The 57671-nt window shown below is 63.4% G+C and carries 48 protein-coding genes (1 of these 48 only partly in view); 24 read left to right on the top strand and 24 right to left on the bottom strand.

Annotated features, from left to right (window positions below; genetic code table 11):
• Positions 1 to 25: 25 nt before the first annotated feature.
• The 7 genes from dnaN to mutM all read right to left on the bottom strand — a co-directional run bounded on the left by dnaN (position 26) and on the right by mutM (position 7562).
• Positions 26 to 1144, bottom strand: coding sequence for a DNA polymerase III subunit beta (gene dnaN / locus DQW91_RS03340; protein ID WP_112662108.1), 1119 nt, complete (start codon positions 1142 to 1144; stop codon positions 26 to 28).
• A 275-nt stretch (positions 1145 to 1419) separates the two neighbouring features.
• A complete protein-coding gene (gene dnaA / locus DQW91_RS03335) occupies positions 1420 to 2862 on the bottom strand; it encodes a chromosomal replication initiator protein DnaA (protein ID WP_245410904.1) in 1443 nt (480 codons plus the stop codon).
• Between the two features lie 820 nt (positions 2863 to 3682).
• Entirely contained in the window at positions 3683 to 3949 is a 267-nt protein-coding gene (rpsT, locus tag DQW91_RS03330; RefSeq protein WP_112662106.1) for a 30S ribosomal protein S20, read from the bottom strand.
• 170 nt (positions 3950 to 4119) lie between these two features.
• Complete coding sequence (locus tag DQW91_RS03325) at positions 4120 to 4911, bottom strand: TSUP family transporter (RefSeq protein ID WP_112662105.1); 792 nt, start codon at positions 4909 to 4911, stop codon at positions 4120 to 4122.
• A gap of 21 nt (positions 4912 to 4932) precedes the next feature.
• Positions 4933 to 5706 carry an enoyl-CoA hydratase gene (locus tag DQW91_RS03320; RefSeq protein WP_112662104.1) on the bottom strand — a complete coding sequence of 258 codons (774 nt, stop codon included), beginning with the start codon at positions 5704 to 5706 and terminating at the stop codon, positions 4933 to 4935.
• A 73-nt stretch (positions 5707 to 5779) separates the two neighbouring features.
• Positions 5780 to 6580: a DUF2189 domain-containing protein gene (locus DQW91_RS03315; RefSeq protein ID WP_112662103.1), complete on the bottom strand. Its 801-nt coding sequence runs from the start codon at positions 6578 to 6580 to the stop codon at positions 5780 to 5782.
• Positions 6581 to 6641: 61 nt separating this feature from the next.
• Positions 6642 to 7562: a bifunctional DNA-formamidopyrimidine glycosylase/DNA-(apurinic or apyrimidinic site) lyase gene (gene mutM / locus DQW91_RS03310; RefSeq protein WP_112662102.1), complete on the bottom strand. Its 921-nt coding sequence runs from the start codon at positions 7560 to 7562 to the stop codon at positions 6642 to 6644.
• 92 nt (positions 7563 to 7654) lie between these two features.
• Here mutM and ubiE point away from each other — a divergent pair, with 92 nt between their 5' ends.
• The 6 genes from ubiE (at position 7655) to cysK (ending at position 13162) form a co-directional block, all read left to right on the top strand.
• Entirely contained in the window at positions 7655 to 8404 is a 750-nt protein-coding gene (gene ubiE / locus DQW91_RS03305) for a bifunctional demethylmenaquinone methyltransferase/2-methoxy-6-polyprenyl-1,4-benzoquinol methylase UbiE (RefSeq protein ID WP_112662101.1), read from the top strand.
• A 1-nt stretch (position 8405) separates the two neighbouring features.
• Positions 8406 to 9974 (top strand): 2-polyprenylphenol 6-hydroxylase, encoded by a 1569-nt coding sequence (gene ubiB / locus DQW91_RS03300; protein WP_112662100.1) that lies wholly within the window; start codon positions 8406 to 8408, stop codon positions 9972 to 9974.
• A gap of 2 nt (positions 9975 to 9976) precedes the next feature.
• Entirely contained in the window at positions 9977 to 11188 is a 1212-nt protein-coding gene (coaBC, locus tag DQW91_RS03295) for a bifunctional phosphopantothenoylcysteine decarboxylase/phosphopantothenate--cysteine ligase CoaBC (protein WP_198411758.1), read from the top strand.
• Complete coding sequence (gene dut / locus DQW91_RS03290) at positions 11185 to 11649, top strand: dUTP diphosphatase (protein WP_112662098.1); 465 nt, start codon at positions 11185 to 11187, stop codon at positions 11647 to 11649. Before coaBC ends, dut begins: the two co-directional genes overlap by 4 nt.
• A 3-nt stretch (positions 11650 to 11652) precedes the next feature.
• On the top strand, positions 11653 to 12102 hold the full coding sequence (locus DQW91_RS03285) for an RrF2 family transcriptional regulator (RefSeq protein ID WP_112662097.1): 450 nt from the start codon (positions 11653 to 11655) through the stop codon (positions 12100 to 12102).
• A gap of 97 nt (positions 12103 to 12199) precedes the next feature.
• The gene (cysK, locus tag DQW91_RS03280; protein WP_112662096.1) at positions 12200 to 13162 is read left to right on the top strand and encodes a cysteine synthase A; all 963 of its coding nucleotides are present in this window, start codon (positions 12200 to 12202) and stop codon (positions 13160 to 13162) included.
• 9 nt (positions 13163 to 13171) lie between these two features.
• Here the strand turns inward: cysK and DQW91_RS03275 are convergent, their stop codons facing one another.
• Positions 13172 to 13432 carry a glutathione S-transferase N-terminal domain-containing protein gene (locus DQW91_RS03275; protein ID WP_112662095.1) on the bottom strand — a complete coding sequence of 87 codons (261 nt, stop codon included), beginning with the start codon at positions 13430 to 13432 and terminating at the stop codon, positions 13172 to 13174.
• 157 nt (positions 13433 to 13589) lie between these two features.
• Between DQW91_RS03275 and DQW91_RS03270 the strand changes: the two genes are divergently transcribed.
• On the top strand, positions 13590 to 14822 hold the full coding sequence (locus DQW91_RS03270; protein ID WP_112662094.1) for an MFS transporter: 1233 nt from the start codon (positions 13590 to 13592) through the stop codon (positions 14820 to 14822).
• A gap of 64 nt (positions 14823 to 14886) precedes the next feature.
• Here DQW91_RS03270 and typA read toward each other — a convergent pair whose 3' ends face one another.
• Positions 14887 to 16716, bottom strand: coding sequence for a translational GTPase TypA (gene typA / locus DQW91_RS03265; protein WP_112662093.1), 1830 nt, complete (start codon positions 16714 to 16716; stop codon positions 14887 to 14889).
• 249 nt (positions 16717 to 16965) lie between these two features.
• On the opposite strand from typA, the gene DQW91_RS03260 reads away from it, so the two are divergent.
• On the top strand, positions 16966 to 17430 hold the full coding sequence (locus tag DQW91_RS03260; RefSeq protein WP_112662092.1) for a YybH family protein: 465 nt from the start codon (positions 16966 to 16968) through the stop codon (positions 17428 to 17430).
• A gap of 144 nt (positions 17431 to 17574) precedes the next feature.
• Here DQW91_RS03260 and DQW91_RS03255 read toward each other — a convergent pair whose 3' ends face one another.
• Positions 17575 to 18678 carry a site-2 protease family protein gene (locus tag DQW91_RS03255; protein ID WP_112662091.1) on the bottom strand — a complete coding sequence of 368 codons (1104 nt, stop codon included), beginning with the start codon at positions 18676 to 18678 and terminating at the stop codon, positions 17575 to 17577.
• 174 nt (positions 18679 to 18852) lie between these two features.
• On the opposite strand from DQW91_RS03255, the gene DQW91_RS03250 reads away from it, so the two are divergent.
• Entirely contained in the window at positions 18853 to 21690 is a 2838-nt protein-coding gene (locus DQW91_RS03250; RefSeq protein ID WP_112662090.1) for a M10 family metallopeptidase C-terminal domain-containing protein, read from the top strand.
• 127 nt (positions 21691 to 21817) lie between these two features.
• Here the strand turns inward: DQW91_RS03250 and DQW91_RS17190 are convergent, their stop codons facing one another.
• Both DQW91_RS17190 and DQW91_RS03240 read right to left on the bottom strand, forming a co-directional pair.
• A complete protein-coding gene (locus DQW91_RS17190) occupies positions 21818 to 23974 on the bottom strand; it encodes a cadherin domain-containing protein (RefSeq protein ID WP_112662089.1) in 2157 nt (718 codons plus the stop codon).
• Positions 23975 to 24215: 241 nt separating this feature from the next.
• Positions 24216 to 25448: an argininosuccinate synthase gene (locus tag DQW91_RS03240; protein ID WP_112662088.1), complete on the bottom strand. Its 1233-nt coding sequence runs from the start codon at positions 25446 to 25448 to the stop codon at positions 24216 to 24218.
• A gap of 219 nt (positions 25449 to 25667) precedes the next feature.
• Between DQW91_RS03240 and DQW91_RS03235 the strand changes: the two genes are divergently transcribed.
• Positions 25668 to 26294 carry a 2-hydroxychromene-2-carboxylate isomerase gene (locus DQW91_RS03235; protein ID WP_112662087.1) on the top strand — a complete coding sequence of 209 codons (627 nt, stop codon included), beginning with the start codon at positions 25668 to 25670 and terminating at the stop codon, positions 26292 to 26294.
• A gap of 163 nt (positions 26295 to 26457) precedes the next feature.
• Positions 26458 to 28995: a M10 family metallopeptidase C-terminal domain-containing protein gene (locus DQW91_RS03230; RefSeq protein WP_112662086.1), complete on the top strand. Its 2538-nt coding sequence runs from the start codon at positions 26458 to 26460 to the stop codon at positions 28993 to 28995.
• A gap of 36 nt (positions 28996 to 29031) precedes the next feature.
• On the opposite strand, the gene DQW91_RS03225 is transcribed toward DQW91_RS03230, so the two are convergent.
• The gene (locus DQW91_RS03225) at positions 29032 to 29976 is read right to left on the bottom strand and encodes a DUF5996 family protein (protein WP_112662085.1); all 945 of its coding nucleotides are present in this window, start codon (positions 29974 to 29976) and stop codon (positions 29032 to 29034) included.
• A gap of 355 nt (positions 29977 to 30331) precedes the next feature.
• Between DQW91_RS03225 and rpsA the strand changes: the two genes are divergently transcribed.
• The 8 genes from rpsA (at position 30332) to trpB (ending at position 37449) form a co-directional block, all read left to right on the top strand.
• Positions 30332 to 32029 carry a 30S ribosomal protein S1 gene (rpsA, locus tag DQW91_RS03220; RefSeq protein ID WP_112662084.1) on the top strand — a complete coding sequence of 566 codons (1698 nt, stop codon included), beginning with the start codon at positions 30332 to 30334 and terminating at the stop codon, positions 32027 to 32029.
• A gap of 131 nt (positions 32030 to 32160) precedes the next feature.
• Positions 32161 to 32604 carry a DUF4431 domain-containing protein gene (locus DQW91_RS03215; RefSeq protein ID WP_157961318.1) on the top strand — a complete coding sequence of 148 codons (444 nt, stop codon included), beginning with the start codon at positions 32161 to 32163 and terminating at the stop codon, positions 32602 to 32604.
• A gap of 132 nt (positions 32605 to 32736) precedes the next feature.
• The gene (gene sppA, locus DQW91_RS03210) at positions 32737 to 33702 is read left to right on the top strand and encodes a signal peptide peptidase SppA (RefSeq protein WP_112662082.1); all 966 of its coding nucleotides are present in this window, start codon (positions 32737 to 32739) and stop codon (positions 33700 to 33702) included.
• Between the two features lie 25 nt (positions 33703 to 33727).
• A complete protein-coding gene (locus tag DQW91_RS03205; protein ID WP_112662081.1) occupies positions 33728 to 34024 on the top strand; it encodes an integration host factor subunit beta in 297 nt (98 codons plus the stop codon).
• A 186-nt stretch (positions 34025 to 34210) separates the two neighbouring features.
• Complete coding sequence (locus DQW91_RS03200) at positions 34211 to 34558, top strand: lipopolysaccharide assembly protein LapA domain-containing protein (protein WP_112662080.1); 348 nt, start codon at positions 34211 to 34213, stop codon at positions 34556 to 34558.
• 5 nt (positions 34559 to 34563) lie between these two features.
• The gene (lhpI, locus tag DQW91_RS03195) at positions 34564 to 35508 is read left to right on the top strand and encodes a bifunctional Delta(1)-pyrroline-2-carboxylate/Delta(1)-piperideine-2-carboxylate reductase (protein ID WP_112662444.1); all 945 of its coding nucleotides are present in this window, start codon (positions 34564 to 34566) and stop codon (positions 35506 to 35508) included.
• A 19-nt stretch (positions 35509 to 35527) separates the two neighbouring features.
• A complete protein-coding gene (locus tag DQW91_RS03190) occupies positions 35528 to 36190 on the top strand; it encodes a phosphoribosylanthranilate isomerase (RefSeq protein WP_112662079.1) in 663 nt (220 codons plus the stop codon).
• Between the two features lie 74 nt (positions 36191 to 36264).
• On the top strand, positions 36265 to 37449 hold the full coding sequence (trpB, locus tag DQW91_RS03185; protein WP_112662443.1) for a tryptophan synthase subunit beta: 1185 nt from the start codon (positions 36265 to 36267) through the stop codon (positions 37447 to 37449).
• Positions 37450 to 37509: 60 nt separating this feature from the next.
• On the opposite strand, the gene DQW91_RS03180 is transcribed toward trpB, so the two are convergent.
• Together DQW91_RS03180 and DQW91_RS03175 are read right to left on the bottom strand one after the other, a co-directional pair.
• A complete protein-coding gene (locus tag DQW91_RS03180; RefSeq protein WP_157961317.1) occupies positions 37510 to 37857 on the bottom strand; it encodes a DUF3859 domain-containing protein in 348 nt (115 codons plus the stop codon).
• A 301-nt stretch (positions 37858 to 38158) separates the two neighbouring features.
• Positions 38159 to 38677, bottom strand: coding sequence for a DUF3859 domain-containing protein (locus DQW91_RS03175; RefSeq protein ID WP_112662077.1), 519 nt, complete (start codon positions 38675 to 38677; stop codon positions 38159 to 38161).
• 96 nt (positions 38678 to 38773) lie between these two features.
• Here DQW91_RS03175 and trpA point away from each other — a divergent pair, with 96 nt between their 5' ends.
• The 4 genes from trpA (at position 38774) to DQW91_RS03155 (ending at position 42471) form a co-directional block, all read left to right on the top strand.
• Positions 38774 to 39613 (top strand): tryptophan synthase subunit alpha, encoded by an 840-nt coding sequence (gene trpA, locus DQW91_RS03170; protein ID WP_112662076.1) that lies wholly within the window; start codon positions 38774 to 38776, stop codon positions 39611 to 39613.
• A 155-nt stretch (positions 39614 to 39768) separates the two neighbouring features.
• Entirely contained in the window at positions 39769 to 40629 is an 861-nt protein-coding gene (gene accD / locus DQW91_RS03165) for an acetyl-CoA carboxylase, carboxyltransferase subunit beta (protein WP_112662075.1), read from the top strand.
• An 18-nt stretch (positions 40630 to 40647) separates the two neighbouring features.
• Positions 40648 to 41973 carry a bifunctional folylpolyglutamate synthase/dihydrofolate synthase gene (locus tag DQW91_RS03160; RefSeq protein WP_112662442.1) on the top strand — a complete coding sequence of 442 codons (1326 nt, stop codon included), beginning with the start codon at positions 40648 to 40650 and terminating at the stop codon, positions 41971 to 41973.
• A gap of 90 nt (positions 41974 to 42063) precedes the next feature.
• On the top strand, positions 42064 to 42471 hold the full coding sequence (locus DQW91_RS03155) for a VOC family protein (RefSeq protein WP_112662074.1): 408 nt from the start codon (positions 42064 to 42066) through the stop codon (positions 42469 to 42471).
• 77 nt (positions 42472 to 42548) lie between these two features.
• On the opposite strand, the gene trxA is transcribed toward DQW91_RS03155, so the two are convergent.
• From trxA to ahcY, 7 genes are all read right to left on the bottom strand, one after another.
• Entirely contained in the window at positions 42549 to 42869 is a 321-nt protein-coding gene (gene trxA, locus DQW91_RS03150; protein ID WP_112662073.1) for a thioredoxin, read from the bottom strand.
• 170 nt (positions 42870 to 43039) lie between these two features.
• A complete protein-coding gene (addA, locus tag DQW91_RS03145; protein ID WP_112662072.1) occupies positions 43040 to 46480 on the bottom strand; it encodes a double-strand break repair helicase AddA in 3441 nt (1146 codons plus the stop codon).
• Entirely contained in the window at positions 46477 to 49623 is a 3147-nt protein-coding gene (gene addB, locus DQW91_RS03140) for a double-strand break repair protein AddB (RefSeq protein WP_112662071.1), read from the bottom strand. The genes addA and addB overlap by 4 nt, the downstream gene beginning before the upstream one ends.
• Before the next feature lie 16 nt (positions 49624 to 49639).
• Positions 49640 to 50368 (bottom strand): nucleotidyltransferase family protein, encoded by a 729-nt coding sequence (locus DQW91_RS03135; RefSeq protein WP_112662070.1) that lies wholly within the window; start codon positions 50366 to 50368, stop codon positions 49640 to 49642.
• 8 nt (positions 50369 to 50376) lie between these two features.
• Positions 50377 to 51897: a tRNA (adenosine(37)-N6)-threonylcarbamoyltransferase complex ATPase subunit type 1 TsaE gene (gene tsaE / locus DQW91_RS03130; RefSeq protein WP_245410901.1), complete on the bottom strand. Its 1521-nt coding sequence runs from the start codon at positions 51895 to 51897 to the stop codon at positions 50377 to 50379.
• A 115-nt stretch (positions 51898 to 52012) separates the two neighbouring features.
• Complete coding sequence (locus tag DQW91_RS03125) at positions 52013 to 54583, bottom strand: PAS domain-containing sensor histidine kinase (RefSeq protein WP_245410879.1); 2571 nt, start codon at positions 54581 to 54583, stop codon at positions 52013 to 52015.
• A 336-nt stretch (positions 54584 to 54919) separates the two neighbouring features.
• Positions 54920 to 56326, bottom strand: a complete 1407-nt coding sequence (ahcY, locus tag DQW91_RS03120; protein WP_112662069.1) for an adenosylhomocysteinase — start codon at positions 56324 to 56326, stop codon at positions 54920 to 54922.
• A 341-nt stretch (positions 56327 to 56667) separates the two neighbouring features.
• On the opposite strand from ahcY, the gene DQW91_RS03115 reads away from it, so the two are divergent.
• The gene (locus tag DQW91_RS03115) at positions 56668 to 57060 is read left to right on the top strand and encodes a hypothetical protein (protein WP_157961316.1); all 393 of its coding nucleotides are present in this window, start codon (positions 56668 to 56670) and stop codon (positions 57058 to 57060) included.
• 203 nt (positions 57061 to 57263) lie between these two features.
• Here DQW91_RS03115 and DQW91_RS03110 read toward each other — a convergent pair whose 3' ends face one another.
• Both DQW91_RS03110 and DQW91_RS03105 read right to left on the bottom strand, forming a co-directional pair.
• Positions 57264 to 57584, bottom strand: coding sequence for an HPr family phosphocarrier protein (locus tag DQW91_RS03110; protein ID WP_112662067.1), 321 nt, complete (start codon positions 57582 to 57584; stop codon positions 57264 to 57266).
• Positions 57585 to 57590: 6 nt separating this feature from the next.
• Positions 57591 to 57671, bottom strand: the 3' portion of a protein-coding gene (locus tag DQW91_RS03105; protein WP_112662066.1) for a PTS sugar transporter subunit IIA. Its footprint extends 321 nt past the window's final position; 81 of the gene's 402 nt are visible here — the last part of the coding sequence; its start codon lies off the right edge, out of view — the gene reads right to left on this strand; it ends in the stop codon at positions 57591 to 57593.

Here is a 57671-nt window from a genome sequence, read left to right as displayed (position 1 = left end):
ACGCAATAGATTGTGCCGTTTGGCGTCAGACGCGCATCGGCATCAGCACGTAGAGCGCAGGCGCGCCCTCGCGGTCCTGGATCACGGTCGGCGAGCCGGGATCGGCCAGCTTGAAGAGGGCGGTGTCGCCGTCGAGCTGGGCGGTGATGTCGAGAAGGTAGCGGGCGTTGAAGCCGATATCGATCTCACCGGCGTCGTAATCGACCTCGATCTCTTCAGTCGCGCTGCCCGAATCCGGGTTGTTGACGGTGAGCGTCAGACGGCCCTCGACGAGGGAGAGCTTCACGGCGCGGCCGCGTTCCGAAGAGATGGTCGAGACGCGGTCGACCGCCTTGGCGAAATCGCCGCGCTCCACGGTAAGCAGCTTGTCGTTCCCGACCGGGATGACGCGCTGGTAATCCGGGAAGGTGCCGTCGATCAGCTTGGAAGTCAGCACCAGCCCGTCGAAGGTCAGGCGGATCTTGGCGGGGGAGAGTTCGATCTGCACGCTCTCGCTGCCGTCCTCCACCAGCTTCACGATCTCGGCCACGGCCTTGCGTGGAATGATGACGCCGGGCATGCCCTCCGCGCCGTGCGGCGCAGGAAGTTCCACGCGGGCAAGACGATGCCCGTCGGTCGCCACCGCGCGCAGCACGGGCGAACCCGAGACATCGGCGGTGTGGAGGTAAATGCCGTTGAGATAGTAGCGCGTCTCTTCCGTCGAGATCGCGAACTGCGTCTTCTCGATCAGGCGCTTCAGGTCGGCGGCGGACACCGTGAAGCGATGCGGCAGGTCGCCGGCGGCGAGATCGGGAAAGTCGCTCTCGGGCAGGGATTGCAGCATGAAGCGTGAACGGCCCGAGCGCAGCTGCATCTGGCCGAGATCGCCGGTCATTTCGAGGGAGACCTGCGCGCCGTCAGGCAATTTGCGCACGATGTCGTAGATCACATAGGCCGGGATCGTGGTCGAACCGGCCTCGGTGATCTCGGCGGGAATCGTCTCCGTGACCTCGATATCGAGATCGGTCGCCTTCAGACGCAGCGCGCCGTCCTCGGCGCGCAGAAGGACGTTCGACAGGATTGGGATGGTGTTGCGGCGTTCAACGACGCGATGCACATGCCCCAGCGCCCTCAACAAAGCGGCGCGCTCAACGGTAACTCTCATTGCCCAACACCCATTGTCGTTGGAATTTCTTGGCTTTAGAGACTGCTCGTGTCTCCTTGAAACACGAGCAGTCTCTCGATTTCTTTATTGCCGCATGATCCAGGCGAACAACCGGTTCCCACTTGTTCTGATCATGCTTCAGGCCCGGGTCCGGGCCCCTTCGAGCGGGCGGCAAGATTGGCGAAGGTTGGCCCCAAAAGCAAGGCCAGGCCCCGCTTCCCTCAACAATCCACCATCGGCTCATGGAGACGGCGCGCCAGGCGCGCCGTGGCGGCTTATTCCTGCAGCATGCGCTTGAGGAGTTCGACCTCGTCGTTCAGCGCATTGTCCTCGCCCAAGGCCTTCTCGATCTTGCGCACCGCGTGGAGAACGGTGGTGTGATCGCGCCCGCCGAAGCGGCGGCCGATCTCCGGCAGGGAGCGCAACGTGAGGACCTTCGACAGATACATGGCGATCTGGCGCGGGCGCACCACGGCGGCGGTGCGGCGCTCCGAGAGGATGTCGGAACGGGAGACGTTGTAGCGCGAGGCCACCAGCTTCTGGATGTCCTCGATCTTCACCCGCTTCGGCTCGCGGTTGCGCACGAGATCGCGGATGGCGGCCTCGGCGGTTTCCAGCGTGATCGCCGAACCGGTCAACGTGGCGTGGGCGAGAAGCCGGTTTACCGCGCCTTCCAGATCACGTCCGTTGGCGGTGATGGTGCGCGCCACATAGGAGATGACGTTCTGCCCGATCTCGAAGGTCGGATGCAGGGATTTCAGCGTGTCGATGCGGTTCGACAGGATCGAAGCGCGCAGCGCTTCGTCGAGCGCGCCGACTTCCACCACGAGGCCACCCGCGAGGCGCGAGCGCACGCGCTCGTCGAGGCTCTCGAGATCCGTCGGCGGACGGTCCGCCGCCACCACAATCTGGCGGCCCGCATCAATGAGGGAATTCAGGGTGTGGCCGAATTCCTGCTGGATCTGCTTGCCCTGGATGAACTGCACGTCGTCGATGATGAGAAGATCGATGCCGCGAAGGCGCTCCTTGAAGGCGAGCGAGGTCTGCGCCTTCAGGGAGGCGACGAAGCCGTACATGAAGCGGTCGGCGGTGAGGTAGATCACGCGGCGCCCTTGCGCGCGTGCCTCATGGCCGATGGCATGGAGAAGGTGCGTCTTGCCGAGCCCGACGCCCGCGTGGAGATAAAGCGGATTGTAGATCGCGGGCCCGCCCTGGTGATGCGCCACCCGGTCGGCGGCGGCATGGGCGAGCGCGTTCGAGCGGCCAACGATGAAGCTCTCGAAGGTGAGGCGCGCATCGAGCGGCGCGCCGCCAAGATCGGCGGCATCGCCACGATCCTCGCTCACGGGCTGGAGCGTGGGCTTGGCCTCGCCGATGATGTTGGCGCCGATCACTGCGGTGGAAGCCACCGGGCGCGGGGCCTCGCTCGGACGCGGGCGGGGAGAGGCCTCGCGGCCCAGCGTGTTGCGCACGCCGAGATTGATGCGCTCGATGGCCGGAGCCTCCGCACGGTAGAGAGACAGAACCCGGTCGGCATAATGCGACTCGATCCAGCTCTTCAGAAAACGGGTCGGAACGGTCAGATAGGCACAACCGTCCACGACGGCGTCCAACTCGAGCCGGCCGAACCAGCTCGCGAAAATGTCCTCACCCAACTCCGCGCGCAGGCGGCGTTTTACGCGGGCCCAGATTTCGGCCGACGCTTGCGCTGCGGACATGTCGAGATCGCTTTCTGCCGAAACGGACTGCGCGCGATTCTCTTCGCTCGTGCGATGCATAAAATTCCCCTCTCGGACCTTGTCCCGAAAGACAAAGCCCACACGCCAGCTGATAGCCCTGACACCCCGGACAAAAATTGTCCTAGAGGGGTACAGGACGCGGCGCCCCCAATAATCATACAGAAGACTAAGTTTTTTACGTTTGAACTGAGGTGGCTTTACTCAAAGTCACCTCATGGGAAACCCCTCGAGAGTTTCCAAGAGAAGACCCAGATCAAGGAAGCGCTTTTCTTGCTTGTTTGTTGTGCGAGACAACGCCAATCCCCCGTGCCTTGAGATTTTTACCTTGATTGTTGAGCGGGTGACTTCGCGGCGGGCCGCTGAAGTTGAGTGACCTTACACAGGGGGGTTTGGGCGTGCAACACGCACTCCGGCACCGCCGATGTTGAGACAGGGTTGCAACCCCGTCCACAGGTTTTGAACCGCACCGATAAAGCACTGACTCTCCAATGATTCAGCGTTGCTTCAGGCTGCATTCGGAAGGGTGAAAAAGAGTTTTTTCGCCTATGCCGAATCGCCCCCGATTCGGTCGAAATGCGGGGTCGTTTCCGATGCCCTCCGTATCTTTGCCTGCTAAGTTATTGTTAAAACTTGGTCTTTTCTGCGCGATTCAAACTCGGCAAAGCCGACTAGCCACCCATTATGAACAGCCCAGAGTCAAGCTGCGATGTGGATAAAAAACCTCTCTTTTGGTCGAATTTCAGGCAACAAAAAACCCGGCCGAAAGGCCGGGTTTTGATCGTCGCGCGGATGCGAAAAATCAGGCGCTCAGGGTCTGGATGCGGTGAGCCAGACGGGAGACCTTCCGCGACGCGGTGTTCTTGTGAACGAGGCCCTTCTGGGCCGCGCGCATCATCTCCGGCTCGGCGGCACGAAGAGCCGCGAGAGCGTCGTTGCGGTTGCCGGCGGCGATGGCTTCCTCGACCTTGCGGACGAAGGTGCGCATGCGGCTGCGGCGCGAACGGTTGACCGCGGTGCGCTTCGCGATCTTGCGGGTCATCTTCTTGGCGGACACGGTGTTGGCCATGGGCCTGTCCTCGTCTTTCAAAATCCGATGCGAAGAGCCTTGTGAGCCTTGAGCCCGGGCGGCAATCGGTGATGTGGAAACTGGAGAGCCCGCGGCGGCGCGCGGGCTCATGTGTGGCGGCTTATAGACTCAAGGAGAGGCGAACGTCAACGGCGACAGGCCTTTCAGCGTCAAAAAAGCGCTTTGAGCGCCTGACGCCACGGATTGGCGGGGTCGATCAGGAGGCGAGTGGCCATGAGGGCCGACACCGCAACCAGCAGCGGGCGGATCAGGCGGGAGCCGAGCCGCATGGCGAGCCGGGAGCCGATCTGCGCGCCGAGGAAGGAGGCTCCGGCCATCACGAGGCCCACCGGCCAGACCACAGCGCCCGTGGAGGCGAAGAGCGCGAGGGAGCCGAGATTGCTAGCAAGATTGAGCAATTTCGTATGGGCGGTCGCACGCACCACCCCGTAGCCGAGCAGCATGACGAAGGCGAGCATATAGAAGGAGCCGGCGCCCGGGCCGAAGATGCCGTCGTAGAAGCCGATGGCGACGGGCGCGGTGAGGCCGAAGGTCAGGGCGGACATGCGGGCGTGCGCATCCGCATCCCGTACCTTGGGAGAAAGAGCGAAGAAAAGGGCGATGCCGATCAGGAGAACGGGGATCATGGCGTCGAGCACGGAACGCGGCAGGAAGCGCACGCTGAGCGCCCCGGCGATTCCGCTGACGAAGGCGATGGCCGCGAGCGGCAGGGCCGCGCGCCAATGGATCAGCCCCTTGCGGCCGAAGGCGTAGGTCGCGGAGGCCGCCGCGAAGGAACCTTGCACCTTGTTGGTGGCGATGGCGTGGGCCGGGTCGAATCCTGCCAGCAGGAGGGCGGGCAGCGTCAGAAGACCGCCGCCGCCCGCAATCGAATCCACGAAACCGGCCAGAAGCGAAAGTGCCGCCAGCGTCGCGAGCATGTCGAAGCCGAGATCGCCCATGATTTTGTCGAAAGGCCGCTCTTAATCGTTCTTGAAGTTCGGCGCGCGCTTCTCGACGAAGGCGGCCATGCCTTCCTTCTGGTCGGCGGTAGCGAACATGGCGTGGAACAGGCGGCGCTCGAAGCGCACGCCCTCGGCGAGGGTCGTCTCGAAGGCGCGGTTGACGCTCTCTTTCGTCATCATGGCGATGGGAAGCGACATGGACGCGATGGTCTCGGCGGTCTTCAGGGCATCGCCAACAAGGTCCGCCACCGGAACGATGCGGGAGACGAGGCCGGCGCGCTCGGCTTCCTCCGCGCCCATCATGCGCCCGGTGAGGCACATTTCCATCGCCTTCGCCTTGCCGACGGCGCGGGTCAGGCGCTGGGAGCCGCCGGCTCCGGGCATGACGCCGAGCTTGATCTCCGGCTGGCCGAACTTGGCGTTGTCGGCGGCGATGATGAAATCGCACATCATGGCAAGTTCGCAGCCCCCGCCGAGGGCAAAACCCGCGACGGCGGCGATGATCGGCTTGCGGCGGTTCGCGACCTTGTCCCAGGCGGTGATGAAATCCCCGAGATAGGTCTGCGGGAAGGAAAGGCCTGCCATTTCCTTGATGTCGGCCCCGGCGGCGAAGGCCTTTTCCGAGCCGGTGATGACGATGCAACCGATATTGGCGTCAGCCTCGAAGGCATCGAGGGCCGCGTTCAACTCGCTCACGATGGTCGAGTTGAGGGCGTTCAGCGCCTGCGGGCGGTTGAGGGTGACAAGACCCACCTTGCCGCGGGTCTCGACCAGGATCGTTTCATAAGCCATGCCGTCGCCTCCCTGCATTTGCAGATACCGGTAGGCGAGGCGGCAGGGCTCGGCAAGTGGCAATCTGGCGGCGCTACACTACGACCTTGCGATAAAGATGCCAGGTGGCGTGGCCGAGAACCGGCAGGGCGACGGCAAGGCCGACCATCGCGGGCAGGAAGCCAAGGAACAGCCCGAAGGCCACGATGAGGGCCCAGACCAGCATCGTGCGAGGGTTGGTCGCGACGACCTTGAACGAGGTCCGGATCGCCGTGCCGATGCTCACATGCCGGTCGAGGAGGAGCGGGAAGGAGACGATGCTGAGGCAGAAGGCCAGGGCGCTAAACGCGAACCCGATGGCGTTGCCGATCAGGATCAAAAGCCAGCCTTCGCGGGTGGTAAGGACTTCGCGCAGGAACGGCAGCATCGAATCGGCGGTGCTCTTGCCGAACAGCGAGAGATAAAGCGTCTCGGCCACGCCGACCCAGACAAGGAAAATGCCGGCCAGCATGAGGCCTAGCACCAGGATGGAACCGATAGCGGGCGAGACGAACACGTCGGTGGCGTACCTGAGGGAGGTCGGCAGCCCGCGCTCCCTGCGGCGGCTCAGTTCATAAAGGGCGAGCGCAGCGAAGGGGCCAACGAGGGCAAAGCCGGACACCACAGGAAAGAGCAGCGGAAACAGGCGATAGCCGAACATGAACCGCGCCAGGAAGAGGCCGATGATCGGGTAGAGCACGATCAGGAAGAACACCTGCGAGGGCATCGCCCAGAAATCGTCGAAGCCCTCTCTTAGGGCGTCTTTCAGGTCCTCGATGCCAATCCGGCGCACGGGCAGCGCAGCCAGATCGTCCTGAACCTCGCTGGAGTTCGAAACAACGTGGATCTTCACCATGAGGCGGCTCCTGAACCGGTTCAGGCAGGGTCCGATCCCAAATACGCAACCTGCCAGCTTATCAACCGCCAGACGCCACGGGCCGTTCCACCCTGCGGCCACGCCGCTGGCATTGCGGGCAATAGAAGGTGGAGCGGCCGGATTGCACGAGGCGCGCCACCGTTCCGGTGCACCGAGGCGTGACGCAAGCCTCCCCCTCCCGGTCATAGACACGGAAGGTGTGCTGGAAATAGCCGAGGGTGCCATCCACCTGGGCGTGGTCGCGCAAGGTCGAGCCGCCCGCCTTCACTGCCTCGGTCAGGACGTCGCGGATGATGTCGGCGAGTTCGTGAGCCTTGGCCGTCGGCTTCCCCGCTTTGGTGGCGAGCGATCCGGCGGGGGCCTGCGGGTGGAGCCCTGCCCTAAACAGCGCCTCGCAGACATAGATATTGCCGAGCCCGGCGATCAGGCTCTGGTCGAGAAGCGCGGCCTTGAGGGGCGTGCGCCTGTCCGCGAAGAGCCTCGCGATGGTCTCGCCCGAGAGTTCGTTGCCGAGAGGCTCGATGCCCATGCCCGCGAAATGGCGGCAGGTCTCGATCTCAGTGCGCGGCACGAGGTCCATGAAACCGAAGCGGCGGGTGTCATTATAAGTAACGGTCGCGCCGTTCGAGAGGGTGAAGACCACATGGTCGTGGGGGCTCGCCTTGCCCGGATCGTGGTGGAAGCTCCCCGGCTCCCGCGTCGTGCCGTCCATCGTCACGAGAAAGCGACCTGACATGCCCAGATGCATGATGAGAACCTCCCCCGAGGAGAGATCCGCCAGAAGATATTTCGCCCTCCGCCCCAATGAGACGACCTCCTGCCCCTCCAGCCGCTCGGCGAACCTGTCGGGGAAAGGAAAGCGCAGGTCCGGGCGGCGCTGCTCCACCTTTGAGAAGCGCGCCCCGGTCATGGCGGGGGCAAGGCCCCGGCGGACGGTTTCGACTTCGGGAAGCTCGGGCATCAACCATCTCTCTCAAGTCAGATAGCCCTCACATAGCCATTCGCTTAACCTTCCGCTATGGATCGCGGCCAAAGGCGTTGAAAGGTAGACCCATGTCCGACCAGAGCACCCATTTCGGTTTCAAGACCGTGCCTCTCGAAGAGAAGCAGGGCCGGGTCAACGAGGTGTTCCACTCCGTGGCGGGCCGCTACGACCTGATGAACGACCTCATGTCGGCGGGGCTCCACCGGCTCTGGAAGAACACCCTGGTCAACATGCTGCGCCCGCCCAAGGACAGGCCGTTCCGCCACCTGGACGTCGCCGGCGGCACCGGAGACGTGGCGTTCCGCATTCTCGAAGCGGGCGGGCCGCAAACCAAGGTGACCGTGCTCGACATCAACGGCGACATGCTGGAAGTGGGCCGCGAGCGGGCGGGGCATCGCTATGGCGAGCGCATCGACTTCGTTGAGGCCAACGCCGAATCCCTGCCCCTCGAGGACAAGAGCTTCGACGCCTACACCATCGCCTTCGGCATCCGGAACGTGCCGCGCATCGATCTTGCCCTCAAGGAGGCCTACCGGGTGCTCAAGCCCGGCGGGCGTTTCCTGTGCCTCGAATTCTCGAAGGTGGACGTGCCGGGCCTCGACGCCATCTACGAAGCCTACTCCTTCAACGTCATTCCGAAGCTGGGGAAGATGGTGACAGGCGATTCCGAGTCCTATCAGTATCTCGTCGAATCCATCCGCCGCTTCCCCGCGCCTGCCGCCTTTGCGCGGATGATCGAGGAAGCGGGCTTCAAGCGCGTGTCCCACCGCGCCCTGACGGCGGGCGTCGTCGCCATCCATTCCGGCTGGAAGATCTGACGTGGTCAGCATCGTCCATCTCGCCCGCAACCTGCGCGCCGGTTTCGTCCTAGCGCGGGAGGGCGCGCTCGCCCTCGTCGACCCGAACGCTCTGCCGCCCTCGGCGCGTTTTGCCCTGCGTGTGGCGCGGATCGTGGAGCGCCGGAACATCGGGGACGGCGCGGCGCGCCTGTCCGCGGCGCTAACGCGGCTCGGGCCTTCTTATGTGAAGTTCGGCCAGTTTCTCGCGACCCGCCCCGACATCGTGGGGGCACAGGCCGCGCGGGATCTGGAACAGCTGCAGGACCGCATGCCCCCCTTCCCGCGCGACGAGGCGGTGAAGACGGTGGAGGCGGCGCTCGGCCGCTCCATCGGCACGCTCTTCCTCGATTTCAGCGAACCGCTCGCGGCGGCTTCCATTGCGCAGGTCCACAAGGCCCGGATCAAGACGCCGGAAGGCGAGGAGACCGTCGCCGTGAAGGTGGTGCGCCCCGGCGTGCGCGAAGGCTTCGCGCGCGATCTTCAGGCCATGCGCGCCGCAGCGAAGACGCTTGAGCGCTTCATGCCCGAAGCGCGCCGCTTCAAGGCTCAGGAAGTGGTCGAGACGCTTGCCCGCTCCGTCGCCGTCGAGATGGATCTTCGGCTCGAGGCGGCGGCCATGTCGGAATTGGCCGAGAACACGAAGGACGATCACGATTTCATCGTGCCGAAACCCGAATGGGATCTCACCGCGCGGGATGTTCTCACCACCACCTGGATCGACGGCATCCGCCTCAATGATCTTGCCGCCATCGACGCCGCGGGCTTCGACCGCGTGAGCCTCGCGCGCACGCTCATCCAGTCCTTCCTTCGCCATGCCATTCGCGACGGGTTCTTCCACGCGGACATGCACCCCGGCAACCTGTTCATCGATGCGAAAGGCCGCCTCGTCGCGGTGGATTTCGGCATCATGGGCCGCCTCGGCATGAAGGAGCGCCTGTTCCTCGCCGAAATTCTCCTCGGCTTCATCCAGCGCGATTACCGCCGCGTCGCGGAGGTGCATTTCGAGGCGGGCTACGTGCCGCCGCACCACTCGGTGGAGGACTTCGCGCAGGCCCTGCGCGCCATCGGCGAGCCGATCCACGACCGCCGCGCCGACGAGATTTCGATGGCGAAGCTTTTGACGCTTCTCTTCGAGATCACGGCTCTCTTCGACATGGCGACGCGCACCGAACTCGTGATGCTGCAGAAGACGATGGTCGTGGTGGAAGGCGTGGCGCGCAACCTCGACCCGAAGCTCGACATGTGGGGCACCGCAGATCCTGTCGTGCGCGGCTGGATCGAACGCCATTTCGGGCCGCTCGGGCGCATCGAGGAAGCGGGCAAGGGCGTGCGGACGCTGGCGCATGTCGCCGCGGATCTCCCCGCCATGGCGGTGAAGACGAAAGCGCTTCTCGACCGTGTCGAGGAAATGACGCGTGACGGCGTGCGGCTCGATGCGCAGAGCATCGCCGCTATCGGCCGCGCCGAGGCGCAAGGAAACCGCTGGGGCAATGCGGCCTTGTGGTTTGTCGTGGTGTTGCTGATGATCCTGGTGTTCGGAGTGCTGTGAGCATGACGCTGTCGGGCAAGCGCATTCTTCTCGTGATCGGCGGCGGCATCGCCGCCTACAAGTCGCTCGACCTCATCCGCCGCCTGCGCGAGCGCGGCGCGTCCGTGCGCTGCATCCTCACGGCGGGCGCGCAGGAATTCATCACCCCGCTTGCCGCCGCCGCCATTTCGGGACAACGCGCGCACACCAATCTCTTCGACCGTGAGGATGAAGCCGATATCGGCCATATCAAGCTTGCGCGCGATGCCGATCTCGTCGTCGTTGCCCCCGCCACCGCCAATCTCATGGCGAAGATGGCGGGCGGCCATGCGGACGATCTCGCCTCCACCGTCCTTCTCGCCACGACCCTGCCGATCCTGATCGCGCCCGCGATGAACGTGCGCATGTGGCAGCACGCGGCGACGCAGCGCAATCTCGCGACGCTCACGAGCGACGGCATAAAAGTCGTCGGCCCCAATGACGGCGCGATGGCGGAAGCCGAGTTCGGCCCCGGCCGCATGTCGGAGCCTTTGGAGATCGTTGCCGCTATCGAAACTCTCCTGACGCCGAAAGGCGCGCTGGCGGGGCGACACGTTCTCATCACCGCGGGCCCGACGCACGAGCCCATCGACCCGGTGCGCTACATCGCGAACCGTTCGTCCGGCAAACAGGGCTACGCGATTGCCCGCGCCGCCGCCGAGGCGGGTGCGCGCGTCACGCTGGTGGCGGGGCCGACGGCCCTTCCCGATCCTGCGGGCGTGAATGTCGTTCACGTCGAGAGCGCGCGTGACATGCTGGCGGCAGTCGAGAAAACGCTGCCCGCCGACATCGGCATCTTCACCGCCGCCGTCGCCGATTGGCGCGTGGCGAGTGCCGCCGGCGAGAAAATGAAGAAGATGGGCGATGTGCCGCCCGCTCTCGCCCTTGTCGAGAACCCCGACATTCTCGCCACCATCGCGCATCGCACAGTGGAACGCCCCGCCATCGTCGTCGGCTTTGCCGCCGAGACGGAAAAGGTGATCGAGCACGCACAGCAGAAGCTTTCGCGAAAAAGGGCTGACGTCATCGTCGCCAACGACGTGTCGGCGGAAAGCGGCGTGATGGGCGGCGACAACAATACGGTTCACCTGGTCTCCGCCTCAGGCGTCGAGACATGGCCGACCCTCGACAAGGGCGAGGTCGCTCGCCGGCTTGTCGAGCGGCTCGCCCACATGATCGAGACACGCAAATCATGACGACAACCTTACGTGTACTCCGCCTCGCCCACGGCGAGGGCCTGCCGCTGCCGCGCTATGAAACCGACGGCGCGGCGGGGCTCGACCTCATCGCCGCCAACCCCGCCGATGCGCCGGTGGTCTTGAAACCGTCCGAGCGCGCCCTGATTCCGACCGGGCTCGTGATTCAACTCGAGCCGGGTTTCGAGGCGCAGGTGCGGCCCCGCTCGGGACTCGCGTTCAAGCATGGCGTGACGGTTCTCAACGCACCGGGAACCATCGATGCGGATTATCGCGGCGAGGTGCAGGTGTTGCTCGTGAATTTCGGACAGGAGCCCTTCGCGATCCCACGCGGAACGCGCATCGCCCAGATGATCGTGGCGCCCGTGTCGCGCGCGGCGCTTGTCGAGGTCGAGACGCTTGACGAGACGGCGCGCGGGCACGGCGGCTTCGGCTCCACGGGCCTGACCCGGGAGGGTTGAGCGATGATCCTGCTCTCCCGCCGTTCGCTTCTCGCCATCGCCGCCGTCACCGACATCGCGCTCCATGCGCGGCCCATGCCGGTTTCGGCGAAGGCCCTCGCTGCCCGTCACAACCTGCCGCCCCGCCATCTGGAGCCGATCCTGCAGGCGCTGGTGCGCCAGGGCATCCTGAAGGGATTGCGCGGGCCGCGCGGGGGCTATGAGCTCGCCCGCGAACGCCGCCGCATCACGGCGGGGGACATCGTGCGCATCGCCATGTCCGTGACGGAGGAAGACGGCGCGCCGCCGTTGCCGGAATCGCGCCTCGTCGAGGCCATCATCATGCCCGTCGTCGAAAAGGGAACCGGCATTTTCCTCGCGGCATTGGATGAAGTGACGGTGGAAGATCTCTGCAACAGGGCTCAGACCGAAGGAGCGGTGGAGCCGATGTCGGCGATTGATTTCACCATTTAAATTTGTGAATTAAGATAATTATCGACATAAAGCGGGAAAAGGAATAAATAGCCTTCAACTCGTCGTTTCGGCACGTTTTGACATTTGGAGGATTCCTATGGCCGACCAAACCAAACCCGGTCGCGGGCGCATCTACGGTTCAATCACGGAAACCATCGGCAACACGCCGCTGGTCCGCCTGAAGCGCCTGCCCGCCGAGCGCGGGATCGATGCGGAGGTCCTCCTGAAGCTTGAGTTCTTCAACCCGATTTCGAGCGTGAAAGACCGCATCGGCGTCAGCATGATCGACGCGCTGGAAGCGCAAGGGGTCATCAAGCCGGGCACCACCCTCATCGAGCCGACCTCCGGCAACACGGGCATCGCCCTTGCCTTCGTCGCCGCCTCGCGTGGCTACAGGCTGATCCTCGTCATGCCGGAGACGATGTCGCTCGAGCGCCGCAAGATGCTCGCCTTCCTCGGCGCAGAGCTCGAACTCACCCCCGGCCCGCTCGGCATGAAGGGCGCCGTCGCCAAGGCGGAGGAGCTGAACAAGGAAATTCCGAACTCCATCATCCCGCAGCAGTTCCGCAACCCGGCCAACCCCGAGATCCATCGCAAGACCACGGCGGAAGAGATCTGGAACGACACGGACGGCAAGATCGACGCCTTCGTCGCGGCTGTCGGCACCGGCGGCACCATCACCGGCGTCGGCCAGGTGCTGAAGCCTCGCCTGCCGAACCTCAAGGTGTTCGCGGTGGAGCCTGAGGATTCGCCGGTTCTGTCGGGCGGCCAGCCCGGCCCGCACAAGATCCAGGGCATCGGCGCAGGCTTCGTGCCGGAGGTTCTCGACCGCTCGATCATCGACGAGGTGGTCACTGTCGGCAACCAGACCGCCTTCGACACCGCCCGCAAGCTCGCGAAGCTGGAAGGCATCCCCGGCGGCATCTCCACGGGTGCGAATGTCGCGGCGGCGCTGGAGATCGCTTCGCGCCCCGAGTTCAAGGGCAAGCGCATCGTCACCGTCGCGCCGTCCTTTGCGGAGCGTTACATTTCGAGCGCGCTGTTCGAGGGAATTGGCTAGCCCTCGCGCTCAAGAATTCATGACGATCACGAATCGAAGGGCGGCGTGAAGCCGCCCTTTTTCATTGTGAGCGGATTCCCAGAACCGTTGGCCCGCGTCCTTAAGCACGGGAATCATGCCGACGGGATTGAGCTCGAGAAATTCCGGATCCGCGACGGGCCGCGTTCCGCCGCTCCAATCGATCCGCTCAAAGGGAAGACCAAGTTCCACACAGGTCCAGAGCACCTTCCGGACGTTGATCGACCCCGCGTATCCGTGGATCTTCAGCATGGATGCCTCGCTTGCGCCGTGGTTCCACTCTCGCCCGCCTGGCGGACGGCCTGAGGCCAAGCACCCAGCTCTTGGGGAACACCACAGGAATCGGGTGTCCGCCGACGCTTCGATAACACATGACCTCAGACGAAATGCAACAACATCAAGTTCACCCATGACCCAGACCCTGCCCTCCTCGTTCCGCTCTCTTGCCCTTTCCAATCTCGCCGCCCAATCCGCCGAGCAGATCAGCCTGGCGGCCGCCCCCATCATCGCGGTGCTGGCCCTGGGTGCGGGCACAGGCGAGACGGGCCTTCTGGCCGCCGTGCAGACATTGCCGTTCCTGCTATTGTCCTTTCCCGCCGGAGTCCTGGCCGACCGCATGCCGCGCCGCGTTTTGATGATGGTCGCCGAGGGCTTGAGAGCTGTCACGCTGCTGGCACTTCCCGCCCTGGCGATGCTCGGATGGTTGTCGGTTCCGGCGCTTGCCATCCTCGGCTTCCTGGCCGCGACCGGAACCGTGGTGTTCAGCGTGACCGCGCCAGCGTTGATCCCGACCCTTGTTCCGCGCAGCCTTCTGGCGCGAGCGAACGGCCAGATGGCATTGGCCAGCAGCATGGCTTTCACCGCAGGGCCCGCCCTTGCCGGAGTGCTCGTCGGCTGGGCCGGAGCGTCGCAAACCTTCGTACTCGCTGCAGCGCTCTCCCTTGTGGCGATCCTCGTCCTTATCCGCGTGCCGGAGGCGCCCCGATCCCAGCCCTCCGAGCGCCATATCTGGCGCGACCTGAAGGAGGGCGCCTCCTTCGCCTGGAATCATCCGCTTCTCAGGCCTCTCCTGCTCACGGCGGTCGCCTGGAACTTCGCCTGGTTTGTGCTGCAGGCGGCCTACGTCCCCTATGCGGTGAGCATCCTCGGGCTCACCGCGTCGGGGATAGGCACCTCGATGGCGACCTACGGCATAGGCATGGTCGTCGGAGCCCTGATCGCCCCTCCGCTTGTCGCCCGCCTCACCTTTGGCACCGCGATTCTGGTCGGGCCGTTCGCTTCGGTCGCGGCAGCGCTGACCATGGCGGCCACCCTGTGGGTGCCGTCCGGCATTCTCGCCGCGCTCTCGTTCTTCCTCTTCGGCGCGGGCCCGATCCTATGGATCATCAGCCAGACGACGCTTCGCCAGACAGTCACCCCAGGCCACCTGCTCGGACGTGTCTCGGCGATTTTGATGACGGCGACGGCAGGCACCCGCCCGATCGGCGCCTTCGTCGGCGCCGCCATCGGTGCTTACTACGGACCGCAGCTCTGCATCGTGGTGGCTGCTTTGGGCTTCGTCGTCCAGCTCCTGGTCATCCTGTCCTCAGCAGTGCCGAAACTGGAGGCGTTGCCGGAGCCCGTGGAACCGGCCGCAGCCTAATCGCAAAACAAAAAGGCCGCCTCGAAGGGCGGCCTTTTTCGATTGTGGTGAAGGCGAGAGCGCGTTACGCGCTCAGGGCTTCCTTCGAACGCTCGGCGCGCTTGCGGTCGTTCGGGTCGAGGATCGCCTTGCGGATGCGGATGGACTTCGGCGTGACTTCCACGAGTTCGTCGTCCTGAATCCAGGCCAGCGACTTTTCGAGAGTCATGCGGATCGGCGGAGTGAGGCGCACCGCTTCGTCCTTGGAGGTCGTGCGGATGTTGGTGAGCTTCTTGCCCTTGAGCACGTTCACTTCGAGATCGTTCTCGCGGTTATGCTCGCCGACGATCATGCCCTGATAGACCTTCCAGCCCGGCTCGATCATCATCGGGCCGCGGTCTTCCAGATTCCACAGGGCGTAAGCGACAGCCTCGCCCTGGTCGTTGGAGATCAGCACGCCGTTGCGGCGGCCGGCGATCTCGCCCTTGTAGGGCTCATACGAATGGAACAGGCGGTTCATGATCGCGGTGCCGCGCGTATCGGTCATCAGCTCGCCCTGATAGCCGATGAGGCCGCGGGTCGGAGCGTAGAACACGAGGCGCTGGCGGTTGCCGCCGGAGGGGCGCATCTCGACCATGTCGGCGCGGCGCTCGGACATCTTCTGCACCACGACGCCGGAATGCTCCTCGTCCACGTCGATGACCACTTCCTCGATGGGCTCGAGCATCTGGCCGGTGGCCTCGTCCTTCTTGAACACCACGCGCGGACGCGACACGGCAAGCTCGAAGCCTTCGCGGCGCATGGTCTCAATGAGAATCGCGAGCTGCAATTCGCCGCGACCGGAAACGTAGAACGAGTCCTTGTCCGCCGCTTCCTCGATCTTGAGCGTCACGTTGCCTTCCGCTTCCTTGAACAGGCGGTCGCGGATCATGCGGCTCGTGACCTTGTCGCCCTCGGTGCCGGCGAGCGGCGAGTCGTTGACGATGAAGGACATGGTGACGGTCGGCGGATCGATGGGCTGTGCCTGGATCGGAATGTCGTTCTCGGGCGCGCAGAAGGTATCGGCCACAGAGCCCTTTTCGAGACCCGCGATGGAGACGATGTCACCCGCCTCGCCGAGCTCGATCGGCTGGCGCTCAAGGCCACGGAAGGCGAGGATCTTGGAGACGCGGCCCGTCTCGACCACCTTGCCTTCGCGGTCGAGCACCTTGATCGCCTGGTTCGGCTTCACGGTGCCGGACGAGATGCGGCCGGTGACGATGCGGCCGAGGAACGGGTTGGACTCGAGCAGCGTGCCGAGCATGCGGAACGGGCCTTCCTCGGTCTTGGCCGGGGGCACGTGATCGAGCACGAGGTCGAAGAGGGGTGCGAGGCCTTCATCGCTCGGGCCTTCCGGGGACTTCGCCATCCAGCCGTTGCGGCCCGAACCGTAAAGGATCGGGAAATCGAGCTGCTCATCGGTGGCGTCGAGCGCCGCGAACAGGTCGAACACCTCGTTGATGACTTCCTGATGGCGGGCGTCGGGCCGGTCGATCTTGTTGATGGCGACGATGGGGCGCAGGCCGATCTTGAGGGCCTTGGACACCACGAACTTGGTCTGCGGCATCGGGCCTTCGGCCGCGTCCACCAGCACGATGGCGCCGTCGACCATGCTCAGGATGCGCTCCACCTCGCCGCCGAAGTCGGCGTGGCCGGGGGTGTCGACGATGTTGATGCGGGTGTCCTTCCAGACGACCGAGGTCGCCTTGGCAAGGATGGTGATGCCGCGCTCCTTTTCGATATCGTTCGAATCCATCGCGCGCTCTTCCACGCGCTGGTTCTCACGGAAGCTGCCCGATTGGGAGAGCAGCTTGTCGACGAGGGTCGTCTTGCCGTGGTCGACGTGGGCGATGATGGCGATGTTGCGCAGCTTCATAAGGGCTCTTTCAAAAGCAAAACCGTCCGGCTGCGGGGGCCCGCGAGGCGCTACTCTCGAAACCGGAAAAAGGGAAATCGTTGCGATGCAATATAGTGATGTGCCTTTCGCGGCAATAGGGACCGCGTCTTTTCGACGTCGCAGGGGTGCCCGGATAAGCGGCAGGGCGGTCTCAGGCCACGGGCTAGGCAGGTCGCGGTCGACAGGATATCAAAGTTATAACGTCTTAACTTTCAAGGAGGTATTCCGATGCCGTTGACGCTGAGGGCAGCGCTTGTCGCGGGCCTGATTTCGCTCGGGATCTCCCAGGCCGCCAAAGGACAAGCCATGCCTGCACAGGAACTGATCGAGGTCGACCGGGCCTTCAACGCAATGGGCCAGAAGGAGGGCGTGGGGAAAGCCTTCATCGCCTATTCCGCCGAAGGCGCGACGACCCTCATCCGTCCCGGCAACATGCCGATCCTGAGCAAGGGCGAGCTGATCGAGGTGTTTTCGAAGGTCCAGGGCTCGTCCTTGAGCTGGGAGCCGCTGAAGGCGGAAATCGCGGCGAGCGGCGATCTCGGCTACACGTTCGGGCGCTACAAGGTGAGCGAGAACGGCGAGGTCAAAAGCCACGGCGTCTACGTCTCTATCTGGAAGAAGCAGGCCGACGGTTCCTGGAAATTCGTGCTCGACGGCGGCGGAACCACGCCGCAGGAAGTGCCGAAGCCTTAAGAGCCTGTTTGGACATGTAGACCTCATCCTGAGGAGCAGGCTTCAGCCTGCGTCTCGAAGGAGTGTCCAGCGCCCCCTGGAGACGCCTCGCCCTTCGGGACGGGCCTCCTCGGCCCTCCTCACGGGCTCTGAGGTAGATACCCCTCAGGCCGGGCGCTTGCCAAAGCGCCAATCCGGCTTGACGCTCGTCACCATCATCATTTCCGCGACATTGTCCGGCGTCACCATGCCGACGAGCCTGTGCGCCCGATCGAGCACGAGGAGCGCCGGCGCCTTCGCCGTGGTGAGCAGGGTGAGCGCGGTCTCGAAGGGCTGCCAATCCTCCACGGTGGCGAATTCGCGGCTCATCACGTCCCGCACCGCCGTCGTCGGTGAGCCCTCGCGCAGGGCGAGAATCAGGCTGTCGCGGGTGAGCAGGCCAAGCGGGCGGCCATCCTCGCCGACCACCGGAAACTCCTTCTGGGAGGTGCGTAGCATCAGCTCCACCGCCTCATCGAGGGTGGAGGCGACGGACAAGGTCTCAATGGTGCTCACCATCGCATTGCGCACGGCGAGCCCGCGCGTCCCGTCCTGCAGCGCCACGTGTTGGGATTCGGCGGTGGCCGCGAGATAGATGAACAGGCCGATCACAATCAGCATGGGATTCACGAAAAGCCCCGCCAGCGCGAACAGAAAGGCCGTTGCCTGACCGATCCGTGCGGCGATGCGCGTCGCCTCGGCATGGTTCATCCGCATGGCAAGGAGCGCTCGCAACACCCGCCCGCCATCCATCGGGAAGGCCGGAATCAGGTTGAACAGGAACAGGATGATGTTGGCCGAGGCCAGCCGCGCCAGCAGGTTCGCACGCGGATCGTCGAGCCCCGTCACCACCGCCTCGTTGAAGCCGATGCCGATGATGAGGACCAGCACGGCGGCAATGAGCACATTCACCAGCGGCCCGGCGATGGCGATCAGGAGTTCCTGCTTCGGATCCTCCGGAATGCGCTCGAGGCTCGCGATGCCGCCGATGGGCCAGAGCGTCACCTCCGGCGTCCTGATGCCATAGCGCCGCGCGGTGAGGATGTGCCCGAATTCATGCGCCAGCACGCAGGCGAAGAGGAGCACGATGAACAGTACCCCGCTGACAGCCGCCTCCCGCCCGCCAAGCTGCCACTGCGCCGCGCCGATCCAGATGAGGAACAGCACGAACGTCACATGAATGCGCACCGCCGTCCCGGCGATGCGCGCAATGGGAATGGACCAGAGCATGAAGGTCTCCGCGCGGGCCTGTTCTTTAGGTGGGGCGCGGGGAGGGGTTTCGGAAGCCTGCGAGTACGACCGAATTTTTTCTTTGACTATATATAACGTTACAATTCTATTATAAGTAGATTTATGGCTTGGATACACCCTGTTTGATCCAAGAGATTTCAGACGGAGACACAAATGACCGCCCTTGCCACGACCGCTGTGCCCACTGACGGCGATGACTTCATCGAGGTTGGGCCAGGGCTGCCGCGTGTTGAGATCGACGCAGGCGAGGGCGACGATACGATCCTGCTCAAGCCTACCGCCGAACTCAGCGAGTTCTTCATCTACAGGTACGCGCACAAAAATTTCGAATTCGTGCAGGGCACGTCTGCTGACGAGATCGTTCACATCCATCCAGACGTTTTGGCCTCTCTCAAGGGCTTCGATGGTGGAGGAGGTAAAGATGAATTGGTGATCGATCTTGCGTGGGTCAGCTATACCGGAGACAAGTACACGCTCGATCTCAGCAATGTTGATATTCGCAACACGGAAATCTATTTTGAGAACTTCCTGCTAAGCCATTGGCTCATACTCAAATTCAAAGATAAGGCAGCAGCTCTTGCGACAAAACCGGGGTCTCGAAAAGCAATACTCGACTTCTCGGGCACGGATGTTGTTTTTAACCTCGAAGAGCGCAATCAGCTATTCAAGAATGGTTTCGAGACCATCAAGGATGCAAGCGGCGAGTATCAGTACTGGGCATTTGGCCTTAGCAACTTCGATAAGGATTACCAGTATGTCCGCTCGGGTGATGCTCCTGTCTATCTCGATGTAAAACGAAATGCGTTTCTGCCTTACATCACGCCCGGCGGGGGAAGCCTCGAAGTTAGCGCTCCGTTTGGAACGCTTGGACTAGACCAGAGCGGCGCTATTCGGCTTGTCAAAGGCGCTGATGGTGTGTTGCATGCCATGGTTGATCTGACGCCTGACGATGGCCTGGAAAACAGAGTCGATATCGGCACGATTGCGAAAAGCTCGACGAGCTGGCTATGGGTCTTCAATTTCAACGAGAACGCGACCGCAGAAGGCATCCAGGAAATCATCCGAAGCCTGACCTTTCAGCTCGACTTCCCTCATGATCGGGCTGCATATGATGGTCTTACCAGAATAACGATCACCGATGCAGCCGGTGTATCAAAAGACTATTTCAACACTGTTTATTTATTGCCTAAAAATGTAGATGGCCTCGATACAAGCGAGAACTCGGCTCCCGCCTCGGATGGCGATGACATGTTTCTTGCTGTGCCTGACATTTTCCGCGGTGACTACAGTCTCAACGGCGGCGAAGGAACGGATACGCTTTTCCTCGGTGACCGATATGCCGATTTCGATCTTAGTGTCTTAGCCGAGTTTTCCGGCTTTGAGAGGATCGTCTTTCATCAATATGGTGGGAGTTTATATATCAATGCAGAGCAGTTGAAGGGTGTCGATGCGATTTCGGCACCAGAGAAGCTATATGGATATTCTGCTTTTATCTGCCTGCTTGGAGACGAGCGCTCGATATATAACCTCCAAGGCAAGACATTTAGCGGGAACTATGAAATGTTCCTTGTTTCTGACTATGGCACCATTGTTTTGAATGATAAAAGCTTAGCTCTATCGGGTTTTAACGCAAGGGACGTTATAACGGATGATGGACTTGCGGGTAAACGTATTCATCTCATCGGCGATACTTTTAACGTTGCCGAACGCAATATATTAAGATCTTTAGGTGTCACTGATATCTGGGACGATAGCGATGATGGTGCAGGCAATGCTGCGCCGATCATCAACGATCTGGATGACGAGAAGATCATCACATCGAAAGGCGAGGTTGTTGCTCTCGATGTTGGCAGCAATGCTACATTCCGAGACGATGTGCGCATCAGAAAGATCAACGTCGCCGTGACAAGCGGTAATGCTGCTGATGCGCTTGGCATCTCGATGGACGGCTTTATCAGACTGCTCGATGGCCTGACGGAAGGTGGCGAAATTGCCGATACCAGAACAGGCATCACCTTCGCTAACATCTATGACGTTACGAACTCATCCTTCGAGATCATGCTCAATGCGAATGCGACGGCGGACCGCATCGATCTGCTTATTCGCGCACTCACCTATACCTATGGCGGAACGGCTGAAGGTTGGCGTCGCGAAATTCTGATATCGGCCTCGGATCATGCCGATAAAACTACGACTGCGAGGGTCGTCGTTACAGATAATCTGCCTCCTATTGAACCTGAACCGAACAAAGCTCCGACCGATCTTGCGCTGAGCGGCGCCTCGATCCTCGAGAACGCCGCAGCCGGAACAGTGATCGGAACGCTGAGTGCCAGGGACGGCGACGGCGATGCGCTGACCTACACGCTCACCGACGATGCGGGCGGGCGCTTCGAGATCCGTGACGGCAGGCTGGTGGTGAAGGCAGGCGCGGTGCTCGACTACGAGACCGCGAGCTCGCACAAGATCACCGCCATGGTGTCGGATGGCGAGGCGACGGTCGCGAAGGACTTCATCATCCATGTCGGCGACGTGCTGGAGAGCCTGACCGGCACCCGCAAGAAGGATGTGCTGAAAGGTGGCATTGGTGCGGACCGTATCAACGGCGGTTCCGGCAACGATATACTCACGGGCGGCGACGGTGCGGATCAGTTCGTGTTCAACAGCGCCCTCGGCAAGGGCACGAAGGCCAGCAATCAGAACAAGAAGGTGAACTTCGACACGATCACCGACTTCAAGCCCGGCGATGACAAGATCCTGCTCGACAACGCCATCTTCAAGAAGCTCGGCAAGGGCTCGGTGAATTCGCCGGGTGCCCTGAACAAAAAATTCTTCAAGAAGAACAAGGCCACGGACAAGGACGACTACCTGATCTACAAGAAAGGTATCGTCTATTATGACGCCGATGGGGCAGGCACGAATTACAAACCCATCGAGATCATCAAGATCGCCAACAAGGCATCGCTCTCCGCAGCGGACTTCCTCATCATCTGAGAGTGACGATCTTATCAATGAAAACGGCCGGGATGAGCCCGGCCGTTTTTCTTTTGCCCGCCGCTCTCTCGCTCGTTCTGAGCTGAGACCGCGCGAACAAAGCCTTGCTGCGTATCCGCCATCGTTGTCAGACGATGAGAAAATCGCTCGCGGTGAGCTTGAGGTTCTTGGGCAATTTCGCGATCTCAACGGCCGCTTTCTCGCCGGAGCCGTCCTGATCGTAGTAAAGAATGCCCTTCTTCTTGTCGTAGATCAGGTAGTCGTTTTCGTCCTTGGCCTTGTCACCGATGGTGAAGAACTTTTTGTTCAGCTTGCCCGGCTTGGTCTCGGTTCCCTTGCCGAGTTTCTTGAACACCGCATTGTCGAGCCAGATCGTATCGTCCTTGACATCGAAGTCGGTGATCTTGTCGAGGTTGGTTTTCTTGTTCGGCTTGGTATTGAAGACAAAGACGTCCTTGCCCGCCTTTCCGGTCAGCGTATCGTTGCCGAGGCCGCCATAGATACGGTCCTCGCCCGCCGTGCCGATCAGGACATCCTTGCCCTTGCCGCCGCGTAGGATGTCGAGACCGTCGATCAGGTGGACGGTGAGGACAGCCTCGTGGCTGGCGCCTGCCCGGTCCGTCACTTTGATCCGGACTTCGCGCAATGCGTCCTTCTCATAGTCCAGGTCGCTGCCATTCTTGACCACGAGCTGTCCGTTGCTCACCTCGAAACTGTCGGCGGCATCACCCAGCACTTCATAGGTGACGCCATCCGGACGATCGGCAACGCGAAGCGTTCCAACCACCGTGCCCTTTGCGGCATTCTCCAGCACCGTGTTGCCGCTTAGCGAAACTTCGTCGGGGCTGTCATTCACCTGGATGATAAAGGTTTTCGTGTAGGAGGCCCCGGCCTTGTCGCTGACCTGGATGCGGATCTGGTGCGAGGTCGCCGTCTCGTGATCGAGCTTGCTCGGAGACTTGACCACGAGCTTGCCGTCCTTGATCTCGAAGCGCCCTTCGGGGTCGTCGAGCAGGGTGTAGGTGAACACGTCGCCGTCGTTGTTATCGGTTGCGCTCAACGTTCCGATAGTTGTGCCGTAAGCCGCATCCTCCGCGACTTGCAGGCCATCCAGATCCAGGGTATCGGGCGCGACATTGAACTCGAACTGTCGATGCCGTATGGCACCTGATCCGCTGTTCGCCCATGTGATGATCCAGCTGCCATCGGGCAGTTCCATGACACTCGGGGCTGCTGAACCGGAAATATATGTGGTGCTGACCAATTGATCGACCGGGTTGTTCTCCGCATCGGTGAACATCGCCTGACCGTCGCGGTCGTAACGTTGCTGGTAAAGCGGCCCCCAACTATCAGCCTGCCATACGACCAGCCAGCCGCCATCGGACATGGCCTTCACGGTCAATGCTTCTGCTGTATGGGCGGCGGCTTTCGAGGCGTTGACGCGCTCTGCCTCTCCTTCTGGAAGCCCATCTCGGTCATAGCGCCGCTGATAAAGATCTGCGGGTCCCCCGGACTCCCCGGACATCCATATGACAAGCCAGCCGCCATCTTTCAGCGCTGTTACGGATGGCTTGGTGTCATTCTGGCCCCCTATAGTGCTGACGAGCACTTCCGTACCATTGCGGCTGCCATCGGCATTGTACCGCTGTTGTTTTACGTTGCGATGATCATCCCAAGTGACGATCCAACCACCATCCGCTAATGCAATCGTATTTGGGTTTGTTTCCGTTTCGCCGGTGCTGGTGTTGACGCGTTCGTCCCGCGTCCCAATCGCTGTTCCTGTGGCGTCGTACCTCTGCTGATAGATGTCCCTGTTGTAGCCGCTTGCCTCGGATCCAACCCATGTGACCAGCCAGCCGCCGTCCTTCAAGGCTGTCACATGCGAAAGAAACTGATCCTTGTCCGCCGTTCTGTTGACACGCTCTGGGGGCGCATGAACGGAGCCATCCGCGTTGTACCGCTGCTGGTAGACGTTCACATCCCTCCCATCATCCCATTTCTGCCACGTAGCCAACCAGCCGCCATCGGCGAGGGCGACGACGTTGATGCCTTCAGCAGGCTCGGTCGTCGAGGTGTAGAGGGTGGCTTTCGAGCCGATGGTATTGCCGCCAGCATCATAGCGCTGTTGATGGATGCTCGTTATCTGAGAACCAAAATGCGAAGCGTCCCACGTGATCAGCCAGCCGCCATCCTTCAGGAGAGTGATCGTGGTGTTTCTCTGCTCCCAGCCTTCCGAATAGCCGCTGATGATCTGATCGTCGCCGCGATGGAAGATGGCCGCCATTTTTCGAACCTCGCCAAGGATATTAAACAATATAATGTTGCTTAATATCCTAGCTTAGTTGTTCGAGAAAGGGCCAATTGAGTGGCTTTTTCTTAGGAAACTCCTGAGTTCCGTCTGAAGCTGCCGCTCTTGGATCAATGCAAAGCTGTCGGCCGACAGATCGAGACCGTTGCAGCGGGCGCCCTAAACGAAAATGGCCGGGACGAGCCCGGCCATGATGCAATCCAAATCTGCAGTCTTCTTACAGCCCCAGCTTCTTCTTGCGCTGCGCCAGCGTGCGCAGACGCAGCGCGTTGAGCTTGATGAAGCCGGCGGCGTCGCGGTGGTCGTAGGCCACGGCGCCTTCCTCGAAGGTCACGAGGTCCTGATCGTAGAGCGAATAGGGGCTCTCACGGCCGATGATGTGGACGCCGCCCTTGTAGAGCTTGAGCTTCACGTCGCCGGTCACGAATTCCTGGCTCTTGTCGATCATGACCTGCAGCATCTCGCGCTCCGGCGAGAACCAGAAGCCGTTGTAGATCAGCTCGGCGTATTTCGGCATCAGCTCATCCTTGAGGTGAGCCGCGCCGCGGTCGAGGGTGATCGACTCGATGCCGCGATGGGCGAAGTACAAAATCGTGCCGCCGGGCGTCTCGTACATGCCGCGGCTCTTCATGCCCACGAAGCGGTTCTCGACGAGGTCGAGGCGGCCGATGCCGTTGATCTTGCCGAGCTCGTTGAGCTTGGCAAGGAGCGCTGCGGGGCCCATCTTCTTGCCGTCGATGGCAACCGGATCGCCCTTCTCGAAGGTGATGGTGATGACCGTCGGCTTGTCGGGCGCGCTCTCGGGATCGTTGGTGCGGGAATAGACGTAGTCCGGCACTTCGAGGGACGGGTCTTCCAGCACCTTGCCCTCCGAGGAGGCGTGCAGGAGGTTCGCGTCCACCGAGAACGGAGCCTCGCCGCGCTTGTCCTTGGCGATCGGGATCTGGTTGGCTTCAGCGAAGGCGATGAGCTGCTCGCGGGAGCGCAGGTCCCACTCGCGCCACGGGGCGATGACGGTCACGTCGGGCTTGAGGGCGTAGTAGGACAGCTCGAAGCGCACCTGATCGTTGCCCTTGCCGGTCGCGCCGTGGGCGACGGCGTCCGCGCCGACCTTTTCGGCGATCTCGATCTGCTTCTTGGCGATCAACGGGCGGGCGATGGAGGTACCGAGCAGATAGAGGCCCTCGTACTGCGCGTTGGCGCGGAACATCGGGAACACGTAGTCGCGCACGAATTCGTCGCGCAGGTCCTCGATGAAGATGTTTTCGGGCTTGATGCCCAGAAGTTCCGCCTTCTTGCGGGCGGGCTCCAGCTCCTCGCCCTGGCCGAGATCGGCGGTGAACGTCACGACCTCGCAGCCATAGGTGGTCTGCAGCCACTTGAGGATGATGGAGGTGTCGAGGCCGCCGGAATAGGCGAGCACGACCTTTTTCACGCGCGTCGAAGCCATGGTCGATGTTCCAGAATGAAAGGGTTCCCGCGACTTAGAACGGAAGCTTGAGCCGCGCAACGGGCAATTGATATGCGCTGGAGGCATCCCCGCCCGGAAATGCCCGCCCTATTGAAACAAACGGGGATCGGATAAGAGCCTCCCACAAGGCAGGCATCTCCACGGTTGAGGCCCGCATCCCGTGGCCCATATTCCCCGTTGCAGCGAGAGGTGATCGTGATGCCCCGTCCGATCCTTGAATTCTGGTACGATTTCGCCTCGACCTATTCCTATCTCACCGCCATGCGCATCGAGGCGGCGGCCGAGGAGGCCGGGGTCGGCCTGCTCTGGCGGCCGTTTCTCCTGGGCCCGATCTTTTCCGCGCAGGGCTGGACCTCCTCGCCGTTCAACCTCTTTCCCGGCAAGGGCCGCTACATGTGGCGCGACATGGAGCGCGAGGCCGCGCGCCTCAACATTCCCTTCGTAAAGCCCGATCCCTTTCCGCAGAACAGCCTTCTGGCCGCCCGCGTGGCGCTTCTGGGCGGTGATGCCGGCTGGACGCCGGCCTTCACCCGGGCGATCTTCACGGCGGAGTTCGGCAAGGGCCGGAACATCGGCGACCCGGTTCTCCTGACCGAGATCCTCACCGGCCTCGGCCAGGACCCGAAGGCAGTGCTGAGCGAGGCCGAGAGCGAAGCCAACAAGATGCGCCTGCGCCGGATGAGTGAGGAGGCGCAATCGCGCGGCATCTTCGGCGCGCCGACCTTCTTTGCCGAGGACGGAGAAATGTTCTGGGGCAACGACCGCCTCGAACGGGCGCTGGAATGGGCGGTGGCGCGCGCCCACCGGTCGGAGCTGCCGGTCTAGGTTCGGGCCCGCCGCACCGCTGTGCCTGGTGGAGATTCCCCATTAAAATCAAAGAAAATTAAGGCCTATACCATCCATTCGAAGAGTTCGCTTCGATCTTGCAGATGTCATTCCCAACCTCGGTCGGCCTTGCGGTCCAGGGCCTCGGCATGGGGAGAATGACATGGCCATCACCACCTGGGGCGAAGCGACATCAGCCACGCTTCCTGGATCGTTCTCCGGCGCGCAGGTCGCACGCCTCCTGGATGGCGGCTTTCTCATGGTCTGGACCGATCTCGGCGCTCCGGCACAGGGCCGGGCACAGGTTCTCAATGCGGACGGCACCAAGCGCGGGGCCGAATTTGCCTTCGCGACCACCGTGGGGCAGCCGACCCTGACAACGCTGACGGACGGGCGAGTTGCCGTTCTCTGGGACGCTTATGGGGGCGCGGAAGCGGTTCCCCAAGTGCGCGTTTTCGACCGCGATGGAACGCTGCTCGGCGACAGCGTATCGCTGGAGGCGACCCGGGGCGCGAAGCTGGCGGCGCTGAGCGACGGCCGCATCGCAGTCGTGGCTTCCGGGGCGACCATGGGGCCATACCCGCAGCCCGATTGGTCTCAGGTGCTGAGGATCGAGAACGGACAGCTGGTCAAGGACGGGGCCGCTCAGGTCCAGCCCACCGGCACGAATCCGCTCGGCTTCACGTCGGTCGGCTTCGATGACCGTTATGCGCTGTTCTATCGCTATCAGGATCAGGATACCTTCCAGGATCAGATCAGAATGCTGATCCGTAACGCCGACGGATCCCAGACCGCACCGGCGCAGGTCGTCTTCTCGGTATCCTCGGCCCTTTCCAATCCCGCCGCCGCGCGCCTCGAGGATGGACGCTTCGTCGCCGTGTTCTTCCAGGGTGCCGGCGCCACCGGAACCCTCAAGGCGCGAATCCTCAACACCGATGGGACACCCGCGGGAGCCGAGTTCGTCGTGGCGGCGGGCGAGCGCATCGGAACGTCGAAGGTCGTCGCGCTGCCGGATGGCGGCTTTGCCATCCTGCATGCTCATCAGGGAGCGGAGGCATCCATTCAGGTTCGCTGCTTCTCAGCGTCCGGTGCCGCCGCCGGCGATCCGTTCACGGTGACGGAACCGGGCATCGGCCTTAACGACCTGTCTCTTCTCGCCGACGGCCGCCTGATGCTCTCGTGGACATCTGTCGCCAACATGAGCGAGGCAACGGTTCGCTACCAGATCCTCGATCCGCGCACGCAAGGCATCGACCTGACCGGGACCGCCGGAAACGACCAGTATTTCGGCTCCGCCTTCGACGACTATATTCGCGGAGCCGGAGGGTCCGACGAGATCATCGGCGCTGCTGGCAACGACACGTTGGACGGCGGCGAAGGGTCTCAGAACACCCTCGATGGCGGCGCCGGAAACGACGTTTATTTCATCCACAATGCAAGCGATGTCGTCAGGACGGATCCGTCCGGCCTCGATACGGCGCATATCTACAGGGAGGACTACACGGACGAGGAATTGGCGCTGGCGATCCTCTCCCTGCACGGCAAGGGCATCGAGAACGTCATCGTCGAGAACGGGACGGGAGGGGGCAACACGCCGCCGACGGTGCCTGAAATTCAGGGCGATGTGGCTTCCGTCAACGAGAACACCACCGGCGAGACGGTCATTGCGACCGTTCGCTCCGGCGACAGCCAGGGCGATCCGTTCACCTTCGTTCTGACAGTCAATCCCGGCAACCGTTTCACGGTGAATTCGAACGGCAGAATCATCCTGCAAGGTCCGGTCGATTTTGAACAGGACCCGGATTTGCTGATCGAGACTGACGGAACCGGCCGCAAGTACTTCCTCATCGAGGTGAAGGCGCAGGAGACCGGACCGGGTGGCCTGTCCTCGGGCACGACCGCAATCAAGGTCTACATCAACGACGTCGGCGAGGCACAGGTGCCGCCCGACGTGAACCTGACCGCGAACAGCGTCAACGAACTTGCCGGAAAGGACACCGCTGTCGGAACATTGATTGCGACCGACCCCAACAATGCCGGAGCAGTCTTCCAATACCGGCTCATCGACGACGCCGGCGGGCGTTTTGCGATTGAAGGCAATCGGGTCGTCGTCGCCAACGGCTTCAAGCTGGATTTCGAGCAGGCACGCACGCACAACGTCATGGTCGAAGTTCGTGACGGATCGGGCAACGTGTTCAGCAAGGTTCTCACGCTGAACGTTCTCGACATCAATCCGGAAACGACGGCGGGTTCGCCTTTCGACGACATCTTCAAGGGCGGCGCGAAAAACGACAGGCTCGGCGGCGGCGCGGGCAACGACATCCTCTGGGGCGGAGCCGGCAACGACACGCTCACCGGCAACGGAGGGCGCGACATCTTCGTGTTCAACACAAAGCCTCATGCAACCCGCAACAAGGACAAGATCAAGGACTTCCGCGTCAGGGACGACACCATCTGGCTCGACAACGCGGTGTTCAAGAAGCTCGGCGCCAAGGGTTCGGAATCGAAACCGGCCTTGCTGAAGAAGGGCTATTTCACCATCGGTGACGCGGCTGCGGACGCGAACGACTACATCGTCTACGACAAGAGCAAGGGCATTCTCTACTACGATGCCGACGGCTCCGGCGCAGGCAAGGCGGTGATCATCGCGACACTGCCGAAGAACCTGAAAATGACGCACAAAGATTTCTACGTCATCTAGAGGCTGAGCGTATTTCAATAAAAGACGGGTCAGCTCTCACGCGACGGCACGGGGCTGCGCGGGAACGCCGAGGGAGCATTCCAGCGCGGTCCGGTTCCAGTGGCCCGTTTCAGCGGCGGCCGCATAGGTCGCCTCGAGAAAGCCGAGCAGCACCGCGTCCGGATCGGCGGCCATGCGGACAACGTCGTAGGGCAGGATGAACTCGCCGAGCGTCGTATCGAACACCGCGCCGGGCACCACCGGCCAGTCGCGGAAGCCCGGCGGCTCGGGATAGGCGTAGGAATAGAAAGCGGCCTGCGGGAAGGCATCGTTGCCCGGCCAGAACCCTGCGCTGCTCACCTCGTGGGAATAGGCTTCGCGGGTGACCGCATCCGGCAATCCCGGCACGCCGCCGGGATGAGACGGGGCCATGCGCCCCGAAAAGCGCGTGACGGCGAGGTCAAAGCTGCCCCAGAAGAAGTGCACCGGGCTCGCCTTGCCGAGAAAGCTGCTGCGGAAGAGCTTGAACACGCGGTCGACCTGGATGAGCGCGCGCCAGAAACGGTGGGCCGCGGCGGCATCGTAAGCGGTGTGAACCGTATCTTTCGGGAAAGGAATGGGGTCCGGCACCTCATTCGGCATCTCCCGGATGGAGACCGAGACACCGAGCGCGTCGAGGAGTTGCATCACCCGCTCATGGAAGGCGGCAACCGTCTGCGGCTCCAGGGCGAGCGACCGCTCCCCGCCCCGGCTGGTGCGGGCGAGCAGGCGATGGTCGATGAAGTCGAACTCGATCTCGAGGATTTCATGCCCGAACGGGATCGGAGAAGTTCCGAGCCCCCGTGCGGTGACGTAGAGCGGCACCTGCCAGCCGTGGTTCAGCCACGGGGTCAGCTCCAGCCGGACCTTGCCCACGATCTGGGTCCAGAGCTGCAAGGTCAGCGCCGTCTCCCGCCAGGCGGAAAACGGCAGTTCCGGCCAGTCCGTCGCGGTGTCTCTCATGGGATCATGCTCCTGCGATGGGATAGATAACGCCGCCGGGTGGGCCGGACAGGCCAAACTGCCGCGAAAGCTTGTTTCTCGCGGCAATTTGCACTACATGACCCTCCTATCCCGAAAGACGCCGATGAAGCGGTGCATGTGGGGTGCGCGTGAAGCGTGCCCTTGCGGCGCTGAAACGACTGTCTTTTCGGGAAAAGCGTTTCCATCCGCCGGCGATACGCCGGCCCGCTTTTTCAAAAGCGGTATGCCTTGCGACATGGCCCTGAAGGGGCGTCCCTGGCAGCGGCGGGTGGGAGCGACCCGTAACACGAGCCGCCGGCGATGCCCCTTAAAACTGGGCCATTCAGGAGATCATATGTCTGCAGCACTGCAACAGCCGAGCCGTGAAGATTTCGCGGCCCTGCTCGAAGAGTCCTTCCGCACGAACGAAATCAGCGAAGGTTCGGTCGTCAAGGGCAAGGTGGTCGCGATCGAGAAGGACGTCGCTGTCATCGACATCGGCGCCAAGACCGAAGGTCGCGTCGCCCTCAAGGAATTTGCCGGCCCCAATCGCGATCAGACGATCAACGTCGGCGATGAGGTCGAGGTTTATGTCGAGCGCATCGAGAATGCTCTCGGCGAAGCCGTCATCTCGCGCGACAAGGCTCGCCGCGAAGAGTCGTGGGTGAAGCTCGAGAAGGCCTTCGAGGCCCAGGAGCGCGTCAACGGCGTCATCTTCAACCAGGTCAAGGGCGGCTACACCGTCGATCTCGACGGCGCCGTGGCGTTCCTGCCGCGCTCGCAGGTCGACATCCGCCCCGTCCGCGACGTCACCCCGCTCATGGGCGTGGCCCAGCCGTTCCAGATCCTCAAGATGGATCGCCGCCGCGGCAACATCGTCGTGTCGCGCCGCACGGTTCTCGAAGAGAGCCGCGCCGAGCAGCGTTCCGAGCTCGTGGCGAACCTCGAAGAGGGTCAGGTCATCGACGGCGTGGTCAAGAACATCACCGAGTACGGTGCGTTCGTTGATCTCGGCGGCATCGACGGCCTGCTGCACGTCACCGACATGGCATGGCGCCGCGTGAACCACCCGTCCGAGGTCGTAACCATCGGCCAGACGGTCAAGGTCAAGATCATCAAGATCAACCACGAGACGCACCGCATCTCGCTCGGCATCAAGCAGCTCCTGGCCGATCCGTGGGAAGGCATTGCCGCCCGCTACCCGGTCAACGCCAAGCTCAAAGGCCGCGTCACGAACATCACCGACTACGGTGCGTTCGTTGAGCTCGAGCCGGGCATCGAAGGCCTCATCCACGTCTCCGAGATGTCCTGGACGAAGAAGAACGTCCACCCGGGCAAGATCATCTCCACTTCGCAAGAAGTTGAGGTCGTCATCCTCGAAGTCGATCAGGTCAAGCGCCGCATCTCGCTCGGTCTCAAGCAGACCCTGCAGAACCCGTGGGAAGCCTTCGCCGAGAAGCACCCGGTCGGCTCCGAAGTCGAAGGCGAGGTCAAGAACAAGACCGAGTTCGGTCTGTTCATCGGTCTCGAGAACGACGTCGACGGCATGGTCCACCTCTCGGATCTCGACTGGAACCGTCCGGGCGAGCAGGTCATCGACGAGTTCAAGAAGGGCGATATCGTGCGCGCCCAGGTTCTCGACGTGGACGTCGAGAAGGAGCGCATCTCGCTCGGCATCAAGCAGCTCGCAGGCGACCCCTTCGCGGAAGCCGGCGAACTCAAGAAGGGCCAGATCGTCACCTGCGAAGTGCTCGAGGTGAAGGATGGCGGCCTGGAGGTGAAGATCGTCGATACCGACCTCAGCACCTTCATCAAGCGCGCCGAGCTCGCTCGCGACCGCGGCGACCAGCGTCCGGAGCGTTTCGCTGCCGGTGAGAAGCTCGACGCCCGCGTCACGCAGTTCGACCGCAAGGCCCGCCGCGTCACCGTCTCCGTCAAGGCCCTCGAGGTCGCTGAGGAGAAGGAAGCGATGGCTCAGTTCGGCTCGGCCGACTCCGGCGCATCGCTCGGCGACATCCTCGGCGCTGCTCTCAAGGCCAAGGACAAGAAGTAAGAATTGCCCCGGGCTTTTTTGCCCGGGACCATTCTTCGAAAAGCATCGACCCGCGCGAGCCATCGCGCGGGTTTTTTGTTGGCTCTCCAACATCAATGAGAATAAACGGACAGACTGAGGAGATTGTCCCGATGCGGGCCGCTATTCACGCCGCCTGTCTGTCACTTACTTTCGCGGGAACGCTTTTCGCGAAGGCGCAGGCGTCAGACTGCGTGTCCTATGGAAGACCGGTTGAGATCAAAGGCGTGCTGAAGCGCGCGACGTTTCCAGGCCCTCCGAACTATCTCAGCATTGCTGATGGGGACGAGCCCGAAACTTATTTCCTGCTGACATCGATTAAGCCGTTCTGCGTCTATTCGGCCAATGACGGCTTAGGTGATGCGGTTGAGAAGGTCTCTCGGATTCAGCTCGTTTTGACTGGCTCTCAATACTCTCAGCTCAGAAAATTCGTCGGTCACCGTCTGTCTCTCAAAGGATCGTTGTTCGGGGCGATAACCGGACATCACCGCACCCCTGTCTTGATGGAGAAAGTGGAGATCCCGGTCTTGGCGAGAACGGGCTGGAAGCCCCGCTGAGCGATTTCCTCTTTGGCAGAGGAGGAAGGAGAATAAATCCTACTTTATTGGCCCCCTCTCTTGCCGCCCTATCTGCCTTCGCAATAGGGTGGCGCGTCAAAAGCTTGGCCTTTTCGAAAGAGCCCGATACCGATGTCATTGGATGCCGAAATCATCGCCGACCGCCAACGCCTGCGCCGCAAGCTGAGCTTCTGGCGAGTCACCGGATTTCTGGCGCTGATCGCCGGCGTTCTGGCGCTGGGCTTTGCCGCTGCCGACCGGTTCGGCGTCGTGCCGGGGCGGATGCATGTCGCGCGCATTTCCATCAACGGCTTCATTGCCGGCAGCCAGCGCGTGGCCGACCTCATGCAGCGCGTCGGGCGCGACAGGTCGGTTGCGGGCGTCGTCATTTCCATCAATTCCCCCGGCGGCACCACCACGGGCTCGGAGGAACTTTTTCGCAACATCCGCACGCTGGCGCAGCGCAAGCCGCTCGTCGCCTTCGTGGACGGCACGGCGGCCTCGGGCGGCTACATCACGGCGATTGCCGCCGACCACATCGTGGCGCGGGAAACCTCGCTCGTCGGCTCCATCGGTGTGCTGATTCAATATCCGGAGCTGTCGCAGCTTCTCGGCAACATCGGCGTGAAGGTCGAGGCGGTGAAGTCGACGCCGCTCAAAGCCGAGCCGAGCGGCTTCACGCCGACGAGCCCCGAGGCGCGCGCGGCCCTGCAATCCGTGGTCAACGACACTTACGACTGGTTCAAGCGCCTCGTGCGCGAACGCCGCCGGATGAGCGATGCGGAACTCGCTGCAGTCTCCACCGGCCAGATCTTCAGCGGGCATCAGGGCATGCCGCTGAAACTCGTGGACGCGCTCGGCACGGAACGCGACGCCGTTTCCTGGCTCGTGCGGGAGAAGGGCGTTGCCCCCAATCTCCCCGTGCAGGAATGGCGACCGCGCGGCGAGAGCAGCCTGTCGCCCTTCGTGTGGGCGGCCTTCGGGGCCGATATGCTCGGATTCGAGCAGCTGGCGGAGAACCTGCGGCGCGCTTCGCTCAATGTGGGCGCAACGCAGCTTGACGGCCTGTTGGCGCTCTGGCAACCTGCCGAAAAATAAAGCCCCGTCAAACAGATAACCATCAATGATAAAATCCGAACTGGTGCTCAAGATCGCTGAGCGGAACCCGCATTTGTACCAACGCGATGTCGAGAACATCGTGAATGCGATTCTCGACACCATTGCCGATGCGCTCTCGCGCGGCGACCGGGTCGAGCTGCGCGGCTTCGGCGCCTTCGCCGTGAAAAAGCGCGATGCCCGCACGGGCCGCAACCCGCGCACGGGCGCGGCGGTTTCGGTGTCGGAGAAGGTCGTTCCCGTGTTCAAGACGGGCAAGGAAATGCGCCTGCGCCTCAACGGTGCGAAGACGGCAGTGCGCTGATTTTTCTAGAGCACGATCAGAACAAGTGGAAACCGGTTGTTCGCCCGGATCGTGCGATCTCAAGAAAGAATAAGACTTTGATCGTTTCAATGGGAAACGATCAAAGTCTAAACACTTGACGCGAGGTTCGGGCGGGCGCGAAATCGCGAAACGCCGGTTGTTGCTCCCGGCGTCGGAGGTGCTGGCGTGATTCGTTTCCTGAAGGCGCTCATTCTGTTGCCGGTGGCCGTCGCCATCGTGCTTCTGGCGGTGGCGAACCGCGCGCCCGTGACTCTCTCGCTCGATCCATTTTCGGAAACCGCGCCGGAATTCGCCGTTCAGCTTCCGCTGTTCGCGGTGATCTTCGCCGCGACGGCTGTCGGCGTCTTCATCGGCGGCATCGCCACCTGGCTTGCGCAGGGCAAGCATCGCCGCGCCCGTCGCGAGGCACGGCGAGAGGCCGAGCGTCTGCGCTCGGAAGCCGAGCGCCTGCGCGCGCAGATCCCCGTTACCAACGTTCCGGCCCTTCCGTCGTCCCAAACCTCCTTCCTGTGAGCTACATGCGCGTCGTCACCTCCGCCGAGATCGATCAGGCTCTCACCTTCCCCCACCTGATCGACACTCTCGCCGAGGCGTTTCGCGGCGATATCGAAACGCCGATCCGGCATCACCATGAGATCGAGCGCGAGGGCGCGCACGGCACGCTGCTGCTCATGCCTGCGTGGTCGGGGCCGAAGACGAAGGATGGCTTTGTCGGCGTGAAGATCGTCTCGGTGTTTCCCGACAACGGCGCGCAGAACCTGCCGAGCGTGCTCGGCACCTATCTTTTGATGGACGGCGCGACAGGCGAGCCGCGCGCGGCGCTCGACGGCACGCGTCTCACCGTGTGGCGCACGGCGGCGGCATCAGCCCTCGCGGCGCGTTACCTCGCGCGCGGCGATGCCACGAAAATGATGATGGTCGGCGCGGGTTCGCTCTCACCGTTTCTCATCCGCGCGCACATGAGCCAGCGCCCGATCCGCGAAGTCGCCTTGTGGAACCACCGCTTCGAACGCGCTGAAAGCCTTGCCGCGCAATTGCAGGCGCAAGGGCTGCCGGTGACGGCGGTGCGCGATCTCGAGGGCGCGGTGCGCGAAGCGGATCTCGTTTCCTGCGCAACCCTGTCCACCGCACCGCTCGTGAAGGGCGCGTGGCTGAAAAAAGGCGCTCATCTCGATCTCGTCGGCGCGTTCAATCTCTCCATGCGCGAGGCGGATGACGAAGCGTTGCAGCGCGCCGATGTCTACATCGATACTGAAGCCGCGCTGAGCGAAGGCGGCGATGTCGCGCTCTCGCTGAAAAGCGGCGCGGTTGCGCGTTCGCATGTGAAGGGCGACCTGTTCGACCTCTGCCGGCAGGACAAGACGCAGCGCCGGAGCGATGATGCCATCACCGTGTTCAAGTCGGTCGGATCGGCCCTCGAAGATCTGGCTGCGGCGATACTGGTGTGGCGAAAGCTGGCGTGAGTGGCGTAACATCAAAGCCATGACACCCCTCATCAAAATCTGCGGCCTCTCGACGCCGGAAACCCTCGACGCCGCCCTCGATGCGGGGGCCGATTTCGTCGGGTTCGTGCGCTTTCAAAAAAGCCCGCGCCATGTGAGCCTTGACCTCGCCCGCGACCTCTCGCGCCGCGCCAGGGGGCGAACGCAGCGCGTGGCGCTCGTGGTGGATCCGCAGGATGCGGAACTTGCCGACATCGTCGAGGCCATCGACCCTGACCTGCTGCAATTGCATGGACACGAGACGCCGGAACGCGTCGCCGCCATTCGAGCCCGCTTCGGACGGCCCGTCATGAAGGTCCTCGGCATCGGCGAAGCAGCTGATCTTGAGGCAATTTCGGCTTATCGCGGCGTTGCCGACCGCATCATGCTCGATGCAAAGCCGCCGCGCACGGCGGGCGCTCTGCCCGGCGGCAACGGTCTCACCTTCGACTGGCGACTCCTGATCGGGCTTGACCCTGCCATCGCCTTCATGTTGTCAGGAGGGCTCGACCCCGACAACGTCGCACAGGCGATCCGGCTCACGGGAGCCGCCGCCGTCGATGTCTCCTCGGGCGTCGAAAAGAGCCCCGGCGTCAAGGATCCGGGCAAGATCGAGGCCTTTATCAGGGCCGCGCGAACGGCATCGGCCGTTGGCGTCAGTTAAGGCGAACAACCGTGTCATCTCAGGCGCAAACCAATTCCTTCCGCACCGGCCCCGACGAGCGTGGGCATTTCGGCATGTTCGGCGGCCGTTTTGTCGCCGAGACGCTGATGCCGAATATCCTGGAACTGGAAAAGGCCTACGAGGAGGCCAAGGCCGATCCGGCCTTCCATGCCGAGATGGCGTCGATGATGGCCCACTACATCGGCCGCCCGAGCCCGCTCTATTTCGCCGAGCGCATGACCGAGCATCTTCGTGAGGTTTCGACGGCCTCCGGCCTATCGGGCGGCGCGAAGATCTACTTCAAGCGCGAGGAATTGAATCACACCGGCGCGCACAAGGTGAACAACGTGCTGGGCCAGATCCTTCTCGCCCGCCGGATGGGCAAGAAGCGCATCATCGCCGAAACCGGCGCCGGCCAGCACGGCGTCGCCACGGCGACGCTCTGCGCGCGCTTTGGGCTTGAATGCATCGTCTACATGGGCGCGGTGGATGTGGAGCGGCAAAAGCCCAACGTGTTCCGCATGAACATGCTGGGCGCCAAGGTCGTGCCCGTGCAGTCCGGCACCAAGACCCTGAAGGACGCCATGAACGAGGCGCTGCGCGATTGGGTCACCAATATCGCCGACACGTTCTATTGCATCGGCACCGTGGCGGGGCCGCATCCTTACCCGGCGATGGTGCGCGATTTCCAATGCGTGATCGGCAACGAGACCCGTGAGCAGATGATGAAGGCGGAAGGCCGCCTGCCCGACTCGCTCGTCGCCTGCATCGGCGGCGGCTCGAACGCCATCGGCCTGTTCCACCCCTTCCTCGATGATCGCGGAATCGAGATCTACGGCGTCGAGGCGGCGGGCCACGGCCTCGACAAGCTCCACGCCGCCTCGCTCTCCGGCGGTCGCCCCGGCGTTCTGCACGGCAATCGCACCTATCTCCTCATGGATGCGGACGGGCAGATCCAGGACGCGCATTCCATCTCGGCGGGCCTCGACTATCCCGGCATCGGGCCGGAACACGCTTGGCTGCACGATGTGGGCCGCGTGAACTACATTTCCGCCACCGATCAGGAGGCGCTGGACGCCTTCCAGCTCTGCTCGCGGCTCGAAGGTATTCTCCCCGCGCTGGAGCCGAGCCACGCCCTCGCCAAGGCCATGGAACTCGCGCCCAAGAAGCCGAAGGATCACCTGATGGTCGTCAACATCAGTGGCCGTGGCGACAAGGACATTCCGCAGATCGCGGAGATTCTGGGGTCGCAGATCTGAGTATGGAATGTGTCTGGGTGGGCTCTGAGAAGGCGCCCCACTCACAAAGCCCATCGGCATTCAGCTTGTCCTTGAACAAGCTCTGCGATTGGCAACGACCTCGAAGGTCTTCTTGACGAGCACTTCACTGCCGTAGAGCAAAGTGATCGTCCAATGGCCCGTCACCAGCTCGTAGTCGTAATCGAAACCCCACGCGATCCAACCGGTCGGACGTGGTGTGGTCGGCATCAGTTGGTGTGTCCAGCGATCCATCGTTCGCGAATCGCCACCGGGTCCACTGAACGGAGGATGAGATACTTCGACCTGAACGGTTTTACCGTAACTTGGATGTTTCGGATCGGCATGCGCAACGACGATGCCGAAGAGGGTTCCTCGGTTCGCCACGATGCAGTCGGTTTGGCGGACCACTTTGGGCGTGCTCGTCTCTCGCACCCAGCCGCTTGCGGTATTGGGCGCATCGACTTTGCGACCACCTGTGCCCGAAGCTCTCCGAAAGCGGTGATATCGATCACTGTTTGAGCTTTAGCGCCATTCACCGACAAGAGTCCTGCCAGCGTAGCAAGGGCGACAGAGCGAGTGTTCAAGGATGGAGTATTCGTCCAAAGATTGCTCATTGCTCAACTCTATATGTCTGATGGTTGCTTTGTTTCACGTCGTCTTCGCGGAGATTCTGGGAGCGAAGATCCAGGCCGTAACCGGCGGCGCCCGTTCAGGAGGTCTTGGGGCAACTCGTCCCGGGCAGCACGACGGTAAAGACCTTCTGGTCGCTCACGCGCCCATCCACCAGCACCGAAATGATGTAGGGGCCGGGAACGAGCTCATACGCTTCCTCGAAATGCCAGCCCGTATAGAGCGGCTCTTTCAGGAGCTGCATGGGCCAGGAATCGATGGTTCGCGTGCGCCCATCGGGCCCGACGATGGGGGGATGCGTAACCGCGATCTCGACAGGCATAATGCTCAGATTGGGGTCGTCGTGCCGCACCAGAACACCGAGCCTGACGCCGCGCCGAGCGACGATGCAATCGGTTCGCCGGATGAGCTTGCGGCTCATCACCTGCGCCGCGGTACCCTTGGCCGTGTTGGGGGCCACAACGGCCTTGCCGGGCTGGGGCCCGAATTCTCCGAATTCCGTGATCTGAACCGGAGGAAGCTCGGAAGCAGCGGCTGACATCGAAATACCGGCCCCCAGAAAAAGGCTCATGGCGGCTCGCAGGATCGGATTGAGCATGAGAAAATCTCGTGCGTTATATTATTTCAACGTTGCTTTTGGCAGAGGCCGAGATCCCTGTCCACATCTGCCACAGAAGGTGCTAAACACCCGCCCATGACACAGCGCATCGAAGCCCGTTTTGAGAAGTGCCGCGCGGAAGGCCGCGCCGCGCTCGTCACCTACATCATGGCCGGCGACCCGGATCTCGAAACTTCCTTCGAGATCATGCGGAACCTGCCGAAGGCCGGGGCGGATATCGTCGAATTCGGCATGCCGTTCACTGACCCGATGGCCGACGGCCCGGCGATCCAGGCGGCGGGCCTGCGGGCGCTGAAAGGCGGCCAGAACACCATCAAGACCCTCGATCTCGTGCGCCGCTTCCGCAAGGAAGACTCGGAAACGCCGATCATTCTCATGGGCTATTTCAACCCGATCTACGTCTATGGCGTCGAGCGCTTCCTCACCGATGCCAAGGAGGCCGGGGTCGACGGGCTGATCGTGGTCGACCTGCCGCCGGAGGAGGACGACGAGTTGTGCCTGCCGGCGCTGAAGGCCGGGCTCGCCTTCATCCGCCTCGCCACCCCGACGACGGATGACAAACGGCTTCCCGCCGTGCTCGCCAACACCGCAGGGTTCGTCTATTACGTGTCGATCACCGGCATCACCGGCGCGGCGACCCCCGATTTCGGCAAGGTTTCCACGGCGGTCGAGCGGATCAAGCGGCACACGCCGCTTCCCGTGGTGGTGGGCTTCGGCGTCAAGAACGGCGCGCACGCGGCGGCCATCGCCAAGGGCGCGGACGGGGTCGTGGTCGGCTCGGCCCTGATCGACGCCCTGAAGGGCACGCTCGACGGGCAGGATTATGCCACCTCGCGCTCGGTCGAGGCCGTCACCACATTGGTGAAGGAATTGAGCGAAGGCGTGCGGTCCGTGTCGAAGCGCGCGGCCGCGTAAGAGATAGCAAAGGGCCTCATCCTGAGGAGCCGCATCAGCGGTGTCTCGAAGGATAAGTCCAGTGGGCGCTGGAGACGCCCTCGTCCTTCGAGACGGTGCTGCGCACCTCCTCAGGATGAGGGCTTTACCGGGTGCCTCTGAAAAGGAACAAAACGATGAACTGGATCTCCGAAGTCGTCCGACCGAAGATCAAGACGCTGTTCAAGCGGGAATCCCCCGACAATCTCTGGATCAAGTGTCCGGAGACGGGGCAGGTCGTGTTCCACAAGGACGTGGAAGCGAACCAGTGGGTCATCCCCGGCTCCAACCACCACATGCGCATTTCCGCGACGCAGCGCCTGCAGCTGATGTTCGACGGCGGCACCTGGCTTGACGTCGCGCTGCCCGACGCGCCGGTCGATCCGCTGAAGTTCCGCGACGAGAAGCGCTATGTCGACCGCCTCAAGGACGCCCGCACCAAGACCGGCATGCAGGACGCCTTCAAGGTCGGCTACGGCCGCGTCGAAAGCGTGCCGATGACCCTCGCCGTGCAGGATTTCGGCTTCATGGGCGGCTCCCTCGGCATGGCGGCGGGCGAAGCCGTCGTGAAGGGTGCCGAGACCGCGCTCGAGAAGAAGACGCCCTTCGTGCTCTTCGCGGCCTCCGGCGGCGCGCGCATGCAGGAGGGCATTCTCTCCCTCATGCAGCTGCCGCGCACCACTGTGGCCGTGCGCCGCCTGCGCGATGCGAAGCTGCCTTACATCGTCGTGCTCACCAACCCGACCACCGGCGGCGTCACCGCGTCCTACGCGATGCTGGGCGACGTGCACATCGCCGAGCCCGGCGCGCTCATCGGCTTTGCCGGCCCGCGCGTGATCGAGCAGACCATCCGCGAGAAGCTGCCCGACGGCTTCCAGCGTTCGGAATATCTGAAGGATCACGGCATGGTAGACATGGTCGTGCATCGCCACGACCTGAAGAGCACCATCGCGCGCCTCGCGAGCCTTCTCACCAAGGCTCCGGCTGCGGCCGCTTAAAGTTTTCGAGTCATGGCGATGGAATCCTCCGATGCGCTGATCGCGCGCTTTCTCGCCCTGCACCCGAAAGCTATTGATCTATCGCTCGGGCGCATCCAGCGGCTGTTGGCGCAGCTCGGACATCCTGAGCGCCGCCTGCCGCCGACGATCCATGTGGCGGGCACCAACGGCAAGGGCTCCACCATCGCCTTCATGCGGGCGATTCTGGAAAGCGCGGGGCTTGCCGTCCACGTCTACACCTCACCGCATCTGGTGCGCTTTCACGAGCGTATCCGCCTCGGACGCTTCGGCGGGGGAAAGTATGTGAGCGAGGAGCGGCTGGTCGAAGCCTTCCGCCGCTGCGAGGCGATCAATGCGGGTCAGCCCATCACCGTGTTCGAAATTACCACCGCCGCCGCGATCCTTTTATTCGCGGAAGAACCCGCCGACGTGCTGCTCCTCGAAGTCGGTCTTGGCGGGCGCTATGACACGACCAATGTCGTCGACAATCCCATTGCCGCCGTCGTCACCTCCATCGGCCACGATCACGCGGAATTCCTCGGCACGACGCTGGAGGGCATCGCCCGCGAGAAGGCGGGCATCTTCAAGCGCGGCTGTCCGGCGGTCATCGCGCATCAGGACTACCGCATCGCGGACGAGGTGCTGCGCGCGGAAGCGGAAGCCGTCGGCGCGTCTCCCATCCTCGTTGGTGGTCAGGACTTTTCCGTGCATGAGGAAGCGGGACGGCTCGTCTACCAGGATGAGAACGGCCTGCTCGACCTGCCGCGTCCGAAGCTTGTGGGGCGGCACCAGTTCATCAATGCGGGCACGGCCATCGCGGCCCTGCGCGCCGCCGGATTCGACCGGTTTGAGACCCAGGCCTTCGAGGAAGGCTTGCGCCGCGCCGAATGGCCGGGTCGGTTGCAGCGCCTGTCGAACGGCGTGCTCGCGGGCATCGCGCCCGAGGGCTGTGAATTGTGGCTCGACGGCGGGCACAACGCGGATGGCGGACGCGTGCTCGCCGCGGCGATGGCCGAGCGGGGCGAACACAGCGAAGCGCCGCTCGTGCTCATCAGCGGCATGCTCGGCACGAAGGATTCGGAAGCCTTCTTCAAGAATTTCGTCGGCCTCGCCCGCGAAGTGATCGCCGTTCCCATCGCGGGCCAGATTGCCGGACGCCCAGCAGAGGAAGTCGCCGCCATCGCCGCGAGCGTCGGGCTCATCACGACGATCCAGCCGAGCGTCGAGACGGCCCTCGCCTCCCTCAACAACTTCGTCTGGCAGCACCCGCCGCGCATCCTGATCTGCGGCTCGCTCTATCTTGCGGGCGAGGTGCTCGCCGCGAACGGCACACCGCCGGAATAGGGGCAGCGCAAAAATGCGCACTTGCGAGGTCTTGATCCGCGAAACCGGCGCCCATCTTTGCTGGGAATACCTACTCACCAGGAGGAAGCCATGCCGACCAAGATCTTCGTCAATCTGCCGGTGAAGGATCTCACGCGCTCCGTCGCCTTCTTCAAGGGCCTCGGCTACGCCTTCAACGACCGGTTCACGGATGAGACCGCCGCCTGCATGGTGATTACGGACGACATCTATACGATGCTTCTCACCGAGGCGAAATTTAAGGAATTCACCCCGAAAGCCCTGGCCGACGCGACGAAGACCACGGAAGTCCTGACTTGCCTGTCCACGGACAGCCGCGGGGATGTCGATGCGCTTCTCGACAAGGCGCTCAAGCTCGGCGCGACCGAGACGCGCGAGCCTCAGGATCACGGCTTCATGTATGGCCGCTCCTTCAACGATCTCGACGGGCACATATGGGAGATCATCCACATGGACCAGAGCGCGATTCCGGAGAAGTGAGTCCGAGGTCGCCCTCGAGACAGGCATAAAAAAGGGGCCTTTCGGCCCCTTATCATTTTGCGAAGATTGCTCTCGCCTTAGGCGGACGCCTGGATCCACTTGGCGAGGTCGCCCTTGGGGGCGGCGCCCACCTTCTGGGCCACGACCTTGCCGCCCTTGAACATCATGAGGGCCGGGATCGAGCGGATGCCGAGCTGCGAGGAGATCTGCGGGTTTTCGTCCACGTTGACCTTGGCGATCTTCACCTTGCCGGCCATTTCGTTGGAAATCTCTTCGAGAGCCGGGCCGATCATGCGGCAGGGGCCGCACCATTCCGCCCAGAAATCGACAACGACGGGCTCGGCGGAGTTCAGCACATCCTGCGCGAAGCTCGAATCGGTCACCTTCACGGTCGCCATTACATCACCTTTGCTGGCTCTTGGAGCATGAGGATGCTCGCAAGTTCTTGTTATTGCGCACGATCTGAACGCCGGACCATGCCTTGAAACGCGACTCAACGCCTGAGTCGCCTCATTGTGGAGGCAAGGTAAGAACCACCCGTTCCGGAATCAAGCGACCGCTCGACCCCTCACGCCGCTTTGATGAGGGAAAGGGCAAAATCGAGTTCCGCCTCCCCCAATTCGTGCACGACCGGGCCGGATGTCCAGATGAGGAAGGCGCGCACGCGGCGGCCCGGATAAATCTCGCGCAAGAGGTGGCGATAGAGCGCAAGCTGGGCCGCATAGGCCTGTGGCATCGGCTCGCCGACGCGGGGTGGGCGGGCGGGGGTCTTGAAATCGGCGACAAGCACTTCACCGGGAAGAACGGCGAGGCGGTCGATCTGACCCGACACCATGACCTCCCCGGAAGCCGTCGTGACCTTACCCGCAATCGGCGCTTCGGCGCGGGAATCGGGGCCAAAGAGGGGATGCAGGGTCTCGTGGCCGATCACGCCGAGAGCCTGCGCGATAACGGTTTCGGCAAGCTCGGCCTTCAGGCGCGGGGCCTTGGCCTTCACATAGGCGCGGGCGACAGCCTCCCGATGCTCGGGGGGCCGGCTCGGCAGCCGCTCCAGAAGAGCGTGAACGAGCGTGCCGCGAAGCCGCGCGTCCGGCGCGTAAGGCCCGTCCCCCGGTCGGGCCAGCCGGTCCGCCGCGCCAAGCGCGCTCGACGGGCGTAAGGGCGGCAGCGGCTCGGGTTCGGGCGGAACCGGCTTACGCAGCCAGTCCGGAATCGTAACCGCATCGGCCAGCGTTACTTCCGCACCTCCCGCCTCGGCCGTTCGGGTATTGCCGTCGCGCCAGACTTCGATGGGGCCATAAAACGCCTCGTCCTCCTCCAGCGCGCCCGCCTTGCCGACGAGCCCGCGCCGGATCATCTCGCTCCAGGCCCCGTCCGGCGGGTCCTTCCGGTTGCCGCCGAGATAAGGGGCGATGACGAGCCTGTCCTTGGCGCGCGTCATGGCGACGTAGAGAAGGCGGTTGTGCTCCTCCAGTCCCTTTGCCTGCAATTCCGCCCGCGCCGTGGCGATGGGCGCGCAATCCTGGCCCTTGCTCGGCGACCAGATGGGGAGCGTATCTCCCGAGGCGGTGGGAAGCCGGAACAGCGGCGGATCGCGGCCCAGAACCTCGCAGCCGTCGATCACGATCACCACCGGCGCTTCGAGGCCCTTCGCACCGTGCACGGTCATCACGCGCACCTCGCCATGCACCGCGTCGAGATCGCGCTTGATGGTGTGGGAGGCGGATTCGAAACGGTTGAGGAAAATCGTGAGCGACGGCGTTTCCGTCAGTTCCGCCTGATGCGCGAAACTCAAGAACGCATCGATGGCATCGCCCGCTTCGCTGCCCAGCCGCGCGACGAGTTTCGAGCGCCCGTCGAGCGGGCCGAGCAGGGTCGCGAAGAAACCGAACGGGCCATGCGCGCGGGCCAATTTTTTCCAGGCGCGCAACGCGGCAAGGCCGCGCGCGGCGCTCGCATCGTTCTGCGCATGGCGCTCCAGCGCGGCGACGAGCGATTCATCCTCGCCGCGCGAGGCGGCGATGCGGGTGAGATCGTCATCATCAAAACCGACGAGGGGCGATTTCAGCGCGGTTGCAAGCGTCAGATCGTCTTCCGGCAAAAGCGCCGCGCGGCCCGCCGCGACGAGATCGAGCACGGCGATGTGCTCGCCAATATTCAAGCGGTCCGCGCCCGCCACGGGAACGCCCGCTTCTTTCAACGCACGGATCACCGCCTCGAACGCCGCGCTGCGCTTGCGCACGAGGACGAGAACATCGCCCGCGCTCCACACGCGGCCCGTCCCGTCGCCGCGCGTGATCCAGCCTTTGACGGCGCGCGCGATGCGCTTGGCCACCACCACGGGCGGCGCGTGCTGCTCGGGCTGATCGACGGGCAGAACCCAGGCTTCGGGCTCCTCCGCATCCGTCGGCCGCTCCAGCGGCCAGAGTTCGACAAGCCCCGGCGCGCGCGGGCGCGCACTCTCATGCACGGTGCCGACCGCGCGATCCTCGAAGGAGAGGCCCTTGAAATTCTCAGGCAGCGCGAAGGTTGCATCCACCGCCGAGAGAACAGCAGTCGCGGAGCGGAACGAGAGGGTGAGGCTCACATCCTCGAAACGCAGAGCCGCGTCTTTCAACTTGCGCGTCCAGTCCCTGCGGCTCGTCTCGAATTCCTGCGGGGCCGCGCCCTGGAAGCCGTAGATCGATTGCTTGGGATCGCCCACGGCGAAGAGCGTGCGCAGACGCCCGCCGCGCGCGCCGGAACCTGCGGTGAAATCCTCCGTGATGCGGCGCAGGATTTCCCATTGCTGCGGGTTCGTATCCTGCGCCTCGTCCACGAGCACATGATCGATGCCGCGGTCGAGCTTGTAGAGAATCCACCCGGAATCGTCGCGGGAGAGAACGTCGAGCGTCTTGTCGATGAGATCCTGAAAATCGAGCGCGCCAAGCCGCGCCTTCGCGCGCTCGACATTGCGCCCGATCTCTGCGGCGAGAGTGAACAGCGCGACGGTACGCTCCACGGCTTGTGCCGCCTTCTTGCGGTCGAGGAGGGAGGCAATGCGGCCCATCTCATCGAGAAGCCGCTGCTTCAGGACAGGCGAGACGGATTGCGTGACGAAACGGTTGGCGGCGCGGAGTGAGCCGTCCTTCGTCAGAAAGATTGCGAGATAGTTGGCGAGCCTGTCCTGCGCGGTCGCCGCAGTCGCGGCTGCGATCAGCGCGCTCGCGCGTTCCTGATCGGTCGCTTTCCCCGCGAGCAATTCCTGCGCGATGGCGGACCAGTCCTGCGGCGGTAATCCATCTTCCAGAATGGCGCGGTCGATGCTTGCGGCATCCTCGTTGGCAAAGAGCCCGAGTTCGCGGCGAAGGCGCGCGAAGCCCGCTTCAAGCCCGTCCGAATGATGTAGAAAATCCTTGCAGCGAAGCGCAGCGCTCAACACGGCGGCCAGCCCGTCGCCGGTCGCCTCGACGGTGACGATGGACAGGGCCCTGTTGAGCGCCGAGCCCTCATCGGACATGGCGCGCGCCAGCACCTTGTCCGTCTCATCCGCCAGAAGCTCGTCGCTCTGGCTTTCATCGAGAACGGTAAAACGCGCGGGCACGTTCGCCTCGAACGGCGCGAGATGCAGCAAGCGTTCGCAGAAGGCGTGAATGGTGTCGATCTTCAAACCGCCCGGCGTTTCCACGGCACGGGCGAACAAGGTGCGCGCGAGGCGCAAATGCGCGGCGCTCGGGCGCTCGCCTTCCAGCTCCGTCAGCTCCGCGACCAGCGCCTCCTCATCGAGCGTGACCCAGCGCCCGAGACGCTCGAAGACGCGGATCGCCATGTTGGCGGCGGCGGCCTTGGTGAAAGTGAGACACAGAATGCGCCCCGGCGGTGAGCCGGCCAGCAGAAGGCGCACCACGCGGTCCGTCAAAACCTTCGTCTTGCCCGCACCCGCATTGGCGGACACCCAGGCGGACGCGCGCGGGTCGGCGGCCTTGCGCTGCGATTCCTTGGTGTGGGCCGGGATGACGAGGTCGTTCATTCGTCGCCTCCCTCACCGTTGCTCGCGAGCGACCATTCCTTCACGCGGGCGAGATGGTCGTATTCGGAAAAGCGCCGCGCATATTTCGGGAAGGGCCGGGACGGGTAGTCCGCCTCACCTTTCGCGTAACGCGCGATCAAGCCCTCGAAACGGCGGCCATGTTCCTTGACGATATCCTCGACAGAACGCGTCTCGTCGCGCCCCGGTTCGAGCGCGCGTGGCTTCAACGGCTCGCGCCCGCCGGAGGTGTGAACGTAGAGGAGTTCCGGCGTCTCCATCGCAGCGGGAAGCCCATTGAACGCGCCCCTCATCAGCATCACCGCCTCAAGCGTGAGTTGCGGTGAGAAGCCCGCGAAGACTTCCTTCACGCCGGGCGGCTGGCCGGTCTTGAAATCGACGATGACATACATGCCGTCGCGGCGTCTCTCGATGCGATCGGCACGGGCGCGCAACAGGAAGGTCGAACCATCCGCGAGCGTGATCGGCAAGCGGCCGGAATGCTCGGGATGAATGTCGGCGAGAGCGGGACGCCGCTCTTTCTCCCATTGCACGAAAGCTGCAGCGAGGCGCTCGAAACGAGGCCACCAGATCGCAGCAATCTCGGGAAAGGCCTTGAGGTTTTCGTCAAAGAGTTCCTCACCCCGCGCCAATACGCGCGCCAGCGCATCCTCCGGCATGGCTCTCGGAAACGCCTTCGCGAAATCGCCGAACACTGCGTGGATGATGGTGCCGCGATCCGCAGCACCCGGTGCGACCGCGATGGCCTCCAGCGCATCGAGCTTGAGGATGTGGCGCGCGAAGATCGAATACGGATCGCGCACGAGGGTTTCGATTTCCGTGACGCTGAGGCTGTTCGGAAAAAGCTTCGGATCAGGCTTCGGCGCAGGCCGTTGAAGAGGGGGCGCAGGCTGCGGCGTATCGAGCGCGCGCACGAGGTGGCGATAGCGCTCGCCCGCCTTGGTCACGCGGCTCCACACGTCAGGTCCGGTGAAGGCCTTCAGCCGTTGCAGGAAGCGGGAGGGCACGGTCGGCGAGCCGTCGCGCTTTTGCGCGCGGGTGATCACCACGTCATGCGTGCCGAGCGCCTGCACGAAATCGTGCGCGGTCTGGCCGATGCGTCGCTCCGGCGGCATCAGGCCGACGCGGGCGCGCATGGGGCGGTTGAGGAAGGCGTCCGTTACCGTGCGCGGCGGCCAGGTGCCTTCATCGAGCCCACCGAGCACGATCCTGTCAGCGGAGAGAAGGCGCGCTTCGAGAAGGCCGAGAATCTTGATGCGGCGATGGGTTGAACGCGGCGCGGGGCTCAAGGCCCGCTGCTGCGCGAGTGCCTTGAAGAACGAGGGATAGTCCGCAAAGCGCCCTTCCAACGCACCGATCTCGGACAGATCGAGATCGTCGAAGAGTGCGGCGAGCGCCTCGATGGAGGCATCTCCCTCGCTCTCGCCCTCAGGGGCCGCCATCAAAGCCTCGACCGTGCGGCGGTGATCGGCCACGAGCGACATCAGGTCGAGGGAACCGTCCTCATGGTAATCAGGGCCAAACTCCCCGAAGGCCTGCTCCATGCGTAGCAATAGTTCGTCGGCAAGCGCCCAATCCTCGTCGCTCAGGCGAAGACGCGGGCGTGGCGTGCGATGGTCCTTCTTTTCGGAACGGCGGGCCTCGAGCGCGGCGCGAAGGCCCGCAAAACCCGGCACCGGTTCCGGCCCGCGCAGCACGCCGATTTCGAGAATGCTCGCGGCACGCTCCACCCTCTCGCGCGGCCAGCCGAGGTGCACCAGCGGGTGCGCGAGAAGGGCGAGCACTTGCACGGGACGCACACGATCCGCCGCCGCTTCCGCCGCGAGCCGGGCAAGGCGGCCCGCCGCCGTGTCGGACAGGGGAAGCCCGGCGGAATCCTCAACACTCACACCCCAGCGCCCGAGCTCCGCCGCGACGCGAGCGGCGAGCGCGCGATCCGGCGTGATGAGCGCCGCCGTGCGCTCCGGCTCGTTCAGCGTTTCGCGCAACGCCACCGCAATGGCGAAAGCCTCCTCGCGCTCGTCCGCCGCTTCCACGACGGCAAGACCTTCGCAACCGCCGGTGCTGAGGGAGAGGCGCTCATCCGCGCTCATGCGCACCCAGCGGTCCGTCGTATCCGGCGGGCGCAGCGCTTCGGAGAGCAGGCGGTTGCGCGCACGGGCCTTGTCCGGCATCTCACCGAGAAGCGCGACGTCGGAACGCGGAATGCGCAGGTGCTTATCCACGAGGCGGCGCAAAACCGCCTGCGGATGGCCGTGAACGGGATCGGTCTCGTCGTCCGAGATGTTGCCGATGGTGGTCCAGCTCTCCTCATCGAGATCGGTGTCGAGGCCGGGCAGGACCACAGCGCCGTTGGGCAGACGCGCGATGGCCGCGATCAGGTTCGCGGTCGCCGGAATCGAGCCCGTGGAGCCTGCGACGATCATCGGCTTTGGCGGCTTGTCGCGCAGAAGCCGCTTGGCCTCGGCCTCGAGCAGCGCGTTGCGCCGCTCCGCCGGATCGCTCGCCTGCCGGTCCTGCAGGATCTTCGGCCAGTTCTCGCTGACGATCTGCACGAAACGGCGGGTGATTTCGAAATGCTCGGAATAATCCGCATCCACCGCGAGGTTGAGCGCGTGCCAGTCGATCCCTTCCGTCGTGAAGGAATCCATCAGCGCCTCAAGATCGCCCGCGAGGTTAACCGCATCCGCTGGGGACGCGGGCACCATGAAGGGCACTTCGGGGCCAAGGCGCAGAAGGCCGCGATCCACTTGCGCCGACCACATCTGCACGAGGCGCGTGAGGATCAGGCGGCGTTCGAGGGCGGGGATCGGCGGTTTCAGCGCCGCCGCATCCGCGAAGGGCGTGCCCTCCAAGCCGGTGAGTTCGAACTCGGCTTCATCCGCCTCGCCGAGCGGGATGATGCGCGGCAGAAGCTGCGCTCGGCCTTCGCCCCGTTCCGCGAGAAGCACTACGAGCGCCCGCGCGGCACGGCGCGTCGGCAGGTAGATCGTGAGATCGGCAAGGGCGTCGGGTGTATCGGCGAGCTTGCCGATGAGCGTACCGTCGAGAAGCGCGTCGACAAGGGTCGGCAGGAAGGCCGAACCGGGAGAGATCGAAAATACGCGCGCGCCTGTCGCTGTCATTCACCCTCGATGCCGCTCATCGCGCCGCGTGGGAGGCGAGGCAGGCCTCCGCTTCGACAATGGCCTTCGGCTCGCCCACATGAAGCCATTGGCCATCGAGTCGCAAGCCGTAGAGGCGGTCTTTCGCGATGGCACGATCGTAGAAAAGATTTGCCGAGAACGGTCCTTCGGGCGTGTCGGTCACAAGATCGGGTTTCACGATGGCGACGCCCGCATAAACGAAGGGCGCACTTGCATCCGTGCCGCGTCGGCGCAGACGGCCCGTCTCGTCGAGATGAAAATCGCCGCGCCCGTCATAGCCGATGCTGGTCGCGGCTTCCGCGATGAGCATGAGAATGTCCATGCGCTCAGGATCCCACGCGGAGACGAGGCGCTTGAGATTGGGCGTCTTGCCCTCGATCCAGAGCGAATCCGAATTGAATGTAATGAACGGGCCGCTCCCGAGAAGAGGCAGCGCCTTCTTCACCCCGCCGCCGGTCTCCAGCACCGCATCGCGCTCATCGGAGACGACGATCTGCGGAGAGCGCCGCGCCTTCACATGCGCTTCGAGCATATCCGCGAAGTGGTGCACGTTGACGATGACGGGGCCGATGCCCGCGCCCGCGAGGCTGTCGAGGGCAAAGTCGATCAGCGTGCGCCCGGCCACCTTCACGAGAGGCTTCGGCATCGTTTCGGTGATGGGCAGCATGCGCTTGCCCAATCCGGCGGCGAGAACGATGGCGGTCTTCGGAGCGGTGTGGGACAAGGGCGAACTCACGCTGAATGTTGCGTCTCGTCGGGGACGAGTCGCGGCAGGTAATTGGCGTACCAGGCCTTGAGCGAGGCGAGCGCCGGGTGCGCCAGATTGCGGCAGAGATAGGTTTCGATGCGCGGCAGGTGCTTCAGGTATTGAGGCTTGCCGTCGCGCCGGTCGAGCCGCGCGAAGATGCCGAGAATCTTGGTGGCGCGCTGCGCGCCCATGATGGCATAGGCGCGAGCGAAGGCCGCCACATCGAAGGCCGCATCGGCGGCGCGGCGCTCGCGGGCGTAAAGGCCGATGAGCTTCAGTTCGAGATCGGGCGCGACGGTGATGCGCGCGTCCTGCAGCAGCGAGGCGACATCATAGGCAGGCGAGCCGAGCACGGCGTCCTGGAAATCGATCAGGCCCACGCGCTTCAGGCCTTCGCGCTTCGGCATCCAGATCAGGTTGGGCGAATGATAGTCGCGCAGAACCCAGGTCGTGGGACCGTTGAGGATTTCCTGCAGCGTCTCGGTCCACAGATTGACGAATTCCGCGCGGGCCGAGCCGGAGAGCTGGTTGCCCATGATATGCGGCACATACCAATCCGCCAGAAGCTCCACCTCGATCAGCAGCGCCTCCTGATCGTAGGGCGGGATGGCATGGTCGATGCCGTCCGCGACAGGAAGCACCTGCGGTAACGTCGTGCTGTGAAGGCTCGCCAGAACGCGCACGGCCTCCGCATAGCGCTCCGGAATCGGCCCATCGGCGTTGGTCACCGGCTCGTTGCCGAGATCTTCCAGAATGAGCAGGCCCGCATCGAGATCCTCGCCAAAGATCTCCGGCGCGCTGAGGCCGAGCGCGCGCAAGGCTTTGTCCATCGCCACGAAGGCATGGACCGTCTCGGCGAGCTTCGCGACGGTGGTATAGGGCTTGCCGCGCCGCACGGGCGGGCCCACGGGCCGGGGCGGCGAGATCATCAGAAGCGCCGTTTCGCCGGTCGGCTTCCACAGGCGCTCATAGGAGCGGATGACGGAGGCATCCCCCTGCATCGGCAGGCGCGTCGCATCCGCCCAGCCGCTTTTTTCCACGATGGTCTGGAAGGCGCGCAGGCGGTCGAGCCGTCCTGCGAACGCGCCGGAACCGGTCAGGAAGGCGATCCGCGCTTCGGGCGCGCCGGGCGCAAGCTCGAACCGGATGTCGAGCCGGTCCGCCTTCAGCGCGTCCTCGGCGTGCTCGGGCCATTCGACGAGGGTGATGGCGTTCTCGGTCATCTCCTCCCAACCGAGCTCGTAGAGCTCCTGCGCGCTGTGGAGGCGGTAGAAATCGGCATGGACGATGGTGTTGCGGGTGCCGTCATAGACCTGCATGAGCGTGAAGGTCGGGCTCGGCACTTCCAGCTCCGCATCGCCGGCCAGCGTGCGGATGAGGGCGCGCGCGAAGGTGGTCTTGCCCGCCCCGAGATCGCCGGAGAGCGTCACCAGATCGCCGGCCCGCAATTCCTCCGCCACCGCCCGCGCGAGACGTTCGGTCGCGGCAAGGTCGGTCAGCGGCATGGTCCATTGGGGCTGCAAACGATCGTCCTCCGTCCTGAAAATCTTTGAATCCGCACGATCCGTCCGGAAAAGCTGGTCGTGCGCCTGTCCCTTCACCATCGCGTTGCCGAATCTCTCATTCGGCGGCCAGGGGTGGTACCGCATTCTGGCCGGATCGGCCATCCTGCGGTGCCTCGCGGCGTTCCATCGGGAAGGTACACACCACGGTCGTGCCCTCGCCGGGAGCCGAGGTCAGCTCGATCCGCCCGCCATGCAGTTCCACGAAGGAGCGCACGATGGCAAGGCCGAGGCCGACGCCGCGATGGCGCGTTCCGAGCGTATGGCTCTCGAAGCGCTCGAACACCTTGGCCTTGATCTCCGGCGGAATGCCGCGCCCTTGGTCCCTGACCTCGATGGTGACTTCGCCGCCGCCCTTGCGGGCGCTGACGCGGATGCTCTGCCCCGGCGCGGAGAAACCGACCGCGTTGGAGAGCAGGTTGAAGAGAATCTGGCGGATGCGCTTTCCGTCGGCCACGAAGGAACCGATATCCTCCGGCGCGTCGATGTGCACCGCGAGCGAGGCTTCCGCCAGCCGGTCCTCGAGCCCGCGCATGGCGGCGTCGATGGTGGAGCGGATGTCGACAACCTCGGGCATCAATTCCAGCGAGCCGGTATCGATGGAAGCGAGATCGAGAATGTCGTTGAGGATCGCGAGCAGCGATTCCGACGAGCGCATGATGTGGTCGGTATAATCGCGCTGGCGCGGATTGAGCGGACCGACGCTCGCATCGCCGAGGAATTGCGCGAAGCCGATGATGTTGGTGAGCGGCGAGCGCAGCTCGTAGGAAACATGGTGCACGAAATCATCGCGCAGGCGCGAGGCGCGTTCCAGCGCCTCGTTGCGTTCTGTGAGCGCGCGCTCCACGTTCACGCTCGCGGTAACGTCGATGAAGGTCAGGAGCGTCGCGCCGTCGGGCAGCGGTTGCGCCGCGCAATCGAGAGCCGATCCGTCCTGACGGTCCATGCGGCAGTTCACGCCAAGGCGCGTATCCGCAAGCCCCGCGATGGCCCCGCGAATGTCGATCCACGGCTCTTCCTGCGGTGCGAGCAGGCGGCAGGCGCGGATGATCTTGTCGATATGCGGATGATCGGCGAGCGTTTCCGAGGAAAGATGCCACAAATCGGCGAAGGCGCGGTTGTGCAGCTTCAGGCGGCCGTCGCTGCCGAACACCGCGACACCCTCCTTGAGGGTGTTCAGCGTTTCGCTCTGCACGCTGGTGAGCGAGTTGACCTGCGATTCAAGCTCGATGCGTTCGCTCACATCGTCGAACAGATAGGTCACGCCGCCTTGCGGGTTGGGATTGATGACCACGCGAAGCGAGCGGCGATCCGGTAGGTGCCACCAGACCTCGCGGGATTCGACGGTTCGGTAGCTCGCCTGAATTTCCGCCTTCCAGGCGCGAAAGTCCGCCTGCTCCGGCAGCTTGCGGGCGGAATGCAGCCTGTCCAGAATTTCCCCGTCCTTCGGGTGCGAGGCGAGAAAGGCCGGGTCGAGATTCCACAGGCGCTGGTAAGCCTCGTTGGAGAACACGAGCTGTTGCGAACCGTCGAAGATGGCGACGGCCGTCGGCAATTGATCGAGGGTGCGCACGTTGGCATCCATCTGCCGCTGCAGGTCGGTTCTCACCGAATCGAGCTCGGAGACATCGACGGCGATGCCCGCGCTGCCGCCGCCGGTGGGATATTCCACCACGTCGAGCACGGAGCGCCTTCCGCCGACCACTGCCTTCACGCGTTCGTGAAACGGCTTTCCGCTCGCGCGCTGGCGCAGCGCCTCGTCGCGGGCGCGCTCGCCCATCAGCTCCAGCGAGCGCAGCGTCGCATCCTCGACGCTCTCGGCTTCCACAGCGCGAAGGTAGGCCTGGTTCGCCCAGATCAGCCTGCCCGCCTCATCGCGGATCCAGAGCGGATGCGCGATGGAATCGATCAGGACCGTCATGGCGCGCAGGTCCGCCTTCGCCGAAGCGAGATCGGACTGAACGCTCAGCAGCGCGGATCGGTCGCCCGTCACATCGCGCAGGCGCAGGATCGCGCTCGCGCCGAAGGTGCGCCCTTCCGCCTCCACGAACGTGTTGAACAGCGTGCGCGCGGTGACGCGAAAGCTCTCGCCGCGTTCTTTCAGCGTGTCGAGCGCGTGTTCCACGGCGGCGGCGTCAGCGGGGGCGAGCCAGTGGCCGAAGGCGAGAATCCGATTGGTCGTCGCGCCTTCTCCCGCAAGGGACGGATCGCCCTCGAAGCGAGGTTCTCCGCCGGGCCCGGCCCAGCTCACCAGAAGCTGACGGTCGGAGCCCATGAGAAGCGTTGCGCGGTCGTCCGCACCCTGCAGCCTCGCGAGTTCCGCGCGCAATTTGCGCGTGCGGCGCGTGGAAGCCCGACGCTCGCGGATGAGCATGATGGAAGTGGTGGCCGAGATCGCGACAAGGCCCATGAAGAAGGCGAACGAGGCCGCGTTCTGCGGGTCCAGCGCCGGCAGCGCGCCGATCAGGGCGTTGATCTTGTCCATGTAGGGAAGCGTGATCGGGGCCGCGAGCGCGGGCGAGGCGCAGGTGCTCATGAGCGCGGCTCCGAGGGCCGTCCTCAGGCGAACGCCGCCGGCCGCCGCAACCGGATCGAACGTCTTGCCCTGCCGCTCTGCCTGCCCGGCCATGCCGCGCCGCCTCCAAGAAATCGCGCGCCCGATGAAAGGCGCGTCATGAAAAACGGAACCCGGCGCAACCAGCGCCAGGGCACCTTAGATCTGCACATGAACGGAACAACCGATGGGCCGAAAAGGCCCAACGCAATCGGACGAATCGCGTTCACCATAGACCACCGCCGACTCCGCCAGGAAGAGGGTTAAGGTCTGTTTAAGGCTAATGGACAAACCGTGTGGAGAACCTGTTGATTGCGGTGGGAAAACCGGTTCGCAGCCTGTGCGCGGCACAAAAGAAAAAGCCCGGCGCGGGGCCGGGCTTTTCCGTGATTGCCGAAAAGGATCGGCCGATCAGTAGCGGTAGTGGTCCGGCTTGAACGGGCCGCTTTCCTTCACGCCGATGTAGGACGCCTGGTCGGGACGCAGCTTGGTGAGCTTCACGCCGATCTTCTCGAGGTGCAGCGAGGCGACCTTCTCGTCCAGGTGCTTGGGCAGGGTGTAGACCTTCTTCTCGTACTTGCCGGCGTTGTTCCAGAGTTCGATCTGGGCCAGCGTCTGGTTGGTGAAGGAGGCCGACATCACGAAGGACGGGTGGCCCATCGCGTTGCCGAGGTTCACGAGGCGGCCTTCCGAGAGAAGGATGATGCGGTGCCCGTCGGCGAAGGTGATCTCGTCGACCTGCGGCTTGATGTTGTTCCACTTGAGGTTCTTGAGACCCGCGACCTGGATCTCGTTGTCGAAGTGGCCGATGTTGCAGACGATGGCCCGATCCTTCATGGCGCGCATGTGATCGAGGGTGATGACGTCCTTGTTGCCGGTGGCGGTGACGAAGATGTCGGCGCGGGGAGCCGCGTCTTCCATCGTGGTCACTTCATAGCCTTCCATCGCGGCCTGCAGGGCGCAGATCGGATCGACTTCCGAGACGAGAACGCGGCAGCCGGCCTGACGGAGCGAAGCCGCCGAGCCCTTGCCCACGTCGCCGAAGCCGGCAACCATCGCGACCTTGCCGGCCATCATGACGTCGGTGCCGCGGCGGATGCCGTCGACGAGCGATTCACGGCAGCCATAGAGGTTGTCGAACTTCGACTTGGTAACGGAGTCGTTCACGTTGATGGCCGGGAAGAGCAGCTTGCCTTCCTTGGCCATGATGTAGAGGCGGTGAACGCCCGTGGTGGTCTCTTCCGAAACGCCCTTAATGGACTTCGCGACTTCCGCGAACCAGCCCTTCGGCTTTTCCTTCAGGAGGCGCTTGATGAGAGCGAAGAGGACTTCCTCTTCCTCAGCGCCGGGCTTCTCGAGGAAAGCCACGTCGCCCTGCTCGGCGCGCAGGCCGAGGTGGACGAGCATGGTGGCATCGCCGCCGTCGTCGAGGATCATGTTCGGCACGCCGCCGCCATGCCAGTCGAACAGCTTGGCGGTGTAGTCCCAATACTCGGAAAGCGTCTCGCCCTTATAGGCGAAGACCGGGATGCCGGCGGCGGCAATCGCGGAGGCCGCGTGATCCTGGGTCGAATAGATGTTGCACGACACCCAGCGGATGTCCGCGCCGAGATGCTTCAAGGTCTCGATCAGCACGGCGGTCTGGATGGTCATGTGGAGCGAGCCGGCAATGCGGGCGCCCTTGAGCGGCTGCTTCGGGCCGTATTCCTCGCGCACGGCCATGAGGCCCGGCATTTCGGTTTCCGCGATGGAGATTTCCTTGCGGCCGAATTCGGCGAGGGAGATGTCTTTGACGATGTAGTCCTTAGCGGCGCTCATGAGTGTCTCTTTTCCGTGAAGCGTTGGCTTGCGCCGTCTCTAACAGAGACTCACGGAAGAGGCAATCAAGATATAAAGATATCTTTATATGGGCCTGGAAACGCAGGGCTGCTTTGAATTTATTCCCTATGCGCCCCAAGGCTCACGCTGTACAGAAATAAGAACAATGGCGAGTCTTCCGTCTCTGCATGCATCCAGCATCTCTAATATTCCGCGACGCATCCTATTCGCTTACTCATCTCTCGCAGAGCATCAGGATTTTGCCGTGGAGGACACAATCTGGGAATGATGTGGTCTTCAGCGTAAGGCTCAGGTACAGCCGCCACTGCTATTCACGGGAATTGAAGAACGGCATCGCCCCGGAAAATGACGATGTGACCGTCGAAAGAGGACCACCCCTCAGGGTCTTCTGCCCCATGAGACATGAGAAGACCACCCTCCTGACGCAGATGATCGAAGGACTGTTCGCGAAACCTGCCAGTCGAGTTTCCCTGACGATGGAAAATAACTGGACCGTCTTCCACCTTTACGCCGAGCCTGAGCATCAAGGCGATCCGCGTTATTGTGCTTTCTTCCGCATGCGCAGGTCTACGGTGCCTCTACGGGGCGAGCAGGTACCCTTGGAGATGTTCGTGGAAAGCGGATATGGGCGATCCACCCGGGTCAAAGTGCTGCGGCATGCTCCTTTCGGGCGCGTTGCCGAGGAGACAGCCTTCAATGTGGGGCAGGCCTGAAAAATTTTGGGGCGGCCGAAGCCGCCCCATTAATCCTCGACAAAGCCAAGCCCGAAGGCCCACAGCCATAAGCAAGTGATCGGGTTGCCCCGACAGCAGCGGTACTATCGGCCTAATGGCCTCAGTCGATCTGCACCGATGAGAGTTAAAATAAGAATCAAGCAGGCAGTGTCAAGCGAGGTTTTACCGTCGCTGTTGCGGCCTTACTCGTCCTCGCCGAACCTGTCGGCAAGAAGGTCGTCCAGGGCTTGTAGGCAGGCGGGGGCGTCCTCGCCCTTGGCGGTGACGGTGATCGATGTGCCCTGGGCGGCGGCCAGCGTCAGGAGGCCCATGATGGAGCGGCCGCCGACCGTCTCGCCGCAGCGGGTCACGGTCACATCGGAATCGTAGCGCTCGACGGTCTGGACGAACTTGGCGGAAGCGCGGGCATGGAGGCCACGCCGGTTGATGATGGGCAATTCGCGCGCCAGCGCGCCCTCGGGGACAGGGGCCGGGGGACAGTCCGAATCGAGGGAATCGGCCATAAACGCTTACTTTCCGGAGAGAACGCGCGAGGCGACGTTGATGTATTTGCGCCCCGCCTCCTGGGCGTGAGCCACGGCGTCGGTGAG

Source organism: Microvirga flavescens, assembly GCF_003290125.1.
Lineage (GTDB): Bacteria > Pseudomonadota > Alphaproteobacteria > Rhizobiales > Beijerinckiaceae > Microvirga > Microvirga flavescens.
Note: the sequence above shows the minus strand (reverse complement) of the source record. Positions and strands in the feature narration are given on the sequence as shown.

Excerpts from the sequence above, each read along its gene's own strand:
- addA (WP_112662072.1), bottom strand. The coding sequence starts at position 46,480 with ATGAACGACCTCGTCATCCCGGCCCACACCAAGGAATCGCAGCGCAAG.
- DQW91_RS03285 (WP_112662097.1), top strand. The coding sequence starts at position 11,653 with ATGATCCTGCTCTCCCGCCGTTCGCTTCTCGCCATCGCCGCCGTCACC.
- DQW91_RS03230 (WP_112662086.1), top strand. The coding sequence starts at position 26,458 with ATGGCCATCACCACCTGGGGCGAAGCGACATCAGCCACGCTTCCTGGA.
- DQW91_RS03235 (WP_112662087.1), top strand. The coding sequence starts at position 25,668 with ATGCCCCGTCCGATCCTTGAATTCTGGTACGATTTCGCCTCGACCTAT.
- dnaN (WP_112662108.1), bottom strand. The coding sequence starts at position 1,144 with ATGAGAGTTACCGTTGAGCGCGCCGCTTTGTTGAGGGCGCTGGGGCAT.
- rpsA (WP_112662084.1), top strand. The coding sequence starts at position 30,332 with ATGTCTGCAGCACTGCAACAGCCGAGCCGTGAAGATTTCGCGGCCCTG.
- rpsT (WP_112662106.1), bottom strand. The coding sequence starts at position 3,949 with ATGGCCAACACCGTGTCCGCCAAGAAGATGACCCGCAAGATCGCGAAG.
- DQW91_RS03110 (WP_112662067.1), bottom strand. The coding sequence starts at position 57,584 with ATGGCCGATTCCCTCGATTCGGACTGTCCCCCGGCCCCTGTCCCCGAG.
- dnaA (WP_245410904.1), bottom strand. The coding sequence starts at position 2,862 with ATGTCCGCAGCGCAAGCGTCGGCCGAAATCTGGGCCCGCGTAAAACGC.
- tsaE (WP_245410901.1), bottom strand. The coding sequence starts at position 51,897 with ATGCCGCTGACCGACCTTGCCGCGACCGAACGTCTCGCGCGGGCGGTG.
- DQW91_RS03215 (WP_157961318.1), top strand. The coding sequence starts at position 32,161 with ATGCGGGCCGCTATTCACGCCGCCTGTCTGTCACTTACTTTCGCGGGA.
- DQW91_RS03250 (WP_112662090.1), top strand. The coding sequence starts at position 18,853 with ATGACCGCCCTTGCCACGACCGCTGTGCCCACTGACGGCGATGACTTC.
- DQW91_RS03125 (WP_245410879.1), bottom strand. The coding sequence starts at position 54,583 with ATGGCCGGGCAGGCAGAGCGGCAGGGCAAGACGTTCGATCCGGTTGCG.
- DQW91_RS03190 (WP_112662079.1), top strand. The coding sequence starts at position 35,528 with ATGACACCCCTCATCAAAATCTGCGGCCTCTCGACGCCGGAAACCCTC.
- lhpI (WP_112662444.1), top strand. The coding sequence starts at position 34,564 with ATGCGCGTCGTCACCTCCGCCGAGATCGATCAGGCTCTCACCTTCCCC.
- DQW91_RS03160 (WP_112662442.1), top strand. The coding sequence starts at position 40,648 with ATGGAATCCTCCGATGCGCTGATCGCGCGCTTTCTCGCCCTGCACCCG.
- trpB (WP_112662443.1), top strand. The coding sequence starts at position 36,265 with ATGTTCGGCGGCCGTTTTGTCGCCGAGACGCTGATGCCGAATATCCTG.
- DQW91_RS03325 (WP_112662105.1), bottom strand. The coding sequence starts at position 4,911 with ATGGGCGATCTCGGCTTCGACATGCTCGCGACGCTGGCGGCACTTTCG.
- DQW91_RS03175 (WP_112662077.1), bottom strand. The coding sequence starts at position 38,677 with ATGCTCAATCCGATCCTGCGAGCCGCCATGAGCCTTTTTCTGGGGGCC.
- DQW91_RS03255 (WP_112662091.1), bottom strand. The coding sequence starts at position 18,678 with ATGCTCTGGTCCATTCCCATTGCGCGCATCGCCGGGACGGCGGTGCGC.
- DQW91_RS03315 (WP_112662103.1), bottom strand. The coding sequence starts at position 6,580 with ATGGTGAAGATCCACGTTGTTTCGAACTCCAGCGAGGTTCAGGACGAT.
- DQW91_RS03155 (WP_112662074.1), top strand. The coding sequence starts at position 42,064 with ATGCCGACCAAGATCTTCGTCAATCTGCCGGTGAAGGATCTCACGCGC.
- ahcY (WP_112662069.1), bottom strand. The coding sequence starts at position 56,326 with ATGAGCGCCGCTAAGGACTACATCGTCAAAGACATCTCCCTCGCCGAA.
- mutM (WP_112662102.1), bottom strand. The coding sequence starts at position 7,562 with ATGCCCGAGCTTCCCGAAGTCGAAACCGTCCGCCGGGGCCTTGCCCCC.
- DQW91_RS03320 (WP_112662104.1), bottom strand. The coding sequence starts at position 5,706 with ATGGCTTATGAAACGATCCTGGTCGAGACCCGCGGCAAGGTGGGTCTT.
- DQW91_RS03270 (WP_112662094.1), top strand. The coding sequence starts at position 13,590 with ATGACCCAGACCCTGCCCTCCTCGTTCCGCTCTCTTGCCCTTTCCAAT.
- sppA (WP_112662082.1), top strand. The coding sequence starts at position 32,737 with ATGTCATTGGATGCCGAAATCATCGCCGACCGCCAACGCCTGCGCCGC.
- dut (WP_112662098.1), top strand. The coding sequence starts at position 11,185 with ATGACGACAACCTTACGTGTACTCCGCCTCGCCCACGGCGAGGGCCTG.
- typA (WP_112662093.1), bottom strand. The coding sequence starts at position 16,716 with ATGAAGCTGCGCAACATCGCCATCATCGCCCACGTCGACCACGGCAAG.
- addB (WP_112662071.1), bottom strand. The coding sequence starts at position 49,623 with ATGACAGCGACAGGCGCGCGCGTATTTTCGATCTCTCCCGGTTCGGCC.
- coaBC (WP_198411758.1), top strand. The coding sequence starts at position 9,977 with ATGACGCTGTCGGGCAAGCGCATTCTTCTCGTGATCGGCGGCGGCATC.
- DQW91_RS03275 (WP_112662095.1), bottom strand. The coding sequence starts at position 13,432 with ATGCTGAAGATCCACGGATACGCGGGGTCGATCAACGTCCGGAAGGTG.
- DQW91_RS03225 (WP_112662085.1), bottom strand. The coding sequence starts at position 29,976 with ATGAGAGACACCGCGACGGACTGGCCGGAACTGCCGTTTTCCGCCTGG.
- DQW91_RS17190 (WP_112662089.1), bottom strand. The coding sequence starts at position 23,974 with ATGGCGGCCATCTTCCATCGCGGCGACGATCAGATCATCAGCGGCTAT.
- accD (WP_112662075.1), top strand. The coding sequence starts at position 39,769 with ATGAACTGGATCTCCGAAGTCGTCCGACCGAAGATCAAGACGCTGTTC.
- ubiE (WP_112662101.1), top strand. The coding sequence starts at position 7,655 with ATGTCCGACCAGAGCACCCATTTCGGTTTCAAGACCGTGCCTCTCGAA.
- trxA (WP_112662073.1), bottom strand. The coding sequence starts at position 42,869 with ATGGCGACCGTGAAGGTGACCGATTCGAGCTTCGCGCAGGATGTGCTG.
- trpA (WP_112662076.1), top strand. The coding sequence starts at position 38,774 with ATGACACAGCGCATCGAAGCCCGTTTTGAGAAGTGCCGCGCGGAAGGC.
- cysK (WP_112662096.1), top strand. The coding sequence starts at position 12,200 with ATGGCCGACCAAACCAAACCCGGTCGCGGGCGCATCTACGGTTCAATC.
- DQW91_RS03260 (WP_112662092.1), top strand. The coding sequence starts at position 16,966 with ATGCCGTTGACGCTGAGGGCAGCGCTTGTCGCGGGCCTGATTTCGCTC.
- DQW91_RS03240 (WP_112662088.1), bottom strand. The coding sequence starts at position 25,448 with ATGGCTTCGACGCGCGTGAAAAAGGTCGTGCTCGCCTATTCCGGCGGC.
- DQW91_RS03205 (WP_112662081.1), top strand. The coding sequence starts at position 33,728 with ATGATAAAATCCGAACTGGTGCTCAAGATCGCTGAGCGGAACCCGCAT.